This is a genomic window from Mangrovivirga cuniculi, assembly GCF_005166025.1.
GTDB lineage: Bacteria > Bacteroidota > Bacteroidia > Cytophagales > Cyclobacteriaceae > Mangrovivirga > Mangrovivirga cuniculi.
Window position 1 is genome coordinate 519,042 of the sequence record NZ_CP028923.1, and the last position, 57,671, is coordinate 576,712.

General features: G+C 37.2%; 50 protein-coding genes, 2 tRNA genes and 1 pseudogene (2 of these 53 cut by a window edge). 30 read left to right on the top strand and 23 right to left on the bottom strand.

The features are described from left to right. From DCC35_RS02420 to DCC35_RS02430, 3 genes are all read left to right on the top strand, one after another. Nucleotides 1-89, top strand: partial view of a thiolase family protein gene (locus DCC35_RS02420; protein ID WP_137089291.1) — the 3' end only. Its footprint begins 1,081 nt before the window's first position; the window shows 89 of its 1,170 coding nt (coding positions 1,082-1,170); its start codon lies off the left edge, out of view; the stop codon is at nucleotides 87-89. Nucleotides 90-106: 17 nt separating this feature from the next. Beyond that, nucleotides 107-1,906, top strand: coding sequence for an acyl-CoA dehydrogenase family protein (locus DCC35_RS02425; protein WP_137089292.1), 1,800 nt, complete (start codon nucleotides 107-109; stop codon nucleotides 1,904-1,906). A gap of 124 nt (nucleotides 1,907-2,030) precedes the next feature. Beyond that, complete coding sequence (locus DCC35_RS02430) at nucleotides 2,031-2,768, top strand: hypothetical protein (protein ID WP_137089293.1); 738 nt, start codon at nucleotides 2,031-2,033, stop codon at nucleotides 2,766-2,768. Between the two features lie 12 nt (nucleotides 2,769-2,780). On the opposite strand, the gene DCC35_RS02435 is transcribed toward DCC35_RS02430, so the two are convergent. Then, nucleotides 2,781-3,314, bottom strand: a complete 534-nt coding sequence (locus DCC35_RS02435) for an RNA methyltransferase (RefSeq protein WP_137089294.1) — start codon at nucleotides 3,312-3,314, stop codon at nucleotides 2,781-2,783. 93 nt (nucleotides 3,315-3,407) lie between these two features. Between DCC35_RS02435 and mutS the strand changes: the two genes are divergently transcribed. The 5 genes from mutS to DCC35_RS02460 all read left to right on the top strand — a co-directional run bounded on the left by mutS (nucleotide 3,408) and on the right by DCC35_RS02460 (nucleotide 10,513). Continuing rightward, a complete protein-coding gene (gene mutS / locus DCC35_RS02440; RefSeq protein WP_137089295.1) occupies nucleotides 3,408-6,014 on the top strand; it encodes a DNA mismatch repair protein MutS in 2,607 nt (868 codons plus the stop codon). 91 nt (nucleotides 6,015-6,105) lie between these two features. Then, nucleotides 6,106-6,178 (top strand) — tRNA-Gly (locus tag DCC35_RS02445). A 78-nt stretch (nucleotides 6,179-6,256) separates the two neighbouring features. Next, a tRNA-Leu gene (locus tag DCC35_RS02450) sits at nucleotides 6,257-6,344 on the top strand. Nucleotides 6,345-6,470: 126 nt separating this feature from the next. Beyond that, nucleotides 6,471-9,338 carry a M16 family metallopeptidase gene (locus DCC35_RS02455; protein ID WP_246070126.1) on the top strand — a complete coding sequence of 956 codons (2,868 nt, stop codon included), beginning with the start codon at nucleotides 6,471-6,473 and terminating at the stop codon, nucleotides 9,336-9,338. A gap of 179 nt (nucleotides 9,339-9,517) precedes the next feature. Continuing rightward, a complete protein-coding gene (locus tag DCC35_RS02460) occupies nucleotides 9,518-10,513 on the top strand; it encodes an AAA family ATPase (RefSeq protein ID WP_137089296.1) in 996 nt (331 codons plus the stop codon). Between the two features lie 49 nt (nucleotides 10,514-10,562). On the opposite strand, the gene DCC35_RS02465 is transcribed toward DCC35_RS02460, so the two are convergent. The 7 genes and pseudogenes from DCC35_RS02465 to uvrA form a co-directional block, all read right to left on the bottom strand. Next, nucleotides 10,563-10,952 (bottom strand): septal ring lytic transglycosylase RlpA family protein, encoded by a 390-nt coding sequence (locus DCC35_RS02465; RefSeq protein WP_137089297.1) that lies wholly within the window; start codon nucleotides 10,950-10,952, stop codon nucleotides 10,563-10,565. Next, on the bottom strand, nucleotides 10,939-13,083 hold the full coding sequence (locus tag DCC35_RS02470) for a protein-disulfide reductase DsbD family protein (RefSeq protein WP_137089298.1): 2,145 nt from the start codon (nucleotides 13,081-13,083) through the stop codon (nucleotides 10,939-10,941). Before DCC35_RS02470 ends, DCC35_RS02465 begins: the two co-directional genes overlap by 14 nt. An 81-nt stretch (nucleotides 13,084-13,164) precedes the next feature. Further along, nucleotides 13,165-14,547, bottom strand: coding sequence for a dipeptidase (locus DCC35_RS02475; RefSeq protein WP_137089299.1), 1,383 nt, complete (start codon nucleotides 14,545-14,547; stop codon nucleotides 13,165-13,167). Nucleotides 14,548-14,586: 39 nt separating this feature from the next. Continuing rightward, nucleotides 14,587-19,389: a hypothetical protein gene (locus DCC35_RS02480; protein ID WP_137089300.1), complete on the bottom strand. Its 4,803-nt coding sequence runs from the start codon at nucleotides 19,387-19,389 to the stop codon at nucleotides 14,587-14,589. 73 nt (nucleotides 19,390-19,462) lie between these two features. Continuing rightward, nucleotides 19,463-20,299: a 50S ribosomal protein L11 methyltransferase gene (gene prmA / locus DCC35_RS02485; protein ID WP_137089301.1), complete on the bottom strand. Its 837-nt coding sequence runs from the start codon at nucleotides 20,297-20,299 to the stop codon at nucleotides 19,463-19,465. Next, entirely contained in the window at nucleotides 20,300-21,061 is a 762-nt protein-coding gene (gene tpiA, locus DCC35_RS02490) for a triose-phosphate isomerase (RefSeq protein ID WP_137089302.1), read from the bottom strand. A 61-nt stretch (nucleotides 21,062-21,122) separates the two neighbouring features. Continuing rightward, nucleotides 21,123-23,962 (bottom strand): annotated as a pseudogene (gene uvrA / locus DCC35_RS02495) (excinuclease ABC subunit UvrA). Between the two features lie 240 nt (nucleotides 23,963-24,202). Here uvrA and DCC35_RS02500 point away from each other — a divergent pair. The 4 genes from DCC35_RS02500 (at nucleotide 24,203) to DCC35_RS02515 (ending at nucleotide 28,127) form a co-directional block, all read left to right on the top strand. Continuing rightward, nucleotides 24,203-24,802: an RNA polymerase sigma factor gene (locus DCC35_RS02500; protein ID WP_137089303.1), complete on the top strand. Its 600-nt coding sequence runs from the start codon at nucleotides 24,203-24,205 to the stop codon at nucleotides 24,800-24,802. Continuing rightward, nucleotides 24,777-25,013, top strand: coding sequence for a hypothetical protein (locus DCC35_RS02505; protein ID WP_137089304.1), 237 nt, complete (start codon nucleotides 24,777-24,779; stop codon nucleotides 25,011-25,013). The genes DCC35_RS02500 and DCC35_RS02505 overlap by 26 nt, the downstream gene beginning before the upstream one ends. A 79-nt stretch (nucleotides 25,014-25,092) precedes the next feature. After that, on the top strand, nucleotides 25,093-26,925 hold the full coding sequence (asnB, locus tag DCC35_RS02510; RefSeq protein WP_175402682.1) for an asparagine synthase (glutamine-hydrolyzing): 1,833 nt from the start codon (nucleotides 25,093-25,095) through the stop codon (nucleotides 26,923-26,925). Next, complete coding sequence (locus DCC35_RS02515) at nucleotides 26,922-28,127, top strand: glycosyltransferase family 4 protein (protein WP_137089306.1); 1,206 nt, start codon at nucleotides 26,922-26,924, stop codon at nucleotides 28,125-28,127. Before asnB ends, DCC35_RS02515 begins: the two co-directional genes overlap by 4 nt. On the opposite strand, the gene gldB is transcribed toward DCC35_RS02515, so the two are convergent. From gldB to DCC35_RS02535, 4 genes are all read right to left on the bottom strand, one after another. After that, nucleotides 28,128-29,129 (bottom strand): gliding motility lipoprotein GldB, encoded by a 1,002-nt coding sequence (gene gldB, locus DCC35_RS02520; RefSeq protein WP_137089307.1) that lies wholly within the window; start codon nucleotides 29,127-29,129, stop codon nucleotides 28,128-28,130. A 38-nt stretch (nucleotides 29,130-29,167) separates the two neighbouring features. After that, nucleotides 29,168-30,724, bottom strand: coding sequence for an Rne/Rng family ribonuclease (locus DCC35_RS02525; RefSeq protein WP_137089308.1), 1,557 nt, complete (start codon nucleotides 30,722-30,724; stop codon nucleotides 29,168-29,170). 209 nt (nucleotides 30,725-30,933) lie between these two features. Then, nucleotides 30,934-31,767 carry a tetratricopeptide repeat protein gene (locus DCC35_RS02530; protein WP_137089309.1) on the bottom strand — a complete coding sequence of 278 codons (834 nt, stop codon included), beginning with the start codon at nucleotides 31,765-31,767 and terminating at the stop codon, nucleotides 30,934-30,936. Between the two features lie 82 nt (nucleotides 31,768-31,849). After that, on the bottom strand, nucleotides 31,850-32,152 hold the full coding sequence (locus DCC35_RS02535) for an HU family DNA-binding protein (RefSeq protein WP_137089310.1): 303 nt from the start codon (nucleotides 32,150-32,152) through the stop codon (nucleotides 31,850-31,852). 151 nt (nucleotides 32,153-32,303) lie between these two features. Here DCC35_RS02535 and mutY point away from each other — a divergent pair, with 151 nt between their 5' ends. The 4 genes from mutY to gldD are packed head-to-tail and all read left to right on the top strand — an operon-like array spanning nucleotide 32,304 to nucleotide 35,836. After that, nucleotides 32,304-33,353 (top strand): A/G-specific adenine glycosylase, encoded by a 1,050-nt coding sequence (gene mutY / locus DCC35_RS02540; RefSeq protein WP_137089311.1) that lies wholly within the window; start codon nucleotides 32,304-32,306, stop codon nucleotides 33,351-33,353. Between the two features lie 37 nt (nucleotides 33,354-33,390). Then, the gene (locus DCC35_RS02545; protein ID WP_137089312.1) at nucleotides 33,391-33,870 is read left to right on the top strand and encodes a single-stranded DNA-binding protein; all 480 of its coding nucleotides are present in this window, start codon (nucleotides 33,391-33,393) and stop codon (nucleotides 33,868-33,870) included. 23 nt (nucleotides 33,871-33,893) lie between these two features. Next, nucleotides 33,894-35,255 carry a gliding motility-associated protein GldE gene (gldE, locus tag DCC35_RS02550; protein WP_137089313.1) on the top strand — a complete coding sequence of 454 codons (1,362 nt, stop codon included), beginning with the start codon at nucleotides 33,894-33,896 and terminating at the stop codon, nucleotides 35,253-35,255. After that, a complete protein-coding gene (gene gldD, locus DCC35_RS02555; RefSeq protein ID WP_137089314.1) occupies nucleotides 35,252-35,836 on the top strand; it encodes a gliding motility lipoprotein GldD in 585 nt (194 codons plus the stop codon). The genes gldE and gldD overlap by 4 nt, the downstream gene beginning before the upstream one ends. A 2-nt stretch (nucleotides 35,837-35,838) precedes the next feature. On the opposite strand, the gene DCC35_RS02560 is transcribed toward gldD, so the two are convergent. The 7 genes from DCC35_RS02560 to trmD form a co-directional block, all read right to left on the bottom strand. Continuing rightward, nucleotides 35,839-36,438, bottom strand: a complete 600-nt coding sequence (locus DCC35_RS02560) for a DUF1684 domain-containing protein (protein WP_137089315.1) — start codon at nucleotides 36,436-36,438, stop codon at nucleotides 35,839-35,841. Then, entirely contained in the window at nucleotides 36,439-37,641 is a 1,203-nt protein-coding gene (locus DCC35_RS02565; protein WP_137089316.1) for a M20 metallopeptidase family protein, read from the bottom strand. A 2-nt stretch (nucleotides 37,642-37,643) separates the two neighbouring features. Next, nucleotides 37,644-38,162, bottom strand: coding sequence for an SPOR domain-containing protein (locus tag DCC35_RS02570; protein WP_137089317.1), 519 nt, complete (start codon nucleotides 38,160-38,162; stop codon nucleotides 37,644-37,646). A gap of 22 nt (nucleotides 38,163-38,184) precedes the next feature. Beyond that, the gene (secA, locus tag DCC35_RS02575; RefSeq protein WP_137089318.1) at nucleotides 38,185-41,547 is read right to left on the bottom strand and encodes a preprotein translocase subunit SecA; all 3,363 of its coding nucleotides are present in this window, start codon (nucleotides 41,545-41,547) and stop codon (nucleotides 38,185-38,187) included. A gap of 94 nt (nucleotides 41,548-41,641) precedes the next feature. Continuing rightward, nucleotides 41,642-42,424 (bottom strand): diaminopimelate epimerase, encoded by a 783-nt coding sequence (gene dapF / locus DCC35_RS02580; RefSeq protein ID WP_137089319.1) that lies wholly within the window; start codon nucleotides 42,422-42,424, stop codon nucleotides 41,642-41,644. 86 nt (nucleotides 42,425-42,510) lie between these two features. Next, complete coding sequence (gene rplS, locus DCC35_RS02585) at nucleotides 42,511-42,867, bottom strand: 50S ribosomal protein L19 (RefSeq protein WP_137089320.1); 357 nt, start codon at nucleotides 42,865-42,867, stop codon at nucleotides 42,511-42,513. Between the two features lie 119 nt (nucleotides 42,868-42,986). Continuing rightward, nucleotides 42,987-43,664 carry a tRNA (guanosine(37)-N1)-methyltransferase TrmD gene (gene trmD, locus DCC35_RS02590; RefSeq protein ID WP_137089321.1) on the bottom strand — a complete coding sequence of 226 codons (678 nt, stop codon included), beginning with the start codon at nucleotides 43,662-43,664 and terminating at the stop codon, nucleotides 42,987-42,989. Nucleotides 43,665-43,759: 95 nt separating this feature from the next. On the opposite strand from trmD, the gene DCC35_RS02595 reads away from it, so the two are divergent. From DCC35_RS02595 to DCC35_RS21440, 5 genes are all read left to right on the top strand, one after another. After that, nucleotides 43,760-44,119, top strand: coding sequence for a hypothetical protein (locus tag DCC35_RS02595; protein ID WP_137089322.1), 360 nt, complete (start codon nucleotides 43,760-43,762; stop codon nucleotides 44,117-44,119). A gap of 672 nt (nucleotides 44,120-44,791) precedes the next feature. Further along, a complete protein-coding gene (locus DCC35_RS02600; RefSeq protein ID WP_137089323.1) occupies nucleotides 44,792-45,595 on the top strand; it encodes a sensor histidine kinase in 804 nt (267 codons plus the stop codon). Continuing rightward, nucleotides 45,592-46,251 (top strand): response regulator transcription factor, encoded by a 660-nt coding sequence (locus tag DCC35_RS02605; RefSeq protein WP_137089324.1) that lies wholly within the window; start codon nucleotides 45,592-45,594, stop codon nucleotides 46,249-46,251. The genes DCC35_RS02600 and DCC35_RS02605 overlap by 4 nt, the downstream gene beginning before the upstream one ends. Before the next feature lie 352 nt (nucleotides 46,252-46,603). After that, nucleotides 46,604-47,071, top strand: coding sequence for a nucleoid-associated protein (locus DCC35_RS21435; protein WP_137089325.1), 468 nt, complete (start codon nucleotides 46,604-46,606; stop codon nucleotides 47,069-47,071). After that, a complete protein-coding gene (locus DCC35_RS21440) occupies nucleotides 47,068-47,637 on the top strand; it encodes a nucleoid-associated protein (RefSeq protein WP_137089326.1) in 570 nt (189 codons plus the stop codon). Before DCC35_RS21435 ends, DCC35_RS21440 begins: the two co-directional genes overlap by 4 nt. A 14-nt stretch (nucleotides 47,638-47,651) precedes the next feature. Here the strand turns inward: DCC35_RS21440 and DCC35_RS21985 are convergent, their stop codons facing one another. Further along, nucleotides 47,652-47,753 (bottom strand): hypothetical protein, encoded by a 102-nt coding sequence (locus DCC35_RS21985; RefSeq protein ID WP_175402683.1) that lies wholly within the window; start codon nucleotides 47,751-47,753, stop codon nucleotides 47,652-47,654. Nucleotides 47,754-47,927: 174 nt separating this feature from the next. Between DCC35_RS21985 and DCC35_RS21445 the strand changes: the two genes are divergently transcribed. Further along, a complete protein-coding gene (locus DCC35_RS21445) occupies nucleotides 47,928-48,062 on the top strand; it encodes a hypothetical protein (RefSeq protein WP_262710369.1) in 135 nt (44 codons plus the stop codon). A 10-nt stretch (nucleotides 48,063-48,072) separates the two neighbouring features. Here the strand turns inward: DCC35_RS21445 and DCC35_RS02625 are convergent, their stop codons facing one another. Beyond that, on the bottom strand, nucleotides 48,073-48,330 hold the full coding sequence (locus tag DCC35_RS02625; protein WP_137089328.1) for a hypothetical protein: 258 nt from the start codon (nucleotides 48,328-48,330) through the stop codon (nucleotides 48,073-48,075). A 189-nt stretch (nucleotides 48,331-48,519) separates the two neighbouring features. Here DCC35_RS02625 and DCC35_RS02630 point away from each other — a divergent pair, with 189 nt between their 5' ends. From DCC35_RS02630 to DCC35_RS02655, 7 genes are all read left to right on the top strand, one after another. Further along, nucleotides 48,520-49,938: a toxin-antitoxin system YwqK family antitoxin gene (locus DCC35_RS02630; protein WP_137089329.1), complete on the top strand. Its 1,419-nt coding sequence runs from the start codon at nucleotides 48,520-48,522 to the stop codon at nucleotides 49,936-49,938. Next, nucleotides 49,938-50,474 (top strand): MBL fold metallo-hydrolase, encoded by a 537-nt coding sequence (locus DCC35_RS20800; protein ID WP_217495905.1) that lies wholly within the window; start codon nucleotides 49,938-49,940, stop codon nucleotides 50,472-50,474. Before DCC35_RS02630 ends, DCC35_RS20800 begins: the two co-directional genes overlap by 1 nt. Nucleotides 50,475-50,530: 56 nt before the next feature. After that, entirely contained in the window at nucleotides 50,531-51,328 is a 798-nt protein-coding gene (locus tag DCC35_RS20805; protein WP_217495906.1) for an MBL fold metallo-hydrolase, read from the top strand. A gap of 10 nt (nucleotides 51,329-51,338) precedes the next feature. Next, entirely contained in the window at nucleotides 51,339-51,662 is a 324-nt protein-coding gene (locus DCC35_RS02640; protein ID WP_137089330.1) for a Rieske (2Fe-2S) protein, read from the top strand. Continuing rightward, the gene (locus tag DCC35_RS02645; protein WP_137089331.1) at nucleotides 51,619-52,881 is read left to right on the top strand and encodes a hypothetical protein; all 1,263 of its coding nucleotides are present in this window, start codon (nucleotides 51,619-51,621) and stop codon (nucleotides 52,879-52,881) included. The genes DCC35_RS02640 and DCC35_RS02645 overlap by 44 nt, the downstream gene beginning before the upstream one ends. A gap of 90 nt (nucleotides 52,882-52,971) precedes the next feature. After that, on the top strand, nucleotides 52,972-54,372 hold the full coding sequence (gene fumC / locus DCC35_RS02650) for a class II fumarate hydratase (RefSeq protein WP_137089332.1): 1,401 nt from the start codon (nucleotides 52,972-52,974) through the stop codon (nucleotides 54,370-54,372). Between the two features lie 177 nt (nucleotides 54,373-54,549). After that, a complete protein-coding gene (locus DCC35_RS02655) occupies nucleotides 54,550-55,176 on the top strand; it encodes an Ezrin/radixin/moesin family protein (protein WP_175402684.1) in 627 nt (208 codons plus the stop codon). A gap of 50 nt (nucleotides 55,177-55,226) precedes the next feature. On the opposite strand, the gene DCC35_RS02660 is transcribed toward DCC35_RS02655, so the two are convergent. After that, nucleotides 55,227-55,661 carry a hypothetical protein gene (locus DCC35_RS02660; RefSeq protein WP_137089333.1) on the bottom strand — a complete coding sequence of 145 codons (435 nt, stop codon included), beginning with the start codon at nucleotides 55,659-55,661 and terminating at the stop codon, nucleotides 55,227-55,229. 95 nt (nucleotides 55,662-55,756) lie between these two features. Then, entirely contained in the window at nucleotides 55,757-56,005 is a 249-nt protein-coding gene (locus DCC35_RS02665; protein ID WP_137089334.1) for a hypothetical protein, read from the bottom strand. A gap of 175 nt (nucleotides 56,006-56,180) precedes the next feature. On the opposite strand from DCC35_RS02665, the gene recJ reads away from it, so the two are divergent. Next, nucleotides 56,181-57,671: the 5' portion of a single-stranded-DNA-specific exonuclease RecJ gene (gene recJ / locus DCC35_RS02670; RefSeq protein ID WP_137089335.1), read on the top strand. 252 nt of this gene lie beyond the right edge of the window; only the first 1,491 of its 1,743 coding nucleotides appear in the window; it begins with the start codon at nucleotides 56,181-56,183; its stop codon lies beyond the right edge, outside the window.

Here is a 57,671-nt window from a genome sequence, read left to right on the forward strand (position 1 = left end):
AATTACAAAGAAGAAATAAAAAATACGGAATGGTTACAGCTTGTGTCGGTGGAGGCCAGGGTGTAGCAGGTATTTACGAAATGTTATAACCCAAAAAAACACTATTATGTCTACAACAACAGAAAAAAGAGAAGCAATTAAGGGAGGCGAGTTTCTTATTAAAGAAACAAAGGCACAAGATATATTTACTCCCGAAGAATTCAGCGAAGAGCAAAAGATGATGGCTGCTGCTACTCGTGATTTTTATGAGCATGAGGTTGCACCAAGAATGGAAAAGCTTGAAAAAGGCGAATACGAGCTTGGAGCTGAATTATTGAAAAAAGCAGGAGAGCTTGGATTATTGGGAATTACTATTCCTGAAGAATACGGTGGATTAGGTATGAGTTTTAATACATCAATGCTAATTGCTGATGTATTGGGAGCCAGCGGATCCTTCTCAACAACATATGGTGCGCATACAGGTATTGGTACTCTTCCAATATTATACTATGGTACTGAAGAACAAAAACAAAAATATTTACCGAAGCTTTCTACCGGTGAGTGGATTGGGTGTTACTGTCTGACAGAACCTGATGCAGGTTCTGATGCAAACAGCGGAAAAACTAAAGCTGTTCTTTCTGATGATGGAAAACATTATAGCATCACTGGCCAGAAAATGTGGATATCTAATGGTGGTTATGCTGACCTTCTAATTGTTTTCGCTAAGATCGAAGATGATAAAAACTTAACAGCGTTTATAGTTGAGCGTACCTGGGATGGTATCTCAATGAATGACGAAGAAGTGAAGCTTGGTATAAAAGGGTCATCAACAAGACAGGTATTCTTTAATGATGTGAAAGTACCTGTTGAGAATATGCTTTCAGAGCGAGGAAATGGGTTCAAAATTGCAGTGAACATTTTGAACATTGGTCGTATTAAGCTAGGAGTTGGTGGAATAGGTGGAATGAAAGAAACTGCCAACCTTGCTACCCAATATGCAAATGACAGAAAGCAGTTCGGTACAAGCATTGGTAACTTTGGAGCTATACAGCATAAACTGGCCAATATGGCATCGATGATTTATGCAACTGAATCATTGAACTACCGTGCCGGTCAGGATATCGAAGATCAGATGAATGCTCTTAAAGATGGTGGCATGGAAGACGCCGAGGCAAAGCTTAAAGGTATTGAGCAATTTGCTATCGAGTGTGCCATCTCCAAAGTTCATGGCTCTGAAGTTCTTGATTACTGTGTAGACGAAGGTGTTCAGATCTACGGAGGTATGGGATTCTCTGAAGATGCTCCGATGGCCCGGGCATACAGGGATGCAAGAATTACCAGAATTTATGAGGGTACCAATGAGATCAACAGAATGTTGATGGTAGGGATGTTATTGAAAAGAGCTATGAAAGGTGAGATCAATTTGATGGAACCTGCAATGGCCATTTCTAAAGAGCTTACCGGAATTCCTGATTTCAATGTAGACTATGGCGATAGCTACTTTGGCAAGGAGTACCACGTTCTTAAAAACCTAAAGAAAGTATTCTTGATGGTTGGTGGTAAAGCAGCCCAGACTTTCATGAATAAGATCGATGAAGAGCAGGAAATCCTAATGAATCTTGCCGATGTCATGATCGAGGTTTATGCAGCTGAATCTGCGTTATTAAGAACCGAGAAGCTTATCAACACTTTAGGTGAAGAAGCTGCTCAATTCCAGATCAACATGAGTAGATTATATCTTGCATTGGCAATCGATAAGATCAAAACTGCAGGACATGAAGCGATCTGTTCATTTGTTTCAGGTGACGAACAAAAGGTAATGCTAATGGGTCTGAAGAGATTTACTAAAGCTGATCCGATAAATTATAAAGAAGTAAGAAGAGCAATAGCCGGGGAAGTGTTAAAGTCTAACAAACTTCCTTTCTAAAGATAACTGTTTTTAATTGCATGTTTCTTTAAAAGAAACTATGTGCTCCCAATGACAGCCACCAAATAGGTGGCTGTTTTGTTTTGAGCTGAATTATATTTTGTAAATTAGAATCATGAATTCAATGTCTATAAAAAGTTACCTCAAATTTTTTCTTCTTGCTTCAGTCGTGATCATTTCACAGTCGTGTAAAGATGATGAAGAAACTCCCGAAACCACCCTGGATTATTTTCCTTTGGATGTTGGAAATTATTGGGTTTATGGAGAAGATCTGAATAGCGATCAAACGATTAGTGATGAAGAAAAATTGACCAATACAGTAATAAAGTCAGATCATGTTTTAGATGGAAATTCATATTCCATGATTGAAACAACAGATAATTCAGGCAACCGAATAGATACACTGTATGCCAGAAAGCAGGGAGCTGATTACATCATATATGCCGAGGATTTTCTACAGTTTTCTGCTGATATTTCTCAGGCAGAAAGTGAAGTGACTTTATTGATGTCGGACAAAAATGTTGGTGAGACGTGGAACTATAATTTTGTCCTCAATAGCATTGAGTTTGATGGCCAATTAATTGAAGGTATTGAATTAGATGTAGAAGTAATATTTGAAATGGTTGAAAAAGGAATAAGTCTAACTACTGAAGCAGGGACCTTTGATGAAGTAATAGCAGTGGAACAGACGATTAACCTACCTTTTTTATTCGATGAATTTGAAAGCTTACTACCTGTTACCCGGTTTTACTTTGCACCTGAAGTCGGAATAATTTTGACTGAAACGGAAATAGTGGTAAATGAAGATACAGGAGAGACCGAAACCTCACAAAATGAATTGATTGAATATTCGTTAAATTAAAAAAATGCTTATTTAATTGAGCCAGCCATTTTTCCTGACAATTTCCCAAACAGCAATTCCTGTAGCGACAGAAACATTGAAAGAATGTTTTGAACCAAATTGAGGGATTTCCACAACAATGTCTGCTTCAGAAATAACATCATCTGATACACCAAAGACTTCATTACCGATGACAAGGGCTATTTTCTCATTATTATCTGGTAACTTATCCAGCATCGTACTTTTATCGGCTTGTTCAAGAGCATAAACTTTATAGCCATCGTCTTTTAATTCTTTAATTACATCAGAGACATTTTCTTCATGTTGCCAGGTGACTGTTTCTGTTGCTCCAAGAGCAGTTTTTTGTATTTCCCTGTGTGGGGGTTTGGCTGTAATGCCACAAAGAAATAATTTTTCAAGCCTGAAAGCATCCGCAGTTCTAAAGCATGATCCGACATTATTCATGCTCCTGATATTATCCAGAACTAAAACTAGCGGAAATTTTTCTGCCTTTTCAAACTCATCCGGAGACAATCTGTTTAGCTCTTGTGTCTTTAACTTTCGCATAAATTTAAATACCTGGCTATATAGTCGTTAATTATTTTTATTTTTGATGTTTGAGTAAGCAAAACTACAACATCCTAATTTAATTGAGAAGGTATGGCAGGTAAAAGCGCTGGGAAAGAAACTCCCTTAATGAAGCAATATAACCAGATTAAAGCCAAGTATCCTGGGGCAATGCTTTTATTCAGAGTTGGGGACTTTTATGAGACATTTGGAGAAGATGCAGTTACTGCTGCAAAAGTACTGGATATAGTTTTGACCAAACGGTCAAACGGTGCCGCAGCTAAAATTGAATTAGCGGGATTTCCTCATCATGCATTAGATTCTTACCTTCCAAAATTAGTTAGATCAGGGCATAGGGTGGCAATATGCGATCAGCTTGAAGATCCAAAATCTGTAAAAGGAATTGTAAAACGAGGGGTAACAGAGCTTGTGACACCAGGGTTGTCATTTAATGATAATGTACTCGACAGATCTAAGAATAATTTTCTGGCATCTATTCACGTTAATAAAGATTCATGGGGGGTAGCTTTTCTGGACCTTTCCACAGGAGAGTTTCTTACAACCCAGGGAAATAAGCAGTATGCCGAAAAACTGATTCAGGGTTTTGCTCCGGCCGAGATTATATACAATAAGGCTCAGCGGAAGAACTTCGATCAGGGTTTCTCTGAACGGTATAATACGTACACTCTCGAAGACTGGGTATATCAATATGACTTTACCTATGAAAAGCTTACCAATCATTTTAAGACTAATTCGTTAAAGGGATTCGGAGTTGAGGAGATGGAGCACGGTATAGTTGCTGCCGGATCCATTTTGCAATATCTCGAAGATACTGAGCATAAGGATCTGGCACATATTTCTGCAATTTCAAGGATTGAAGAAGAGAAGTATGTCTGGTTGGATAGATTTACAATACGAAACCTAGAATTAATTGCACCACAACAACCTGGCGGAGTACCCTTAATTGATATACTTGATAAAACTGTTTCCCCGATGGGAGCCAGATTATTAAAAAAATGGCTCGTTTTACCGTTAAAAGATGAGTATTTAATAAAGCAAAGATTAAACCGGGTTGAGCTATTGGTCAAAGATGAAAAGCTCAGAGAAGGAGTTATTTCCCATTTAAAAAACATCAATGATCTTGAAAGATTAATCTCAAAAGTTGCTGTTGCGCGTATCAATCCACGTGAAATGGTACAGCTTAGAAAATCCATTGAGAATACTCAACCGATAATTTCTTTACTTGAGGCAAGTGGGGAGACTGAATTACAAAAAATTGCTGAAAGATTAAGCCCATGTGAGACACTTCTTGAGAAGATTACGACCGAATTGGCAGATGATCCGCCTTTAAATTCCACGCAGGGCAATGTAATTAAAGAAGGTGTTGACGAAAGGCTGGATGAATTGCGAAAAATTGCTTTTTCTGGAAAGGACTATCTTGCTCAGATCCAGCAACGTGAGATGGAAAGAACCGGTATTCCATCTTTAAAAATTGCCTATAACAAAGTATTTGGATATTACCTGGAGGTAACAAATACCCATAAGGATAAAGTTCCACCAGAATGGATCCGAAAACAGACCCTTGTTAATTCTGAAAGATACATAACGGAAGAACTCAAGGAGTATGAAGATAAAATTTTAAACGCGGAAGATGAGCTTCATGTAATAGAGCACAATCTATACAATGAGTTGATCAGGACTGCGGCAGAATATGTTGCCCAGATTCAGGAAAACGCAAGAGTACTTGCTATGCTTGACTGCCTGGCTTCTTATGCCTACCTGGCTTTAAAAGAGAAGTATGTAAAGCCTGAGATCATGGACCACAGAAATATTGATATTAAAGAGGGTCGTCACCCGGTAATTGAAAAACAATTACCAATAGGTGAGGAATATGTTCCGAATGATGTTTACCTGGATGATAGTGACAATAAGATATTAATTATTACAGGACCTAACATGGCCGGTAAATCCGCATTGTTGAGGCAGACAGCTCTGATAGTCATTATGTCACAAATCGGGTGCTTTGTTCCTGCCAAAACAGCTGAAATAGGAATCGTCGATAAAATATTTACCAGGGTAGGGGCATCGGATAACTTGTCTCAGGGAGAATCAACTTTCATGGTTGAAATGACCGAGACTGCAAGCATATTAAATAACCTTAGTGATCGCTCGCTTGTATTAATGGATGAAATCGGACGGGGCACGAGTACGTATGATGGCATATCAATAGCATGGTCTATAGTAGAATATCTTCATAATAATGACCTGCCGGTTAAAACTTTATTTGCCACTCATTATCACGAACTAAATCAATTAGCTGATGATTTTGGCGGGATTAAGAATTTTAATGTTAGCGTAAAAGAAGTTGGCAACAAGATCATATTTATGCGAAAATTAAAAGAGGGAGGAAGTGAACACAGTTTTGGTATTCATGTTGCGCAACTAGCAGGTATGCCAAACCAGGTTGTTTTAAGGGCTCACGAAATTCTTCAGCATTTAGAAAAGGACAAACTGAGTAAAAACGAAAAAGAAAAAATCGCTTCTGTTCCAAAAAATAATTTTCAGTTAAGCATGTTTGAAGCAGATCCGGCCTTTGAAGAAGTAAAAGGTTTGATAGATGGATTAGATATAAATACGATCTCTCCGGTAGAAGCCCTGCTGAAACTCAATGAGATAAAGATGATGATGAAAAAAGACTGATATTTTTCATTAAAAATTTATCCCAAGGTATTGAAAAATACATATCGTGTATTATATTTGCAGTCCCTTTCAAACGGTAAGGGAATTACAAGCGAAAGTAGCTCAGCTGGTAGAGCACGACCTTGCCAAGGTCGGGGTCGCGGGTTCGAATCCCGTCTTTCGCTCAAAATAGCACTTCGATTGAGAGATACTTCTCTCAATTTTTTTTTCTACCGTATTAACAGACTAGGAATCTAGTCTATGCCGGAGTGGTGGAATTGGTAGACACGCAAGACTTAAAATCTTGTGGCCTTCTTGGCCGTGCGGGTTCAAGTCCCGCCTCTGGTACCAAAAGCTCTCAGAAATGAGGGCTTTTGTTTTTTCCACTCATCTAGTTTATCTACCATTTAAATATTATTCAAACACTCTGACCGTATTCTTGGTTATTTTTGTTATTGCAATCAAATTAGAATCACAATGTATAAATCATTATCAACCAAACAGGCTTTAATGGCCTTTTTGATACTTTTTTCGTGGTCTACTTTTGCCCAGACCAAATTAATCGAAAAAGTGGAAAAGAAAGACGGAGAGCTAACCATTCCATACTCGAAATACAAGCTTGAAAATGGATTAACTCTAATTGTACATGAAGATCATTCTGATCCTTTAGTTCATGTTGATGTTACATACCATGTAGGATCAGCAAGAGAGGAAATCAAAAAATCAGGTTTCGCTCACTTCTTTGAGCACATGATGTTTCAGGGATCTGAAAATGTAGCTGACGAAGAGCACTTCAAAATTGTTACTGAATCAGGAGGTACTTTAAATGGTACGACTAACCGTGACAGAACAAATTATTTTGAAACTGTACCAAGTAATCAGCTCGAAACTATGCTTTGGCTTGAAGCTGACAGGATGGGGTACTTACTTCCTGCAGTAACACAAAAGAAATTTGAAGTTCAGCGTGAAACTGTAAAAAACGAAAAGCAACAACGATACGATAATTCTCCTTACGGACTTTTCAGAGAGTTACAAGCAGAGTCACTCTACCCATATGGCCACCCATATAGCTGGTTAACTATTGGTAAATTAGAAGATCTTGACAGAGTTGATGTTGAAGACCTGAAAAAATTCTTCCTTAGATGGTACGGTCCTAACAATGCTGTTTTAACAGTAGGTGGAGATGTTGATACTAAAGAAGTAGTAAAAATGGCCGAAAAATATTTCGGAACCATCCCAACTGGTCCTGAAGTTGACGATCTTGAAATCGAACCTATTTCAGTTGATGAAGACCGTTATGTTCACTACGAAGATAAGAATATTCGTTTCCCTGCTTTAATCGTAACTTTCCCAACAGTTCCTGCTTATCACGAAGATGAGCCGGCGCTTGATTATTTAGGACAGCTATTCGGAACAGGAAAAAAATCATTCTTTTATAAAGAATTTGTAAAAACTCAAAAAGCTATTCAGGGTAGCGCATTTCATAATTCTTCTGAATTAGCAGGTGAAATGACATTCTTTGTTTTACCTTACCCTGGTAGAAGTCTATCTGATTTTGAGACTGAAATGAGAAAGATAATCTTCGAAAGCTTCGAAGAAAAAGGAGTTTCAGATGAGGATATTGAGAAAATCAGAGCGTCTTATGAGAGTAGTTTCATCAATGGTCTGACTTCTGTAAGAGGTAAAGTAAGCAGACTTGCAGCGTATGAAACTTTTGCTGATGATGCTGATTATATAGGAAAAGACCTTCAAAGATATCTTGACGTTACTAAGGAAGATGTAATGCGTGTTTATAATAAATACATTAAAGGAAAGAATGCTGTTTATTTAAGCGTTGTTCCTGATGCAAATACACCTCCTGCTCAAGCGAATAATTATGAGCCTAAAACTGAAGGAGATAATCCATATCCAACTACTGATTATTCAAAGATAAGTGCGAGAACTCCTGAGAAAGATTCTTTCGACAGAAGTGAACAACCTGAAAGCGGAAAAGCTCCATTAGTACCAGTACCAAATTTCTGGACTTCGAAAATGGATAATGGTATCAAAATGATCGGTACCAAAAGTGATGAAGTTCCAACAGTGGCTATTCTTATTGAAATTGAAGGTGGCGCAAGAATGGAATCTAAAATGCAGGATAAAGCAGGTGTTGCTCAATTAACAGCTTCTTTAATGAATGAATCTACTGAGAACTATACTGCTGAAGAAATTCAGGAAGAATTAAGAAAGTTAGGTTCTTCTGTTAGTGTTAGTGCAGGATCAAGCTCTTCTCAGATGACTATCCAAACATTGAGTAAAAACCTGGATAAAACGCTAGAGCTTGCTGAAGAGATTCTTTACAGACCAAAGTTTACTCAGGAAGAATTTGAACGATTGAAGAAACAGCAATTTGAAGGGGTAATGGCTTCATTAAAAGACCCTTCATCAATAGCAAGCAACATATTTGACAGACTACTTTACGGAGAAGGTCATATATATTCTCTTCCTTCTTCAGGTAATATTGCTACTTTACAAAATATTACTCTGGAAGATGTGAAGGCATTCTACGAAAAGAATTATTCTGCAGGATTGGCTTCAATTACAGTTGTTGGTGATGTAGAGAAAAAAGAAGCATTAGAAAGTCTTTCTTTCTTAAAAGACTGGAAGAATACTGGTGTAGAAGTTCCTGAATTGCCGGCTACTCCTGATATTGACAAAACAACAGTTTACTTTGTTGACAAAGAAGGAGCTCCTCAAAGTCAGATCCGAGTTGGTTATGTAAGTGACCTCAAGTACGATGTTACAGGCCCTTATTTCAAGACTACCTTGATGAACTACCCACTAGGTGGAGCTTTTAATTCCAGAATAAACCTCAATTTGAGAGAAGATAAAGGCTGGACTTATGGAGCGAGATCTTACTTCTCAGCATCTGATGTACCAGGTCCGTTTACTGTTTCTGCCGGTATTAAAGGTAATGCTACTGATAGTGCACTTGTTGAAATCATGAAGGAGTTAAAAGATTACGCAGACAACGGTATTACGAAAGAAGAATTGGCTTTTATGAAAAAGTCAGTTGCACAGCGTGATGCATTGAAGTATGAAACTCCTTTCCAAAAGGCAGGATATTTAAGCCGAATTCAGGAGTATGATCTTCCAAAAGATTATGTAAAGCAGCAAGCTAAGATCATTAGTGATGTTACAGCTGCGGAGCTTAACACCCTTGCTAAAAAATATATTCCATATGACAAATTAACAGTTGTTGTTGTTGGAGACAAGGCAAGCTTAATGGATAAGATAAAAGATCTTGGTTATAATGTTGTAGAGTGGAATCCTGAAAAGAAGGAAGCTGATTCTGGAACAGAATAATTGAAATAGATTTTGATATAACAGGCATCTCCTTTAAGAGATGCCTGTTTTTTTTAGGTTAATTCTTGTTAAAAGAGCATATTCCAGGTGCTTTTAAAAAGGATAATAAAGAATTATGAAGAGTATAATTCTCAATCTTTTATATCTTTGTTACTTTCTAAATTGGATGATCAGAAATTATGGAAGAAAATCAAAATGCCATAAATCAAGATAGGATTCAGGAACACCAGGAAAAAATCCAGAGAGTGTTTTCTGAGGTTAATAAAGTTGTCGTTGGCCAACATAAAATGGTCAATAGATTATTGATCGGATTATTTACAAACGGACATATTCTTTTGGAAGGTGTGCCCGGTCTAGCGAAAACTTTAACCATTAGTACATTAGCTAATGTTCTACATTTAGATTTTAAGCGGATCCAGTTTACACCGGACCTTCTTCCTGCTGACCTTATTGGTACAATGATTTACAATCAGCAGAAGGCAGAGTTTGAAACTAAGAAAGGGCCGATCTTTGCTAATATTATTTTAGCAGATGAGATCAACCGTTCTCCAGCGAAAGTACAGTCAGCATTACTGGAGTCAATGCAGGAGAAGCAGGTTACGATAGGTGAAAACACCTATAAGCTTGACAGGCCATTCCTTGTTATGGCTACTCAAAACCCGGTAGACCAGGAAGGAACTTACCCTCTTCCGGAAGCACAGGTCGATAGGTTTATGCTGAAGGTTTATGTTGATTATCCTAGTAAGGAAGACGAATTGGAAATCATGAAGAGAATGTCTAACCTTCAATTCAATCAAACGGTAGAAACAGTTCTAACGAAAGAGGAAATTTTTCAGATAAGAGAAGAAGTTAATTCTGTATCTATTTCTGAAGAACTTGAAAAATATATAATTGAATTAGTATTCGCTACAAGGAGGCCTGCTGAGTATAACATGCCTGATGTAGCTAATTATGTTCAGTTTGGGGTATCACCAAGAGCAAGTATAAACTTAAACCTGGCGGCGAAGGCAGTTGCTTTCTTTAATCAGAGAGATTATGTTCTTCCTGAAGACATAAAGGAAGTAGCTCATGATGTACTTAGTCACAGAATCTTGTTGAATTATGAAGCGGAAGCTGATAATGTCTCAACGCAGGATATTATTGATATTGTACTGGATAAAGTTCCGATTAATTAGTTAGTACTTTATATAAAAAAATAAAGGCTATCTGAATGATAGCCTTTTTTTATGGAAAGCTAATAACCTCGACTCTTACTTTTAATAAGCCTGCTCTAATTAATCCAATCTTTTCTGCAGCAACTCTTGAAATATCAACTACTCTTCCTTTAACCCACGGGCCTCTATCATTGACAGTGACATTTACACTTTCTCCTGTTTTCAGGTTTGTAACTTTTAAAACTGTTCCAAAGGGATGTTTTGGATGAGCAGCAGTTAATTTTTTAGGGTCGTACTTAGCTCCGGATGCTGTTGACCTGCCGGTAAATTTATCGTGATAATAAGAAGCAATACCTTCTTCAGTGTGCTTTGAAAAATCAGAATCCTGAGCTGTTACTTCGTTAGATAAAAACAGGAACAGGCCTGATATTATCAGAATAAAGAGGTTATTTTTTTTCATAAAATGCTTTTTTACCGCGATCAAGAAAGTCTATAAAGTTCTCAACATCTTTATCGTATCCTACAGGAGGTACCAATGCATGTTGATCTGTATCCAGAAGAATATAGTTTGGCTGAGCATTGTTATTGGCACGCTGAATCTGGATATCTGCATTTTGTTTACCGAGTGTTTTCTTAACCTTATCATCAAATGCGGAAATATACCATTCTTCTTTATCCAGCTCTGTTTTATCATCAACGTATAGTGCAAGAAGAATATAATCTTCTTTTAGCCTTTCCAGTACTCTGGGATCTGACCATACCACAGCTTCCATTTCACGGCAATTGGTACATCCATGACCAGTAAAATCGATGAAAATCGGTTTGTTTTCTCTTCTGGATGCAGCAAGAGCTTGCTCATAATCGAAATAACCATCTAAGCCATGAGGCAAATGAAGGAAGTCTGAATATTTTACGTTAGCATCAGGGCCTGTTTCTTCTTCTCCTTTTATCATGCCCACTAAATTAAAATCATGTGTGTGCATAGGAGGTAAATATCCTGCTAGTGCTTTTAATGGTGCACCAAACATCCCCGGAATCAGGTAAATAACAAACCAGAACGTAACGATGGAAAATAAAAATCTTCCCACACCAATTTTATCCATTGGACTATCATGTGGTAACCGAATTTTCCCCAGGAGATAAAAGCCCATTAAGGTAAAAATCACGATCCAGATGCCAAGGTAAATTTCTCTGTCTAATAATCCCCAGTGAAAAGCCTGATCTGCAACACTTAAAAATTTAAAAGCCAGTGCTAATTCAATAAAACCAAGTACAACTTTTACAGAGTTTAACCACCCTCCTGACTTAGGGAGTGAACTTAACCAGTTAGGAAATATTGCAAAAAGGGTAAAAGGTATAGCGAAAGCTAATCCAAAAGCAAACATTCCGGCAATCGGCTTAATGCCAATTTCTCCGGCAGACTCAACCAATAGAGAACCAACTATCGGGCCTGTACATGAAAATGAAACTAAAGCGAGAGTAAAAGCCATGAAAAACGGACCAAGAAATCCTCCCTTGTCTGCTTTCTTATCCATGACATTAACCAGGCTTGACGGTAGTACAATATCGAATGCTCCAAAAAATGATATTGCAAAAACTAAAAACACCAGGAAAAAGATAACATTTGGAAGCCATTCTGTCGCCAGATGGTTTGCTGTCTCAGGTCCCATAAATGGAGAAAGTGCTGCACCTATAACTGTGTATATTGCTACAATCGAAATACCATATATCATTGCATCACGGATAGCTTTTGACTTACTGCCTTTGCCAGTGAAAAATGAAACCGTCATTGGAATCATTGGGAATACACATGGAGTAAGTAAGGCTACTAATCCACTTAAAAACGCGACGACCATAAACAAAAGAAGGCCTTTATTTTCCTGCTCTGGCTTTACATCATCTGTAAAGAAAGACGGAAAATCTTTTACGTATAAGCCATCTCTTTCCCCAACTATGAATGATTGGTCAATACCGACATTTTCTTCGTTGACCGGCTGGGTTATTTCATATTTTTGTGGCTGAGATTCATTAATCTCATCATCACCTGTAGATTGTGCAATATTGCCTTCAGATTGCTCATTAATGCCTTCACTTATATTATCTGATTTATCTTCAGTTTTTCCAGTTACATTAACCGACAGGTTAAAATCCTCTGTCACCAATATGCATTGACCAGTTTCATCGGAGCATACCTGGCCATCTATACTACCGGTTATTGACTCAACGGTCGATGATATTTTGACCGTCTGTTCAAACTCTCCCTTGCCCTTAAAGTACTTTACCTCGCATCCAAAGATCTCATCCATTTTTGACTTGGGATCAAGAGCTTTTAATGGTCCTACAGCCTCGTATGATTCTGAATCAGTCAGGCTAACAGTAGCGACTACCGGACCACAATCAGGATCAAAATCTGAAGAATATAAGTACCAACCGGCATCTATATTAGCCGTAAACTTTAGTGTTACCGTCTCGCCAACATTTACGTTTTTGTTGTCAATTGAAACGTTCCATTTGGCTGGCTGGATAATTTGCGCATTTGCTGATAAAGAGCTTAATAATATCAGGGCAAAAGCAATAGCAATATTTTTCATGTACACTTTTTAAAACCGGGTTTTAATAGTTCAGGGTGCCTAATGTAAGCACCCTGTATCTTAATTGTAAATATTGTTTAATTATTCTGCTTTAGCAAAATGTCCGTGAAAACGGATAATGGTATCTATTCCCCTGAAAAAGTTTTCAACACCATAACTTTCATTAGGGGAGTGAATAGCGTCTTTATCCAGGCCAAAACCCATTAAAAGGACATCAGATTTTAATTCTTTTTCAAATAAAGCGACAATTGGAATACTTCCACCGTCTCTTGTAGGTAGAGGCTTTTTGTTCCAACCATCTTTGAAAGCTTTTTCAGCAGCTCTAAAAGCCGGAGAATCCGTAGATACTACTGCAGACTCACCTCCATGATGAGGAGTTACTTTTACCTTCACGTAGTCAGGAGCGATACTATTAAAGTGATTAACAAATAACTGGGTTATCTCATCACTTTCCTGATTTGGAACCAGGCGCATTGAAATTTTTGCATATGCTTTAGAAGGAAGTACAGTTTTAGCACCTTCTCCAATGTAACCACCCCAAATTCCATTAACGTCTAAAGTGGGTCTGATACCTATTCTTTCAATAGTTGTATAACCTTTTTCTCCAAAAACAGCGTCTATATCAAGTTCCTTTTTATAATCTTCTTCGCTAAATGGAGCTTTATTTAATGTATCTCTGTATTCCTGAGAATATTCTTCTACTTTATCATAGAACCCCGGAATTGTAATATGTCCGTTTTCATCTTTCAAAGATGAGATCATATCACAAAGTACATTGATCGGGTTAGCAACTGCGCCACCATATGTTCCACTATGTAAGTCTCTGTTTGGCCCGGTAACTTCTACTTCAACATAACTCAAACCTCTAAGACCTGCTGTAATTGATGGTGTATCCATTGATATCATTGAGGTATCAGATATCAAAACCACGTTATTTTTTAGCTTTTCCTGATTTTCCTTTACAAAAATTTCAAGATTATTAGATCCAACTTCCTCTTCTCCTTCAATCATGAATTTTACATTGCACTGAAGACTGTCAGTTTTAGACATAGCTTCAAAGGCCTTAACATGCATGTAAAACTGTCCTTTATCATCACAAGCTCCACGTGCATAAATCCTGTCATCTTTTATTACAGGTTCAAATGGTGGAGAATCCCATAGTTCATACGGATCAGCAGGCTGGACATCATAGTGACCATAAACCAAAACCGTAGGGAGGTTCTCGTCAATGATCTTTTCTCCATAGACAATTGGATAGCCAGCAGTTTCACAGATCTCAGCTTTATCAACACCAGCGTCAATTAGTTTTTGCTTAATAAACTTAGCTGCCTCATGAACATCTTTTGAAAATTTAGGATCTGCACTTACAGAAGGAATTCTTAATAAATCAAAAAGTTCATTTAAAAAACCATCCTTATTTTCTTCTGAATAATTCAGTGCCTGTTGAGAGTTGTGTTCGCTCATTGTAGTGGTAATTGTTGTTTATTATTATCTATTTCAATTTTAAAATCCTGTGTCTTCATCGTCATCTTCACTGTCCGTATTTTGCGCTTCAGAATCAGAACCAAAAGGTACCGGTTGCACAGGTACATTTGGCTGGGAATTAAAGAACTCTAAAGTATAAGGAGTATTTATTCCAAGGTAATCTTTTCTAAACCTATCTATAAAGTCAGTGGCTTCGCTCAACTCAGCTATAGTTTGAGTATACGCACCCATCTTCTTACTGTTTTTCTCAGAGCGTTCTTTTATTTCAGTATTTATATTTTCGTCTGAAGAGAGCATTAGTAAAACACCTTCTTCATATTGAAAAAAGAACCAATGACCTGGTGTCAGTTGTGCGAATACATTGAATGATTCGTTACCGTCAGGATCTTTTCTGAATTCCACAAAACCGTTAACAAGTGTATTAACATCCTGTCGCCCAAGATGCGAAACACCAACAGTTCCGTTGTTATACCATGCTTTATTATCATTATCCCACTGCATGTTCAGGTTTGTAAGGAACATGTTGAAGTCCACTTCCCTGTCAAAGCCTGCTAATGGGGTGTATTCGTTCAAAGCGCGTTCTTCGAATGCTTTTGCTCCTTTATCAGAAACAAATTCGGATAAATAATATATTTGTTCACTCAGGTTAGATAATGCTTCCGGTGTGCCAATTGCATCGGCAGTAGTTCGGAAGCTGTTACCTATTGCTTCAAGAATATTATCATCTATCTGGGCATTTATACCAACCATTGAAGATACTTCCATTTCACCTTTTTCAGGTACTCCTGAGCCACGCCCTGCAGATTTCATGTTGAAATCCTGGTTACCTGCTAAGTAATTTATTTTCCCTTCGAAAGATACCTGACCTGTCTCGTCATCATATGTATATTTTTGACCCTGGTAACTATTACCCTGTAGCTTTTCGAAATCAACTATTTCATATGTTTTTGACATTCTGTTGTAGCTCAACATTCCGGATGGTTGAAAGAAAGGGAGGTCATCAGGAGTTAATTTATCTTTTACGAAAATAGAATAAAGATAATCTGTTCCAGTTTCGTAGAAAATACCTGCTTTAAGCTTTTTACCGGCTTCGGTAGTAGCCTCGTCAAAATCAAAAACAATATCTTTTATCTGAGCATCTGAATTGTAGACAATCCAATCAGATTCTCCAGTACTCATATCTAAGCGCACAGCTCCATTAAGTTCGAGTACCTCTTTATTGGCATACATAGTAACTTTTCCCTTGAAATAGAAACCCGGGCTTATTAAAAAGTTTTCAGAAACATCCACATTACCGGATGCTACAGTTCTAAGCTTAGTCACATTCTTCTCAGGAGAGTATTCCTGAAGTGAAAATTCTCCAAACTCGATATTAAAAGTATCACTTAAAGCGTTAATGTATCGATATGTTGCTTTTCCTTCAAATTTTGTTCGGCTAATAATATCGATTTCCCCGTCAATAAGCGTGTGATATTCATTAAGAGTATCCACAACAATGGTTGCGTTATGGAGGCGATCTAAAGTTGCGTTTTCTCTAATCAAAAGCTTGTTTTCATCGGGAGTAACTTTTGCATCTGCGATTTTAATGTATGGGATACCGAAAATATTCAATGTAAGATCATTGATGTCATATTCTGCTTTTGTCGCATTAAAAGCTAGTGAATCTAACTCTTCTCTTGTCGTATAGAAATAACTGTTTTCTATCGGAACATCAGCCGGTTTAATCATTGAAACCTGTTGATTACTTAAATCCCATGTTGCTTTTGTGATCGAAGTTTTAAACTGTGCAAAAGGGAAATCCAATGCTGCCATACCTTCTTTTTCTGGCTGAATATCTGCTATATTGTTAGTCAGATCAAAATCCAGTTTTACATCTTCACCTCTTAATGCAGGTTTTTCAGGATTGCTCGATTCGATAATAAAACCGGCATTTCTAGCCCCAATCCGGTATTCAGAAAAACTGATATTTGTACTTTGAGTTACTGAACCTCGAGTTTTAAGCTTACCACGTCCAAATCCGCCGTGTTTACTGTAAACGGCTGTACCGGTAAGGGTAGCAGTATTATCATAAAGATTAATTGGTTCAGATAGGTTAGTAAAATTCATGCTATCTGTCGGAATGTCCCACCTGAATTTTGAGTCTGCCGAGGTAATTGCCGGCACCGAAGGTCCGAGATCGTCTCCTTTAGCAATTTCCACTCTTGATGCAGGTGCAGATACAGAATCCATGTAAAACGTAAAGTCAGATGCATACACATCTGCAGCGAGGTATTCAATTCTGCCGTCAGCTGTTAATCCTTTTGAATTCAGAGTAATATCTGAATAAACTTTTCCATCACCCTCGTATAATTGATAACCACTTTCCGGGGTGTTATGAACAAAACCCAGAGAGTTGTCCGGCATTAGTTTAAGTGTCTCTTCGAAAGGAGGGAAAATATCAGAATAGAAAGTTCCCTGGAAGGTTAGTGCTTTCGTATCACTACCACTTACACTATCCAGATCAAAAGTAGGCACAGAAAAATACACCGATTTATCATAAGCTCCGTCAAGTATGTCCGGACTATCAAAATAAACCGTGGCTCCTCTTGAACCGGAAAATTTTGGATAACTCGGATAATCTCTCAGGGCAGACTTATTATTCGGTTTATTAATAAATAATGTTCCTGCAGTTTCCTGTAGTTCGTTTCCAATACTCTTGCGTTGACGAGCTCTATATCCTTTTGGCTGGTCAGAGTCAAGGTTAAACCTGATCTTATCAATTTGAGGCATATCAATAAGGAAGCTGTCATAATTAAACCTGAATTCCTTACCGATATATTGTATGTTCCCGGCATTGACTATACCATCAAAAAGAAGGTCACGATTTCTAAGTAATACAATAGTCTGGCTATCAGGCTCCACATATACCTTCAATGATTTACTGATTATGAAGCGTTCAACACCTCTTACAATCATTTCATCTTTGTTTATCCTGAGTGTGGCATTCGGTTCATCGGGTGAAATTGATTCTAAAGTAAGGTTGTCATAATCTTTTCTTCCTCTGTCAGAAAGCACATAATGATATCCTTTTCTGCTGATTTCGATGTAGCCAGTATTCGGGTTAAACTCTACAAATCCATTCCTCATAAGGAAATGAGCATATCCACGGACCTTTTCTTCGCTTTCTTTCATGAATTCAGCCACTTCGTACGTGTAGAAAGATCCTTTACCTCTTTTTCTGGCAAAATAGACAAATCGTAACAGTGGATTAGTATCCATCAGACCGGTTAGGTGCCCGAATCGTTCTGAACTAAAAAATTCCTCAGACTCGAATTCTACAGGCAATTTATTTTTTGCAGTAAGCCTGCTTACATTTAAACTATCTGATTTAAGATCCCACTCAATTAACTCTGCCTTGAATTCCATATTAAATAATGAAGTCTTAAAGGCAGTACTTTTGAAGGCTCCCTCATTACTTAATACGGTAAGATTCATGGAATCCAGGTCGTATTTTACTTTCAGTGCAGGATGAGTAATTGAATCACGATCATGATAAATTACTAACCCGGCACGCGGACTGGAAATAATACTATCGCTTAATTCAAAAATATTTGAATAAGCCTTAAAATATTTTTGGCCATCGATTTTAACCTGAATCTGACCTAAGCCAGGGAATACCGGGGTAGAAAGGATTTGGCCTCCTCTAAGCGAAAAGCCACCCTTATATTCGAGATTTTTTTCTTTGAAGCCCTTTACATTTATATTATTTGAATAAGATTTAAACCTGGGAAATGTAGGCTTTCCTGTTTTTGGCCTACGCTGAAGCTTATACTCAAAAACCCCTTCCACAGGTTCTTCCAATCTTGATTTGTAAGTAAGCTTAACTTTTTGAGATTCTATCTTAGGTTTTGATATGTCAAAATAATAATCACCGAAAGTAGCATAGGTTTCGTCCGGATCCAGCCCCGCAGGAGACCAATCGAATGAACCACCATTTGCAACGAGCATGTTATTAAGCATCATTACGCTTCCCGAGGTATTCTTAATGAAAACAGTATCGTAATTAGAAGTGAATTTCAGAAAAGTTTTTTCAAATCTTAATACCGGACCTGTCACCTCAGGAACAACTACCTGGATAAGAGTACTAATAGCTTCAGGCGAAACATCATCATTTTCTTGCTTTTTTTCTTCTTCATCCCAGCCTGTAGCCCATGTATCTTCGTTATCAACAGGTTCTTCTTCGTCTTCCTCCCAGTTATCCCAGTCATCAAACCAACCATCTTCTTCCTGTTCTTCATCTTCCGTAGCCACTTCATCAACAGGTTCTTCAAAGGGTTCTGGTAAGGTCTCTTCTACTTCAACATATTCAAGTGAAACAGTGCCTTCAGAATATACACCGTAATTAGAAGAGTAATAAAGAGCTCTATGATCTGCAAAATCGTGTAGGCGATCTAAATAAATATTCAGATCAGTTTTCGAATGATTTTCAAATACCTTCTGTGTGGTATTAATGATTGTAGTCTTATCAATCATTCCGCTCAGCTTATCAGCTTTGGAAATAATATTTAAAAACTTATACACCTCTGAATAAAAGCTGTATCCTGTATCAAGCATATTTTGCGTTAACAGAATAACGGTATTTTTATCAGAAATATCCAGGGAGGACCAATCATTAGAAAAGTTTTGCGCCATTGCAATCATTTCCTCATTCTGGGAATTCAGATAAGCATCCGTGACGACATCCTTATAGCGAATAGGGTCGTCGGGAAGCTGAATTCCCTGCGCAAGGAGCAGGTTGCATGACAGCAGTCCAGCAAAAAATATCAAGAATAATTTTCTCATAGCTCGTTGTAATCCGGATATAATTTCTCGTGAAATTAACGAATAAACACGGAAAAGATTTGATGGTGTAGGGTTATTTGCCTTTTTTAACGAGTTGCAAGCATTTCCAGTTTTGTTCTGAAGCTTCCTTTTCCAGATTCAAACCAAACTTTTTGGCCGCATCCAGAATATCTGAGGTGTCTCTCTCATAAAAACCACTGAATAATATGTGGCCTCCTTCTTTAAGACGTGAATTGTAAGATTCAAGTTCAGAAAGGATTATGTTTTTATTTATGTTAGCAAGTAAAATATCAGCTGGCTCTTCCGGCAGGCTTTGAACCGTACCATGAACTACTGATATTTTTTCATTCATATTGTTATTTTGTATATTTTCCCTTGTGTTTACAACAGACCATTCATCGATATCACAACCAATTATTTTTTTCGCATCGCGAAGTCCTGCCATAATAGAAAGAATTCCGGTACCACAACCAATGTCATAAACCAATTTACCTTTATGGTTTAATCCCATTTGCATCCTGACCATCATTGAGGTTGTTTGATGGTGGCCAGTACCAAAACTCATCTTTGGGGTGATTATAATTTCATAATCGTAGGTCTTTTCTACTTCGTGAAAATCTGCCCTTACAATAGCCTTATCACCGATTACGATTGGTTTATAACTTTTCTCCCATTCCTCATTCCAGTTCTTTTTTGGAATGTTCAGAATCTTATATTTCAGCGGTTCAATATTGCCATACCTGCTTATTTGTACATCTAGCTGATCTTTATCATACAGATCAGATTGAATGTAACATAACAGGCCATTATCTGACTCAACAAATGAATCAAAGCCGATTTCTGACAGCTCTGCCATCAGAATTTCGGCCATTTCCTCACTACACGTGAAGCTTATTTCAACATAATCCATTTAGTAAGATTTAGCAATATCTACGAAGTCGCGAGATTTTAATGAGGCGCCCCCGATCAATCCTCCATCTACATCTTCACAGGCAAAAAGTTCTTTAGCATTGCCAGGTTTGCAACTTCCACCGTATAATATAGAAATGCTGTTTGCTACGTCAGCATTATATTTTTCAGCCAGATGTTTTCTTATTGCTTCGTGCATTTCCTGTGCTTGCTCCGGAGAAGCAGTCAGCCCGGTACCTATAGCCCAGATTGGCTCATATGCTATAACCACTTTTTTAATTTCGTCTTCGGAAAGGTGAAACAGACTATTTGAAATCTGATTGGTTACAAATGACACATATTTCCCACCTTCTCTTTGCTCAAGACTTTCTCCACAGCAAAAGATTGGGGTCAATCCCGCAGAAAGTAACTTGTCAGTCTTTTTTGCCAGAAACTCATCTGTTTCCGAGAAGTACTCTCTTCTTTCACTATGACCTATTATAACATAACTCGTACCAATAGCTTTTAGCATGGGAACAGAAATTTCCCCTGTGTATGCACCACTTTCTTCAGTATGGCAATTCTGAGCCCCAAGAAATACTTTTTCCTGATCTCCTGTTAGTTTTTGAACACTTTCAAGGTGAGTATATGGAGGGCAGATAACCAGAGTAACATCGTTAGGGACTTCGTCTCCTGCCATATTTACTATTTCAGATGTAAGTTTTTTACCTTCCTCAGGTAATAAGTTCATTTTCCAGTTTCCTGCTACAATTTTTTTTCTCATGATCGTGTGTTTTGACATCGTGTAATGGTGTAAATATACTTCTTTTTATGTGGTAGTTAAATTAGCTGAACTTCTCTTTCAGAAACCTTGCCGTGTGAGAATCTTTTACGGAAATAAGATCTTCCGGTTTTCCTGCAAAAACCAGGTCTCCACCTCTATCTCCACCTTCCGGACCCAGGTCGATCACCCAATCCGCACTTTTGATTATTTCCACATTGTGCTCAATGATAACCACACTATTTCCTTGCTCAATTAGCGCATTAATGGCAGTAAGGAGTTTTTTAATGTCGTGAAAATGAAGTCCTGTCGTTGGCTCATCAAATACAAAGAGTAATTTTTCACCTCCTGAACCACCTTTAGATAAAAAGGAAGCAAGTTTGACCCGCTGTGCTTCTCCACCACTTAACGAGTTTGAAGACTGGCCGAGTTTGATATAACCTAACCCAACCTCATTGAGCGGTTCCAGCTTATTGAGAATTGACCTCTGCCCTTCAAAAAATCAAGACTTTCTTCGACTGTCAGATTAAGCACATCGGCGATAGATTTATCATTGAATTTAACTTCCAGTACCTCATCCTTAAACCTTCTGCCTTTACAGCTTTCGCAGGTTAAGTGAATATCTGCCATAAACTGCATTTCAATTTTCACTTCACCTTCTCCCTGACAATTTTCACATCTGCCTCCGTCGACATTAAAAGAAAAATGAGCAGGTTTAAATCCTCGCTGTTTTGATAGTTGCTGATCAGCAAACAGTTGCCTTATGGCGTCGTACGCTTTGACATAGGTTACCGGATTTGATCGACTCGATTTCCCAATCGGGTTTTGATCGACGAATTCAATTTGTTTTACCTGAGATAGATCTCCTTCCAGCCGATCGAATTTACCAGTTGATTCTGAGATATGTTGCTCGAGATGCTTGCTCAACGCAGGATACAGGATCTTTTTTACAAGTGTCGATTTCCCTGAACCACTGACCCCGGTAATTACCGAAAGCACTCCTAAAGGAATATCAACATCTATATTTTTAAGGTTATTTTCCCTGGCTCCTATAATTGAAAGCTTGTTGCGCCATTTTCTTTTAACTCGAGGTATAGCAATTTCCTCTTTACCTAATAAGTATTTAGCAGTGTATGATTCGCTTCCGTCCAGGTCATCCGCTGTACCCTGAAAAACCAGGTTGCCTCCATGGACACCAGCATCAGGACCAATATCGATGATTTGGTCGGCTGCTTTAATGACTTCTTCTTCGTGTTCTACTACAATTACTGTATTCCCGAGATCTCTCAAAGTTTTCAAAACACCGACTAGCCTTTCAGTATCCCTTGGATGCAAACCAATACTTGGTTCGTCAAGAATATACATGGATCCTACCAGGGCACTTCCCAATGAAGTAGCTAATTTAATCCGTTGATATTCACCACCGGATAGGGTAGAAGTCAGTCTGTTGAGAGTTAAATATCCAAGACCTACTTCGTTGAGGTAAAGTAGCCTGTTAGTCACCTCTTTTAATAGCCTGTTAGCTATTTGCTGATCGTGATCGTTGAGTTTGAGATTATTGAAAAATTCATATGAAGTTTCGACCGGCATCAAAACAACATCGGTAATCGATGTGTCATTTATTTTAACGTATGAAGCATCTTTTCTAAGCCTGGTTCCACGACAATCAGGACAGACAGTTCTTCCCCGGTATCTTGAAAGCATTACTCGATATTGAATTTTATGAGATTTGCTCTCCAGAAACTTAAAGAAACTGTTAAGTCCGTCAAAATACTCATTGCCTTCCCACAATAGTTGATATTCTTTCTCTGACAGATCTTTTATCGACCGGTGTACCGGAAAATCGAATTGATCAGCCTTTTCAATTAATGGCTTTAACCATTTTTTCATTGTTTCGGAACGCCAGGGAACAATAGCTCCTTCAAAAACTGACATGTTTTTATTTGGGATGACAAGATCTGGGTCAATGCCCAGAATTTTACCGAAACCCTCGCATGTTTTACAAGCTCCATATGGATTATTAAAGCTGAAGAGGTTTACTGATGGTTCTTCAAATTCAATTCCATCAGCTTCAAACCGGTCACTAAATGATTTTCTGCCTTCACCCGGGAAATCGATTATACAATCACCATGTCCTTCGAAAAAAGCAGTTTCTATCGAGTCAGCAAGCCTGAATCGATTATCTTCATCCCTTCCATCCGGAGATTCGGGATCTTTTTCTATAGCTGCTCTGTCTATAAGAATGAAAACCTCACTGTCAGGGTCAAGATTATCTGCCTCATCTACAATATCTTCGATCATTTTAGTGTTATTATTTAAAATAACACGGTTATATCCCTTTTGAAGCAGGATCTCGAACTCTTGTTTTAAGGTTCTGTCCTGGTGCGGGATCAATGGGCATAAGATCATCAGGCGGGTTCCGTCTTCATGATTGTAGAGGAAGTCTAAGACATCCTCAACTGTGGACTTTTGTACAATTTTTCCGCTAATTGGGGAATAAGTCTTCCCTATCCTGGCAAATAGCAGTTTCAGATAATCATATATTTCCGTGGTAGTACCAACAGTTGATCTGGGGTTTCTGGTATTAACTTTTTGCTCTATTGCAATAGCCGGGGAAACACCTCTAATATAATCTACTTCAGGTTTTTCCATTCGGCCCAGAAATTGCCGTGCATAAGAACTGAGGCTTTCAACATACATTCGCTGACCTTCAGCAAATAAAGTATCAAATGCCAGGGATGATTTTCCCGAACCGGATAACCCGGTGATAACAACCAGTTTGTTACGAGGTATCGCCACACTAAGATTGTGGAGGTTGTTGACTTTGGCATTCTTTATAACAATAAACTGTTTAGGGTCTATTGAATCTATATTTTTTATGTCGGTCGCTATAGTCTTACTCATAATTACAAAGATAAGCAGATGTTATTGATCAGAACTTGTTAATCGACTACAAGTTTAATTTTATGGCAATATTTTAAGAAACTGGTGTAAATTTTTAACAAATGTTTTTATTCGTTAATCTTGGCAGAATATTTGTGATTTATTAAATTAACGATTGCATTCGAGTTAAAATTTTTTGTTCAACCCTAAACGACACAATATGATATAGATCTCTACGTTAACAAAAACAGAGACAACCGAATGAACAAAATTAAATTAGACGACAGCCAGCTAGTGTCGCAGTACATCAAAGGAAATGAACTTGCATTTGAGAAGCTAGTAAACCGACACAAGAATAAGATTTTTACAAAGATATACCTGATAGTGAAAGACAGGTATGTGGCTGAAGATTTGTTGCAGGAAACTTTTATTAAGGCGGTCAACACAATTAAGGCGGGAAAGTATAACGAAGAAGGGAAGTTTCTACCCTGGATTATGAGAATAGCTAACAACATGGCTATTGATCATTTCAGGAAAGAAAAAAGATATCCAACCATTGTAATGGAGGATGGAAGCCCTCTTTTAAATAATATAAAGTTTGCCGAAGAGCCTTTTGAAACAGACCAGGAAAGGAAAGAAACTCATAAGCTGATAAGAAAGCTAGTCAAAGAATTGCCAGAGTCTCAAAAACAGGTGTTGATCATGAGGCACTACATGAAGATGAGCTTTCAGGAAATCGCAGATGCGACAGGTGTTAGTATAAACACTGCTCTTGGACGAATGCGATATGCTTTGATTAATATGAAAAAGAAAATGGACAAACTAAATGTAGCCTATGATAAAAACCTTTACCCCGGATGACGTAATTAAATACGTTTATAAAGAATGTGACCAGGAGGAGCAACGTGAAATTGAAGAAGCCTTGCTCTGCGACGAAAAGTTAAAAGAAACTTATCAATACGTAGTAAACATGAAGGATGACCTCGATAAAATTGATGTTCAGCCTTCTAAAAAAGCAATCACCAATATTTTAGATTATTCAAAAAATTATAATTTAAAAAAAGGGTCCTAATCAGGATCCTTTTTTTATTTCACAACTTCCCACCCCTGAAATTTATGGCCTATATTGCTACTCTATGTGTGGCATAAATTTGATAATCGATAAAAAAGAACTGTTAAGTGACCTCGTTGCTATCAAAACAATGGTTTCTGACAATATGCACAGAGGGCCGGATCACAGATCTTCTCTCAGAATCAGAAATCGTGAGACTCAATATTTTTTTGGTGCTAACAGGTTAAAGATCAGGGACAAATCCGAAAATTCTAATCAACCATTTATAGATCAGCAGGAAGAAAATGTTCTGTTATTTAACGGGGAGATATATAACTATGCCGAGCTTAAAAATGAGTTGATTTCAAAAGGATATACTTTCATAACTTCTTCTGACACAGAAGTAATATTTTATTTGCTAAAAGAAGAAGGAGAGCTGGGTTTAGGAAGGCTCAAAGGAATGTACAGTATAGTTTTTTTCGATAGGAAGAATGACACTGTTTTATTGGCGAGAGATAAGCATGGTATTAAACCATTATTTTATTCAGCTGATAAAAATTTTATTGTCGCTTCTTCTGAAACCGGACCTATATTTTCATCTGGGCTTATAAAAAAAGAACTGGATGTAGATCAACTTGATATACTGTTGAGGTATAAGCATTCTTTTCTTAATGAGACGATATATAGAAATGTATTTTCAGTTTCTCCTGGATCGTATTTGAAAATAGAAAACGGCTCAATTTCAAAGGAAGAATTTATAATAGAAAGAGCTGAAGAAAACAAGTTCGAATTAAGCTCAAATGGAATTGAGCAACTAATTGTCGATAGTCTTTACCGACAATTAAGTGATAGTGTGCCATATGGACTATTTCTTAGTGGAGGTCTTGACTCGTCGTTGTTACTGGCTCTTAATAAAAAGCATGAGATTAATTATATTCAGACATTCAGCCTGATCGATAAGAACCTAGCGGGAAAAGGATTAAATGATAATCGATTATCACGTCTTGCTGCAAAACTTTACGGTTATGAGCATCACGAAATAGGGTTTGATTCAGAGCCTGACGAACAGGATATTTATAAATTTATTGGTGACCTGGATCTTCCTGTTCTCGATAGTGGTGCGTATATGAATTATGTCCTTTCCAGGGAAGCATCTAAAAGCGTAAAAGTTGTGCTAAGTGGAGCAGGGGCAGATGAGTATTGGTATGGCTATCCAAGGTACCAGGTATACCGGCAGCAATTAAAAAACCCGTTCTCGGTAAAAGCACTTAAATTAATTTTGAGGCTGGCAAGAACATCAGGGTTTTCTAAAGTAGATGCCGTAACAGACAGGCGTTTTAAAAGATATGTAGATTCTGTTGATAAAACCAGTGAAAAATCCTGGAACAATTTATTACAGGTTCCTTTATTAAATCAGTCTGATTTTCCGGAAGAAATAGCTGATTTTATAAATAAAAATGAAAAAAACTTAACACCCCAGCTATGGGATCAGAAGAATTATCTGGTTAATGATGTTCTTTTACAAAGTGACCTGATGACTATGGCTCATGGCCTGGAAATGAGGGTTCCTTATCTTGATGATGAGCTTGTTATGGCAGCCGGGGAATTGCAGAAATCTTTATTTGAAGGGGGGAAATCAAAATCTGTTTTAAAAGAGATATTTTCAAAAATTGATGGTTCCGGTCCGTTCATCAGAAGATCAAAAGAAGGAATGGGATTACCCTTTTATTCATGGATAGATTCAAGGTTTTTCAGTGACAGAATTGAAAAAATATTTAACGATAATAACTCTATCATTTCAGAAACTGAATCCTTTAAATATATTAAAAAACAAAAAGGCTATCGAAAGCAACTTGCAGATCAGGCTAACGCTGCTGCTACCTGGAATTTTGTAGCCCTGGACTTATGGCTTGAGCAAAACGGATTTAAATGAAGATTTTATATTTACACCAATATTTCAAAACCCCGGAAGAGGGAGGGGCCACCCGATCATACTATTTATCAAAAGCGATGGTAGAGGCAGGTCATGATGTGACGCTAATAACCTCTCATAATAAAGGTCATAAATCTGAAAAGAATATAGAAGGTGTAAAAGTGATTTACCTGCCGGTAAAATACAGTAATTCATTCGGGTTTTACAGAAGGATAATGGCCTTTTTGTTATTTGCCAGGTCTGTTGTCAAGGAAATCAGAAACCATAATCCGAAGTCTTTCGATCTTTGCTATGCAACATCTACACCGCTTACAGTAGGTTGGGCAGCGATTCAGATAAAGGATAAATATCAAATACCATACATCTTTGAGGTGCGGGATCTCTGGCCGGAAGCTCCGATTCAGTTGGGTATCATTAGAAACCCTTTTTTGAAAATAGGCTTAAGAACTTTTGAAAAATATATTTATGAGCAATCCATGCAAATAATTGCTCTGTCTCCAAATATGGTAGAAGAGATCAAAAAGGTTGTACCCTGGAAAGATGTAAAGATGATTCCTAATTTTAGCGATCCGGATTTATTCAATGGAAAGAAAAGGTCATTTTTCAGGGATGGGAAAATAATCATATCCTATTTTGGGGCCGCAGGTTATGTAAACGGGTTACAAACTATTGTAAATTGCGCAAGTAAAGTACAAGATGATAAACGGATTGTTTTCAGGGTGATGGCCAGAGGAGCTGTGCTAAATTCAATAAGAAAGAAAGTCCAAAAAGAAAGGATTAGCAACATAGAGTTTTTAGAATACGGGGGTAAAGAAAACGTTATTTCACTACTGGAAGAAACATCATTTTCATTCATATCTTTTCTGCCAAAAAAAGTATTGGGTTCTAACAGTCCAAATAAGTTTTTCGATTCTCTTGCTGCCGGAGTGCCAGTAATAGTGAATACCAAAGGGTGGACATCAGAATTGGTGGATGAATATCACTGTGGGTTTTATCACGATTTTAATGATACAGAAGAATTTGAAACACAGCTGGAGCGATTTATAAATAATCCATCACTTTATGCTTATGCCTCTGAAAACGCTTTATTTCTTGCTAAAAATTATTTTAACCGCAATAAGGTAATCAGGAAACTTTTAACAGATCTCGAGCAATTTGAAGAGACCAAACCGGAATTTAAGGTTATACGGAATAGAGCTTAATCAGGGCTTGTAGGCTGCTTTCTGAAAGATAACCTCTGCTTCCCTGGTGCTCATTAGTTCTTGCAAAGACTTGTCTGTTTTATCCTGATAACGCTGTACTACCTGCCAACCCAGCCATGTACCTATCCTTCCCGGGCACTGATCGCCAATCTCAGGGGTTTTAGGTCGCTCCATGACATATTTCCTTTTAGCCATTGGGCTTGTATCATAGAAGAGTTCGTTGCTTACGAAATAAGAATAAATGATTTCAGCGTTATTATTTGCCGCTTCCATTTCCTGCTCACTATACCACATAATTTTTCTTTCATCCAGGCAAGGCATTACCGCATTTACAAAAGCGTATGATTTACCGTAGTAGATCATATCAGCAAGTAAGGTCTTGTCATTAAGATCGACCTTGTTGTATTTGTTTGAGATCAGAAGTGCAATCTTCGGCACAATATATTCAGGTGTATAATGATCTAGAATGTATTGAGGTTGCTGAGGTCTGTACCTGCCTTTTTCACCAAGGAAATAATCAAGGCCGATCACTATAACACTGTCAGTAACATAAAGATCTCTTATGATACCGGTTGTGACAGTCTGAACTTTAGGTATATTGTAATCCGGATAATAGTACTTTATGTGTTTGAAAAGGAGTTCCAGTTCATTTTCAATTTCATTTATCTTTTGTTCATCAAAAACTTTACGAGTTTCTGATTGTAAGGAATCAAATCCCGGGTTAGTTATCAGGTTGTGAAATCTACCTACAACTGTATTTGGGTTTTGATATTGCTGAGGCTCAAGAAAACCAGCCAGAAAACCCTGGTTTTTATTTAGAAAATTAGCTGTTTCTCTTAATGAGTTCAGAGAATCAAGTTTAAAATCCAGCCTTTCAATATCAACGGTTAAATTAATTTCTGAAATTTCAGAAGGGATACTACAATCCTCTTTACCTCCACATGAAGAAAGTAAAAGAGAAAATATAAATGTCAGAACGACTAAAAACTTATTGTATGCCATATCACAAAAATAAAAAACCCCCTTAAAAGAGGGGCTTTTTAACCTATTAATTCTATTTCTTCACCGGCTTTATTGTGAAAGCCGAAGTCTGTTATTGCCTTTGATGAGTCTAATTCTATATGGACCCATTTGTTATATTTGAAAAACCATTTTACACGTCTGGAAATGATACCTTTTGTAAAGTATGCGTGTAAGAATGGATGTAAACTGATTTTCACACCATTCTGGTTTTGATTTTTCATTACGTGATCAAGATTTCGTTCAATCTTGTCTGCTATCAGAATGGTTGATTCAACCTTTCCGGTGCCACCACATGACGGGCAAACTTCTTTGGTGACGATATTAAGCTCAGGTCTTACTCTTTGACGGGTAATTTCCATTAACCCGAATTTACTCAACGGTAGAACAGTATTTTTAGCCCTGTCCCCCTTCATTTCTTCTTTCATTGCCTTAAAAAGCTTGCGCTTATTATCGGGGTTTCGCATATCGATAAAATCGATTACAATAATTCCACCCATATCACGCAGCCTGAGCTGTCTGGCAATTTCTTTAGCGGCCATCAGGTTTACATTTAAAGCGGTAGTTTCCTGATCTGATTCCGCATTTGATTTATTACCACTATTCACATCGATCACATGGAGCGCTTCCGTGTGTTCAATGATCAGATATCCTCCTCCTTTTAAACTAACTGATTGCCCGAATAGGGACTTCAGTTGTTTTTCAATTCCATACTGTTCAAAGATCTTCTTCTTTTCAGCGACTTTTTTAACGATCTTCTCTTTATCAGGGGCGATCGTTTTTATATAGTTTTTAATTTCGCTGTGTATTTCTGAATCATCAACTGTTATAGAGTCGAATGATTCATTCAGCATGTCTCTTAGTATTGAGGAGGCTCGTCCCATTTCACCGATAACCTTATCTTTAGGTTTGGCTTTCTTGAGATTTCGCACACCATCCTCCCATTTATTCAGGAGGTTTCTAAGGTCATTATCTAATTCTGCTACATCTTTTCCTTCGGCAACAGTCCTTATTATAACACCAAAATTATCTGGCTTAATAGAATTGATCAAACGAAGAAGCCTTTTGCGTTCATCGCTTTTTACAATTTTTTTGGAAATATTTACCGTATTAGAAAATGGCACCAATACGAGATAACGACCAGCAATTGATAACTCACAGGATAGTCGTGGCCCTTTAGTGGAGATCGGTTCTTTAACTACCTGAACCAGAATTTGCTGGTTTTTGGACAGAACCTCATTGATCTTACCAAACTTATTGATCTCGGGCTCCATTTTGAACCCGGTCAGCTTTGCAGAAGTATTCTTTCTGTTTTGAGCCTGTTTCGTAAATTTATTTAAACTGGTTACTCTCGGACCTAGATCCAAGTAGTGTAAAAACGCATCTTTTTCGTATCCAATATCGATAAATGCTGCGTTTAAACCCTGAACCACTTTTTTTACTGAGCCCAGATAAATATCACCAACAGTAAACTTGTTACCGTCTTCTTCGTGATGGAATTCAACTAATTCCTTATCCTTTAGCAGGGCTATACGACATCCATTCTGAGTACCATTAATTAATAGTTCGTTACTCAAAATAAACTTTGTTTAGGTAAAACGAATTGTTTTATCGTCCGGCCTAAATAAAAATAGAAGAAGTAATCGGGAAATTACTTCTTCTTGTGTCTGTTTTTTCTTAGTCTTTTCTTACGCTTATGAGTAGCGATCTTATGTCTTTTTCTTTTTTTACCGCAAGGCATAATTTTAATTTTTTTGTCCCGAAAAACGGGGGTTAAACATTAATTTTATTGAATTTCTTTAAGATATCCATTTACTGCGCTAACAACTTCCGGATTATCTTCAAGTGTTAATACTTTCTCGAAATATTCTTTCGCTTCTTGTCTGTGTCCGTCCTCAAATAAGCTTACACCAAGATAAAAATTATACTCAGTGTTCTCCGGTTCAATTTTAACAAGAGTTCTGAACCTTTCCTCTGCTTTATGCCATTGCTGTGTTTGCATTGACATCAATCCCAACTGATAATTGACAGTTTCATTATCCGGATCTTTTTCAAGCAGACTTCTTAAAGCCAGAATCCCCTGCATAGGATTTGAACCATTGATCGCTATTAATGCATTATTTATTTCTGCATCAATATAATCAGGATTTTCCTCAAGAACTTTGTCGTAATAGCTTTTGGCCGTTTGCCCAAGCTGCTGTTGTTTGTCAGTTTCCATGGCAAACGAAAATGCTTTGTAATATGCATCAGCTGCAGCAACGTTTGATTCAAAGGTGTTTAATTCTTTAGCAATCAATCCTTTGTAGTAAGCTGCGCTGTCGTATGCCTGCACACTGAAATATATCTCATACAAAGAGTCCGCAAAGTTAATACTTTTTTCTCTATTTTCATCCATCTCAAGCTGTTCTTTGAAATAAGCCAGCTTTAGAGTTAATGAATCATTGAGTTTTGTCGTATTGTGAGCTGCGATATCTTCGGATACTTCTCCAGCAGGATTATCCGACATCGAAGCGCTAACATTTTGATTTTCGTCATTTTCAACTACTTCCCTGGGCAAGAAAAACAAAGCAACTACTGCTGCTATGATCAAAATCCCTGAGATAAAAATTTGTTTTTTCATAAAAGTTACTGACGATGTTTATTAACGCTTGTACGGCCAATAAAAGTAAAAGTTATCGGGAGGAAAAACCTCCCGATGATTTTTAGTCATTTAAAGCTTTTACCTTATCGCTGGTTTTAACCTTCTCAACAAATGTTTTTGATGGCTTGAAAGCCGGCACAAAGTGCTCGTCAATTACAATTGCTGTGTTCTTTGAGATGTTTCGGGCAATTTTCTTTGCTCTTTTCTTATTTACGAAACTTCCGAACCCACGAACATAGATGTTTTCTCCTTCTGCCATAGAGTCTTTAACTACACTGAATAATGCCTCTACAGTAGTTGTTACATCTTCTTTAGAAATTCCTGTCTTCTCTGCTATTTGAGCAATTACCTCTGCTTTTGTCACTGTTAAACTAATTTGGTTTGAACATTAATTACAAAATGAACAGTATCTGCTAATTTTGGGGATGCAAAGTTAATTGGTCGGGGAGTAATTAAAAAGCTTTGTAAACAAAAAGGCATAAAAATTTATTTATAAGTCATTAAAAAAGAATAGGTTGACAAATAAAGATTTTACAGATAAGCTAATAGGCTGGTATAAAATAAATTCCAGAGATCTTCCATGGAGGAATACACGTGATCCATACCCTGTTTGGTTATCAGAAGTTATTCTACAACAAACGCGTGTAGAGCAGGGAATGCCATACTTTTATAAATTTATAGATGCCTATCCGACTATTCAGGATCTGGCAAACTCTACTGAAGAGGAAGTTCTTCGATTATGGCAGGGCCTGGGTTATTATTCAAGAGGAAGAAATTTATTAAAAGGAGCTAAGCAAATTGTTTTTGACAGAAATGGTGTCTGGCCGGACAATTATAAGGAATTACAAGAGATTAAAGGTGTAGGAAAATATATCGCGGCAGCGATTGCCTCATTTTGCTTCAATGAATATGTTCCGGTAATTGATGGGAATGTTTACCGATTTCTGTATAGGTATCTAGGTATCGAAGAGCCAATAAATACAACAAAGTCTTTCAGAATATTTTTTGACCTTGCAAAAGAATTTCAAAAGCACGCCAACGATCCTGCTATGTTCAATCAGGCGTTAATGGAGTTCGGGTCCCTTCATTGTAAACCAAGAAACCCTTTATGTGATACGTGCCCGTTTGAAAGTGTTTGTTATGCCAGGCTGAACAACATGCAATATGATTTCCCCGTTAAGAATAAGAAGAAAAAATCTGTTGTCAGGAATTTTCATTATTTTGTAATTGTAGAAAACAACAGGTATTTATTTACTAAAAGGGGTAAAAATGATATTTGGGAAGGACTTTTTGAATTCCCGCTTGTAGAAGCTGATGACCTGACAAGTAAGGAATTAGATGAAATTCCTTTTTTATCTGAGGGTCAGGAGATAAAAAAAATGTTTAATGTGAAACATATTCTATCACATCAGACTATTTTTGCAACCTTTTACGAAGTTATCAACACAAATAGCAGCTTGAAAGAAGAGATTTCTGTATACAGGGGAGAATGGTTGTCTCCTGAAGAAATTGAAAAAAAACCCAAGCCTATTTTGATAGATAAATTTTTGAACGAATATTTATAAGTAGTATCTTTAAAAATAAACAGTATAGAAAAATATTATGTCAGGAGTAAATAAAGTAATTCTTGTAGGAAACCTTGGGAAAGACCCGGAAGTAAGACATTTGGATAATGGCCGTGCAGTAGCAAACTTCTCTTTGGCAACCTCGGAGGTATATAAAAACCGTCAGACAAATGAGCGGGTTACAAATACTGAATGGCATAATGTTGTTCTCTGGACGCCTCTTGCTGAAGTAGCCGAAAGATTTTTGAAAAAGGGAAGCCAGGTTTATATCGAAGGAAAAATTACCACAAGGTCATACGATGATAAAGAAGGTAATAAAAGATATATTACTGAAGTAGTAGGTAGAGAAATGACTTTACTTGGAACCCGTGATGATTCAGGAAATTCAGGAATGAATCAAAATCAGGGAAGCTCGTCACAATCATCTTCACAAAACACTTCATCTTCGGGTTATAGTAGCGATGCCGTAAGCATTGACAATGACTCCAATGATGAAATGGATGATCTGCCTTTTTAATTGTTTAATTAAAAATTACATAGTTGGAACCATCCACAGAAGACCCACTACCTAGTTTAATTCTTTTTATAAGCACAGATGCATCAGGAGTATTGTTTTATTCAATCAATGCTCTGGTAATTATATTATTGATCATTTTATCAGGTCTGATATCGGGATCTGAAGTGGCTTATTTTTCTCTAAACAGAGAGGAAATAGAAAAATGCCTGACCAGTCCGAACAAGGCTGAGCAGGTCATGGGTAAATTATTGAGCAATCCTAAACGATTGCTAGCAACTATTCTTATAACTAACAATCTTGTCAATGTTGGAATCGTGACGGTGTCTACATACCTGACCTGGCAAATAATCGGATCTACTTCCACGGAAGGGTTAGTCGTTACAATACTGACATTTGTTTCAACCTTTATAATCGTATTTTTCGGTGAGGTAATCCCTAAAATCTACGCTAATCAAAAGGGGTATCTGTTTGCTAAACGGACTGCTCGAATGCTGTCTGTATTCGAGACTATTTTTCTACCATTATCATGGTTGTTGACTTCAGTAGATCTGTTTTTGGATAAGCGGATTAAGCGAAAAGGGTATGATATTTCAGTCGAAAATATTCAAAAAGCAATCGACCTTACCACAGAAATGGAAGGCACCGAAGAAGAAAAAGACCTGTTAAAAGGGATAGCAAAATTTGGTACGTTGACAGTAAAGCAAGTGATGAAGTCCAGGATGGATATTACTGCTTTTGATGTAGAAGATGACTATCATGAACTTCTGGACAGGATAAATAAAAGCGGATATTCCAGGGTGCCTGTTTACAAAGACACCATTGATAAGATCGAAGGTATATTATACGTAAAAGACCTTATTCCATTTATTGATGAGAATGAGGATTTTCTTTGGCAAAACCTTCTTAGACAAGGTTTTTTTATTCCTGAAAATAAGAAAGTAGAAAGTCTATTGAGGGATTTCCAGGAGAAGAAAGTTCACATGGCTATCGTTGTAGATGAATATGGAGGTACCTCCGGACTGATTACTTTAGAAGATGTGATTGAGGAAATTGTCGGTGAAATAAATGATGAGTTTGACCTGGATGAAAATGAAATCCCATATAATAAACTCGATCAAAACACCTTCGTATTTGAAGGTAAGACTTCATTAAATGATTTCTGTAAAATAATTGGAGAAGATAACGGCCGTTTTGATGAGGTGAAAGGAGAGAGTGAATCTCTTGGTGGGTTGATTCTTGAGTTATCTTCAAAGCTTCCACGGGTTGGTGAGAAGATCAAGTTTGAGAACTTCCTATTTACTGTAGTAGCTGTTGATGCTCGCAGAATCAAAAGAGTTAGAGTTTTCAGAGCTGCTGACTCCAATCAATTAACGAAGACAAAATGAGATTAAATTATATATATCTAATCGTATTTGTTTTATTTGTGGCTTCATGCGGCAATGATTATGTGCCTAAGCCTAAAGGTTATAACTATATTGTCTTGCCTGAACACAAATATGAAGCAATGCCTGATGGGTATCCTTATGATTTTAAGAAAAATACTGCAGCAACCATTAAAAAAGATTCATCCGGAATCGCTGAACCCTATTGGATTCATTTATACTATCCCGATCTGAACGCAGATATTCAGCTTACTTACAAGCAGATTAATAATGACACGACACTTTTAAGAGAGTATATCGGAGATGCTTTTAAATTGACTTCAAAGCACCAGATCAAGGCTACCGGTATTAGTGAGGTGATCGATACATTGGAGACCGGTAAGGTTGCTGTATATGCCTTAATTCAAGGTGAAGTACCAAGCCAGGTACAATTTTTTGTAACCGACAGTACGGAGAATTTTTTTAGAGGAGCACTTTACTTCCCGGTTGCAACAAAAAACGATTCGTTAAAACCATCAGTTGAATATCTCAAAGAAGATATTGACGTTATGCTGAACTCCCTAGAGTGGAGAGATGTTGAATAAGATTAAATTGAATCTTTATAGTCTTTTTCTCCGGCAGTAATCTCAATATCAAGATAGCTTTCCTTGCCAGGTATTGGACAAGAATATCCTTCGGAATAAGCACAATAAGGATTGTAAGAGTAGTTGAAATCAACGATTACATTATCAAAATCTTCAGGAATTGAGAAGTCCAGGTAACGACCTGCAGCATAACTTTCCAGCCCGGTTGTTTGATCCATAAACGGCACAAATAAATAGTCCTTGTATCCATTTAAGGCAATCATTGATTGATAAACCGGAAGAGAAAACTTTTCACCCTTTAGCGTGAAAGTTAGCTTACCGTATAACTTGTAAGTTTTTTGAATGCCTGATGAAGTTTCAAAAGTCTTCATTTTTAATCCTGGAAACTTAACTAGCTCACCACTGACTTTAAATGATGGATCCACAGAAAAATAGTTTAATCCCTTGAAGGAGTTTTTCTCTTCAACGGGTGAATCTTCATCAGTAAGGAAAGAGGAGTCTTTTGAAATTCTGTGTTCCAGAATTTCCTGCTCATAGTTTTGACCAAAGGAGGTGCTCAGACATAAGCAGAAAAGAATAAGATAAAAAAATGGATATTTCATTTATTGATTTTCAAGTTCTTTGATGGCCAGCCATGCCATTAAACCCGGACCGATTTTAAGTGCGTTCTCATCAATATCAAACTTGGGAGTATGAACACTGTTTGTTAGTCCTTTTTCTTCATTTCTGGTCCCGAGCCTGTAAAAACAAGCTGGAACTTCATGAGAATAATAAGAAAAGTCTTCTCCGGCCAGCCATAGTTCGAGGTCTACTACATTTTCCTCTCCAAGGAATTCTTTCGCCCAGGATTTTGTGCGGTCTGCCAGCTCCGGATTGTTTTTAAGGTGTGGATATCCAACCTTAATATTGAACTCACAAGATCCGCCCATGCTTTCAGCAATGCCTTCTGCCATCTTTTTCATTCTCTTGTGGGCATCTTTGCGCCATTCTTCATCGAAGGTTCTGAAGGTACCTTCGACCTTAACCTCATCAGGTATTACGTTAGTAGCTCCATCTGCAATGACTTTACCAAAAGAAAGTACAGAAGGTATTTTAGGGCTCGCGGCTCTGCTTACGATTTGCTGAAGAGCAACGATTATATGAGAAGTGATTACCACCGGGTCAACGTTCATTTCCGGCATAGCTCCATGACCACCTTTTCCTTTTACAGTAACATAAATCTCGTCGGCAGAAGCCATGTACATTCCTGAACGGAATCCTACCTTTCCTGCATCAATCAGAGGCATCACATGCTGCCCGATGATCGATTTTGGATTTGGATTTTGTAAAACCCCTTCTTTTATCATGATGGAAGCGCCTCCCGGGAATTTTTCTTCTCCTGGCTGAAAAATCAGTTTGATCGTTCCATCAAAGTCAGATTTGACTTCATTTAATATTCTAGCCGTGCCTAGCAAAGAAGATGTATGTACATCGTGTCCACAGGCATGCATAACACCTTCATTGACCGATTTGTACTCTACATCGTTAGCCTCCTTAATGGGCAGAGCATCCATGTCTGCTCTAAGAGCAACAATAGAGGAGTCTGGATTATTCCCCTTTATCAGAGCAACTAAACCGGTATCTGCCATCTCCTTTATTTCATCAACACCAATTTTTTCGAGTTGCTCTTTTACGTAAGCACATGTGTTGTGTTCCTGAAATGAAAGTTCCGGATTTTTATGTATATGACGTCGGTTCGCTAAAACCTCTGAAAAAATTTCCTGATTAGCTTTTTTTATTTTGTCTGCGAGACCGTTTGTCGACATGCTTATTTAAGTTTTATTCTTGTAGGCACAATTATAGCTGTTGGAATAGTTGCTTTTAATTTACTTTCCAGCTCATGAGCCTCAATTTTATCGTAGAACTGCCCGACGAAAACTTTAAAATTAGGTTCGTCAAATGTTATTTTAGGTGTATAGTCACTAACAGCTTTATAAACCTCATTTTTTAATTCATTGGCTTTTTCCCTGCTTCTTCCACTATATACCTGGATTGTGAATCCATTAATATAATCAGCATCTCTGGACTCCCGGTTTATTGATTCGATGGTATCGTCAACTTGTGAGGTAACATCGTTGTCAACTGTTTTGTCCGGTCCCTCTTTGACAATTTGCTGAGTTTTCATTGTGTCTGTAGGCATCGTAACTTCATAACTTGGCCTTGTTTGACTAAGGTCGTCAGAAGCTTTTACACCTGCAGATGATCCGGAAGCAGCTTTTCCTGCTCCGGCACACTGAAAAAATAGTATTAAACTAAATAGGGCTGTTATTTTCAAAATCTTTTCCATAATGTTAACGATCGGTCAGTTATCAACTTTCGATAATGACACATTTATTGTTGTTGACGTCTTCTTCAACTGTTTTGAATTTAACGTCTTTTTTAACAGTTCCGTCTGTATACTGTACAGTAACTTTGTCATTTCTTCCGGCAACCTTTTCAGATTTCATCGGTTGAACCTTTTGTGCCGGAGGTCTGTTTCCTTGTGGAGGTGCTGCCTGACCTTGTCTGCTCAGTAAAGAACCACTGTCTTCTTTAGACTCTTTAAGTTTCTGTCTTTTTGCCTGGTGAGCAGCTTTTACCTCATCAGCTTCCTGTACAGGCAAGTTCGCCTTGAGTAAAAACGAGATTGTCTCTTCATTAAGCCTTGCAACGAATTTCTTAAACAATTCAAAACCTTCGAACTTATAGATCAATAAAGGGTCTTTTTGTTCGTAAACAGCATTTTGAACTGACTGCTTAAGGTCGTCCATATCTCGAAGGTGTTCCTTCCAGTTTTGATCTATCAGAGCCAGAGTGATCATTTTTTCCATAGAATTGATCAGCTCATCGCATTCTGTTTCAACATTTCTTTTCAGGTTAGTTGAAATACCAATTTGCTTTTTACCGTCAGTAAAAGGCACCAGAATTTCTTCAACCGTAGCGCCTCTTTCTTCAAATACTTTCTGAATAATCGGATAAGCTTTTTCCCTGATCAACTGATTTTTTTTATCGTATTCTTTCAGTGAAATCTCATATAATTCCTCTGTCAGTTTATCTGCAGGAGTGCTTTTAAGTTTATCTTCATCAAAAGGAGGTTCGATTCCAAGAGTACTTAAGCAAGCAAAATTGAAAGACTCGATGTCTTCGATACCTTTATACATTGCAATAATGTCTTCTGAGGTATCATAAAGCATATTTAAAATATCAACTTTTAATCTCTCACCAAACAGGGCGTTCTTACGTCGCTTGTAGATCACTTCCCTCTGTGAGTTCATCACATCATCATACTCAAGAAGCCTCTTTCTGATTCCGAAGTTATTTTCCTCAACTTTCTTCTGAGCTCGTTCGATTGATTTGGAGATCATACTATGTTGTATCACCTCACCCTCTTTAAGTCCCATTCGGTCCATCCATTTAGAAACTCTGTCCGAACCGAACAGACGCATCAGGTTATCTTCAAGAGAAACATAAAATTGAGAAGATCCCGGGTCTCCCTGTCTACCGGCACGACCTCTAAGCTGTCTGTCAACCCTTCTTGATTCGTGTCTTTCCGTACCGATGATAGCAAGTCCTCCGGCTTCTTTTGACTCAGGAGTAAGCTTAATATCCGTACCACGACCGGCCATGTTGGTTGCGATCGTCACAGTGCCCGGTTTTCCTGCTTCAGCAACAACATCAGCTTCTTTAGCGTGCTGCTTCGCATTTAATACCTGGTGCTTAATGTTTCTTAATTTAAGCATACGACTCAGGATCTCACTGATCTCTACAGAAGTAGTACCCACAAGAACAGGCCTTCCGGCATCTGTCAGTCGTACAATTTCATCAACTACTGCATTAAACTTCTCTCTTACAGTTTTATAAACGAGATCCTCACGATCATCTCTGACGATTGGTCTGTTTGTTGGAATTACAACTACATCCAGTTTGTAGATTTCCCAGAACTCTCCGGCTTCAGTCTCTGCTGTACCAGTCATACCAGCCAGCTTGTGATACATTCTGAAATAATTCTGTAGGGTGATTGTAGCGTATGTTTGAGTTGCGTCCTCAACTTTTACATTTTCTTTCGCTTCAATTGCCTGGTGTAAGCCGTCAGAATAGCGACGCCCTTCCATTACACGACCGGTCTGCTCATCAACGATTTTAACTTTGTCGTCAACGATAATATACTCAGTGTCTTTTTCGTATAAGGCATAAGCTCTTAATAACTGGTTAACAGAGTGGATTCTCTGTGATTTTACTGAGTAATCACTGATAATGCTTTCCTTTTTCTCGTGAAGCTCATCTTTGCTGAGGCTTTCATCTTTTTCAAGGTTAGCTATTTCAGTACCAATATCAGGCATGATAAAGAAATTAGGATCTTCATCCTCCTTAGTAATTCTCTCAATACCTTTTTCAGTCAGTTCTATTGAGTTAGTTTTTTCCTCAATTGTAAAATATAATGGAGCATCAGCCTCAGGCATCAGCTTTTGGTTTTCTGCAAGGTAAATATTCTCAGTTTTCTGCAGGATTGTTTTGATACCAGTCTGGCTGAGATATTTGATCAAAGGTTTGTACTTAGGAAGACCTCTGTAAGCACGGAATAAAGAAAGTCCACCTTCTTTTTCATTACCTTCAGCTATTAGCTTTTTTGCTTCTTGCAGGTATTGAGAAACAAGTTTTTTCTGAGCCTCAAATAATCCTGATAATCTTGGCTTCAGGTCATAAAACTCATGCTCATCTCCTTTAGGTATCGGACCAGAAATAATAAGTGGGGTTCTGGCATCATCGACTAACACGGAGTCAACCTCATCGATCATTGCAAAGTGGTGTCTTCGCTGAACAAGGTCACCGGTTTCGCGAGCCATGTTATCTCTCAGGTAATCGAAACCAAACTCATTATTGGTACCATAGGTAATGTCTGCTTTGTAAGCCTGTCGTCTTTCTTCAGAGTTAGGCTGGTATTTATCAATACAGTCTACCTGCATACCATGAAACTGAAAAATAGGAGCCATCCACTCACTATCACGTTTCGCGAGGTAGTCGTTAACTGTAACAATATGCACACCTCTTCTTGCTAGAGCATTCAAAAATGCTGGTAGCGTAGCAACAAGAGTTTTACCTTCACCTGTAGCCATCTCTGCGATTTTACCCTGGTGAAGTACGATACCACCGATCAGCTGCACATCGTAGTGAAGCATATTCCAGGTGATTGTCGATCCTGCAGCTTTCCATTCGTTATGCCAGATCGCTTTATCACCATCTATTTCTATATTATCATGATTTACAGCAAGCTCCCGATCAGTATTGTTAGCCGTCACGACCATCTGACCGTTGTTCATGAATCTTCTTGCTGTATCTTTTACTATTGCAAAACCTTTTGGAAGAATTTCTTCAAGCACTTTTTCAAGATCCTCATTTCTATCTTCTTCGAGTTTATCGATCTTATCGTAAACCGCCTCTTTTTGATGAACGTTCAGTTCAGGATCATCAGCTTTAGTGTGAAGCTCTTCTATTTCGTCATCGAAGTGTTTCAGCTTTTCATCTATGTAGCTTTTTAACTCTTCGGTTTTAGCTCTTAACTCATCGTCCGAAATGTCTTTGAGCGCCTCATATTCCTTGTTTATTTTCTCTACGATAGGAAGAAGTTCTTTAACATCTTTTTCCGACTTCGTTCCAAATAACTTCGAAAGACCTTTCGTTATAAAATCAATCATGGTTTATATTCTTAAAAATTTTATCCCTCGTAAATTTAATGTGTTTTATTAACTATTCCTGACACCCAGCACAAATTAGAGAGCCTGAGCAGTGTTAAATTTCGATTGTTCCTTCAAAAACTTTTTCTGCCGGCCCGATTAGCCAAATATCGGAATATTTGTCAGTTTCCTGATCGTGTTTAAACTCTGCAAAGAGTGTGCCTCCTTTAGCAATAATTTTCACGGGGGGTGTTAATCCCAGCTTGCTCCCAATTAATGCTGCTGCAGTAATTCCTGTACCACAGGCCAGGGTTTCATCTTCGACACCTCTTTCGTAGGTTCTGATCTTAAGTGAATTTTCTCCAAACAAGGAAATGAAATTGACATTTGAGCCATCTGGGGCATATATGTCTGAGTGCCTGATTGAAGATCCAATGGTTTTTACATCCTCATTGTCGAGGTCATCAGAGATTAATATGTGATGTGGAGAACCTGTATTGATAAAAAATTCCCTGTCAGAATATTTCTGAGGTGAGCCTTTGACAAAAAGGTCGATGGAAATGTTTTTTTCGGAAATTTTGGCATGATGTGGCCCATCAGTTGAATTAAAAGAGCACTCATCATTAGTTACCAGTTTTAAGTGGGTGGCAAATCTTACTGCGCACCTACTCCCGTTACCGCAAAAGCTCTGACTTCCATCGGCATTGTAATAGACCATATCAAAATCCTTATCTTCCGATTCAGAGATAGTTATCAATCCATCAGCACCGATGCCAAACCGACGATCACATAAAAGTGAGATCTTTTCCGAAGTGATTGTATCAAAATCACCGCTTCTGTTGTCGAGCATAACAAAATCATTGCCCGCTCCCTGGTATTTATAGAAGTTAATTTTCATTGCTTGTACAAATGTGCAGAGCAATTTAGTCATAAAAAAAGCCAACCCAAAAATGGATCGGCTTTTTAAAATGTCTTAATTGACAATTATATTTTTTCTTTAATCCTCGCAGATTTACCCTGACGTCCTCTAAGGTAGTAAAGCTTCGCTCTTCTTACTTTACCTTTCTTAAGTACGTCGATCTTATCGATGTTAGGAGATAGGAAAGGGAATATTCTTTCAATACCGATTCCGTTTGAAACCTTCCTTACTGTGAAAGTTTCTCCGTTTGTACCTTTACCTTTACGTTGGATCACAGTACCCTGGAATTGCTGGATTCTTTCCTTGCCTCCCTCAGAGATTCTAACGTGAACATTTACTGTGTCGCCTGATTTAAAATCCGGATGCTGTTTTGCGTCCGCGTTAACCAGTTCTTCTACTTTTTTTATAATTAATTCGCTCATGACTTAAAGCTCTATAATATCTGTACGTCCCGAAAATGGAGTGCAAATATATGAATAATATTTCTAAACCTATGGGTTTCAATAAAAAAATCTAAAAAACTTTTGATCTTTCATTGAAATCATTCTTTAAACAAGCCTGGCCGTCTTTCCTTCGTTCTTTTTATTGCCTGTTCAGATCTCCATTCTTCAATTTTTGCCTGGTGACCAGAAAGTAAAATATCAGGGACTTTATGACCATTATAATCTGCGGGCCTTGTATAAACCGGTGGCGCCAACAGGTCATCCTGGAAAGAGTCGCTCAAAGCAGAAGTTTCATCATTGAGAACACCGGGGATCAACCTGATCACAGCATCAGCCACCACAGCCGCTGCAAGTTCCCCACCAGATAAAACAAAATCGCCAATGCTAATTTCTTTTGTGATAAAAAGATCTCTGACCCGCTGATCGACTCCTTTATAATGTCCACATAATATAATAAGATTCTTTTTTAGCGAAAGCTTATTTGCTTCTTTTTGATTAAAGTTTTTGCCATCTGGGGTCATATAAATTACTTCATCATAATCTCTTTCACTTTTCAGCTTATCTATACACCTGGCAATTGGTTCAATCATCATCACCATTCCAGCACCTCCACCATAGGCATAGTCATCTACAGCCTTGTATTTAGTAGTTGCATAATCCCTCAGGTTATGCACCACTACTTCCGCAAGCCCTTTATCTTTAGCACGCTTTAGTATAGAATGATCAAAAGGGCCAGAGAGCAATTCAGGAACACATGTGATGATGTCAATTCGCATGAATAAATTTTTTTTGCAAAATTACCAATCCTGTTTGTATTTTAGTGGCTTATAACAATCTAATTATTTCAACATAACTTAAAGAGCCATTAATCATGGAAAATTCAAACAAGGGTAAAGGAAAATTTATTTCTAAGGCGAAGGCTAAAAAAGAAGTAAATAATTTTAAAAAAGGAAATAGTAATAAGCCATACGCATATTCTTTTGATAAAGAGAAAATTGAAAAGTTATTAAATCAAAATGGAGCAGAAGGAATACGAGTCTATCTTACTAAGGAAGATAAGGGAAACACCAGTGTTTTAATATGTGCATATGATGCGGACAATAATAATATTATTCCTAAAGGTGATGAAAACGCACCACAAATGGAAGAATCCACAAGCGATGATCAAATCTTAAATACTGGTAGTGCCTGTCCTCCTGATTGCGATACCGATCCTGACACGAGTCTATAGGCATGGATTTAGTTAAAGTTTTAAGAGACTTTATTCAGTATTATTTTTTATTTATTCCATTAATAATAGGAATAGTAAAATTTAAAAAATTAGACCGGGGGTTAAAAATTCTCCTGGTCTACCTTCTTTATTGTTTAATTTCAGAAATGATTATGATGTACCTTGCCAAGGTATATCATAATAACCTGTTTTATTACAACATTTACCCCTTCCTGGATTTTATTATTATATCCACATATACATCCCACATTATTGAATTAAATAAACTAAAAAAGTGGATAAGAAGAGTATTTTTTCCATTTTTTATTATAGTATTTGGCATATATCTAATCACTCAATTTGATCAATTGGATAAAGTCACATTACCGGAATTCAGGAGTATTGGTAGTTTTATAATTGTCATTTCTATATTGTTTTATTATTACAGTCTCCTGGTTAAAAGGTCATATGCTAATTTGTTTTCAAACCCTCACTTTATAGTTTCAATTGGGCTGATTATATATTATGCAGGTACATTTATGACGTGGTTGTTTCTAGAAACCTTATTTACTACAAATTTGGAGTTGTTTTCATTATTTTCTTCAACTATCCATATTTTTTTATTTCTATTTATTAAATATTTCACAATTTTGATTGCGATTTTAAAAGCGGGATTTAGTAAAAGTTTGGGTAATGTGGGAGCTTGAAGAAAACAATCTTATCCTTGTTATTACAGCAAGTACAGCAATGTTTTTATTGCTCGTAATTGCGTTAGTGGTTTTTGTTGTCTTTTATCAGAGAAAGATGTATAAGCAGCAATTATTACTACAGGAAAAAGAAAATAAATATCAAAAAGAGTTGATGTACTCTTTTGTGAACGGGCAGGAAGAAGAAAGAAAACGATTAGCAGCAGATCTTCACGATGATATTGGAGCTATGCTTTCTACTATCAAAATGAATTTAAATATTGCTTCCCTGCAGAGAGATAAAGAAGACCAGGGAGAGTTGCTTAAAGAAACAAGGAGTTTTCTGGATCAGACAATTCAAAGTGTGAGGAGGGTATCCAAGAATCTTTTACCGGTAGCCCTGGAGAAACACGGATTAGATACGGCAATAAGAGAATTATGTGAGCGACTTTCAGCAAGCGGTGAAATATATGTAAGTTATGATTTCAGAGTTTCCGAGAATTTCCCGGAAAAAGACAATATAAATATTTTCCGGATTATTCAGGAGCTTGTTAATAATGCATTGAAACACGCTGATGCTCAAAATATTACCATTGAAATTATTGATAATGAAAAGGAATTTATACTTTGCGTTTCGGATGATGGAAAGGGGTTTGATCCGGCACATGTAGATAATCCATTAAATATTGAAAAAGGTATCGGCTTAGCAAACATTGAAGGCCGGATAAAACTTTTAAATGGAGACTGGGACATCCAGTCAGAAGAAAATATTGGTACCAAAGTAAAAATTAATATACCTAAAGCCCAGTGAATATTAAAAACACAAATATTATCATAGCAGACGACCACGCCTTATTTAGAAAGGGGCTGGCTAGTCTGGTAAAAATGACATTTAATATTCCTGAAATCAGGGAAGCCGGAGGAGGAAAGGAGCTAATAAAACTTATTGAAGAAGACAAGCCAGACCTGATATTGCTTGATCTGAATATGCCTAATATGGATGGCGTGGATGCCGCATCATTTATAATTAATAATTATCCCGATATAAAAATCTTAGTCATTTCTATGTTTGATGATGAGCGCTATGTACATCATATGATGGAAATGGGAGCCAATGGATATATATTAAAAAATGCCGAACCAGAAGAAGTGGAGAAGGCAATCTCCAATGTGTTAAAGTACGGGTATTATTTTAACGACCTTGTCAACGATGTAGTAAAAAAGGGATTTGGAAAAAGTAATACAAGTAATCATTTTGGTTTTAAAGATAATATTAATCTCACCCAGAGAGAAGCTGAGATCTTAATTTTAATTAGTAAAGAATACACTAATTCAGAGATCGCAGATAAGATTCATTTAAGTCCGAGGACGGTAGAATCGTACAGACAGGAGCTTTTGAAAAAGATCGGAGCCAAAAATACCGCAGGTCTGGTTAAATTCGCTGTAAAAAACAAGCTAATAGACTAATTAAGATTTATAGTAAAACTACTCGACTTTAGTTTATTATTTGAACATTTCTAATAGAGTCAAATTGTAACACTCTGTTTATCAGCGTGTTATTTTTTTTGTATTTATGGTCTTAAAGATGATTTTATATTTTAGATATATTCATTAGTACATTTGTAATACAAAGAAAGACAAACATAGAATAGAGAGTGATAATCGCTTACTATTGATGACTTAATTTCTATTACTTTATATAGTTTAAACATACAGCTGTCATCAAATAGTACCATGTGATCGAAAGAATCGGCCTCCCCCGGCCGATTTTTTTTATATACATTTTTGTAGTTAGTATATTTACAAAAAATTTATTCGAATGTTTAATTTAAAGAATGCCCGGCTGGACCGGCTTGCAGTTCACAGAGTAGGAAGTAAGACAGATCCGGAGTCTCTTGACCTTTCAAAGGATGAAATCACACCAGATGAAGATATATTAAACCTTCTTAAAAAGTTTTTTCTAAAGCCGTTTAGTGAGGAACGGTTTTTCAGCTTCAAGCATTCTACTGATATCAGTCTCAATGAATGTTATTATTATGTAAAAGAGGTTTTTGCCGATCCGGAAAAATTCTATGATAACAGCTGTAAAATAGCGAGCTTGCTCCACAGTGAATCCAGGCATCCCAATATCAAGACTGGTGAACTCTATGTTTCTTATTTTGACGATGTGAACTTCGGTGAGAATATAACTGAGGCGATCGGAATATTTAAATCAGAATCAAAAGACACCTATCTTAAAGTATATCCAAAAAAGAGTACTTACCAGGTCGATGCTGAAAGAGGGTGAATATCAATAAATTAGATAAGGGCTGCCTGATATTCAATGTTGAGGAAGAAGATGGTTACCGTCTTTTGATCATCGATAAAACCAATAAAGGGGGAGAAGCCCAGTATTGGATGGATGATTTTCTACAGGTAAAAATTCACGAGAATAATTACTATCACACCGAATCTTATCTCGATCTGTGTATGAACTTTGTTGAGGAGGTTTTTCCGGAAGCTGATAAGATCGACAAAATTGGCATGAAGCAAAATGCATCTAACTACTTCAAGGAGAAGGAATCATTTAATGTAAAAGAGTTTGAAGATGAAGTAATGCAGCAGCCGGAGATCATTGACGCCTTCAATGATTATAAGAGTCAGTACCAGGAAACGAAACAAGTAAAAACTTACGATGAGTTTGATATAAACAAATCTGCGGTAAAGAAGAGCAGTAAGTTTATTAAGTCCGTGCTAAAGCTGGATAAGAATTTCCATATCTATGTTCACGGAGACCGTTCAAAAATTGAAAGAGGATATGATGAAGGCAAACAGTTAAATTATTATACTGTTTACTTTGAAGAAGAAAACTAAACCTGATCGGGGAATTAATTTTCCCGATCAAGTTTGTTATCACTTACTTTCTCATTAGGTACTATCCATGGAGCTAACAATGCCATAACAAATAGTACGCCTATAATTCCTAACATTATCATAACTAAAATCTTTTGATGGCAAAAATAGAAATTTAGTTTGGAATTGCTTAAAAATTACTGGTATAAATGTGAGTATGTAAGAAAAAAGGAAAGGTATGGTCTTTTTAATTTTCGTTTTTCGAATTGACCACTTAAATTCGCACAGACAATTAATCTAAAGAAAAAATTATGTTCGTAGATGCACCAATAGAGCCCGGAGCTTCAACTTTTATTTTAGTATTCTGTATTATTATTGGAATAGTGACTGCCTTATCGCTATACGATGCAGATAAGACGAAGTCAAAGAAAGAAAAACCGGAGTAATTTCTCCGGTTTAGGCGAAAAAGCCTTTAACAGATTCTGCGTACTCTTCAATTCTGGATTCGTCTTCCCTACTTTTTTCAAAGCAGAAGTTTGCTGTATACTCCAGTCCTAAAGTTGTAGTAATTTCTTCTTTTTCGATCAGCTCTTTTAATTTTGAAAAGATCCTCTTAACGTTTTCCTTTTCACTCTCATCCCTACATTTAGTTTCAAGGCCATATTCGATTAACGAGCATTTTCTTAGTAGCAATTGCTTGTCTTCTTTTTTCACTAGGTTGGTTTATTAGGTTTGTTGATCGGTTATTCCTGTTGACCTTTTTTGAATGATATACAAGTATACAAAGAAGTTTTAACTCTTGAAAAGGAAATTTTGTAATATTACCATTAGAATTTTCAATATGGGTATAATTTTTGATACCCTCTTTAGTATATTTAGAGGAACCCGATTACAACAAATAATATGAGGCTATTTTTAACTTTTTGCTTAACCATACTTTCATCATTTTTTATCTATTCTCAGGAGATAATTTCAGTTGACACCTTATCAGGTCAGGGTGAGTTAATAGAAGGCAAGAAAATTGGTAAATGGGAATATCAGTCGGAAGACAATAATATAGTTGTTAAAGCAAACTATTCTGATGACGGCAAACGCGATAAAAAATGGAAAGTTTATGCAAATAAGCGATTACGTCTTGCTGTGAATTATGAAAATGGAATTATCCAGGGTAAAGTAATTCAATATTATTCAAATGGTAATATCGATGTTAGCATCGATTATGAGAATGACTCCATCAATGGGACGGTTGTGAGGTACTCACCCTTCGGAGTTCCATTAGTTAAATCTGAATATACTAACAATGTACAAAACGGATCTCATGAAGAATATTATCAAACCGGCCAGTTAAAACTTAAAGGCCAGTTTGAAGACGGTGAAAAGACCGGGGAATTTCTTGAATATGGTCCAGATGGAGTTCTTGTAGCAAAAGTTAATTATAAAGAAGGCCAGCCTCATGGCGAATCAGTTTTTTATTATGAGGATGGAGTGGTAAAGGACGAGAGAAATTACCAGAATGGAGTACCAGCCGGAGCATGGAATGAGTATTATCCAAACGGGGTTTTGGCTTCTGAGTATCATTTTAAAGTCGGCCTGAAAGATTCCATATATCTCGAATATTTTCCTGCCGGCTCAAAAAGAGTCGAAGGGATGTATGAACTGGGTTCAAAAACCGGCACCTGGAATTATTACTTTGAAAATGGTAAAAAATATGCAACCGGTGAATACAGAAACAACTATGAAACTGGCAAATGGAGATATTACTATTTGTCGGGAGGTTTAGAAGAAGAAGGTAAATATGTATTGGGACTTAGGAATGGTCAGTGGTATAGTTTTTATGAATCCGGTAAACTTTATAGTATCGGATATTATATGAATGGAAATCAGGATGGATTGTGGGGATTCTTTCATGAAAATGGTAAATTAATGCAAGAGGAAACCTGGGACGATGGGCTCCTGGTTTCTGTAACTGATTTCTTTACTGCCTCCGGTGATACTTTATCAACGGGAAATTTAAAATATGGAACGGGTGATGTGATCGAATATTCACCTAAAGGTAATATTGCAGGCAAAGGACGTTATGAAAGCGGATTGAGAACTGGCCCCTGGATTTTTTATCATTCTGATGGAGAAACAATAGAAAGCCAGGGTAATTATGAGGAAGGACTCAAGACTGGAGAGTGGAAATTTTATTTCGATAATGGTATACTGGAATCAGAAGGGGAATTTGAAGAAGATGAAAAAACAGGAGTCTGGAATTATTACAATACTAGTGGCAGGTTACTTGAAAAGTTAAATCATTCTGAAAGTAACTCAAATGAATAATGATCGAGATCAAATTTTGCGGTGCTGCAAAAACAGTTACCGGAAGTGCCCATCTCATTACTATCGATAATGAGACCAAAGTTTTATTAGAATGTGGTCTGTATCAGGGATCAGATCCTACCTTTAAAGAGTTTAACGAAGATTGGCAGTTTGATCCCGAATCAATTGACCTTGTGATCCTTTCTCATGCTCACATCGACCATTCCGGTCGAATCCCGAAACTTTATAAAGACGGTTATAAGGGTAATGTTATTTGTACTCACGCTACCCGGGACCTATGTTCAATAATGCTTCTTGATACAGCACACATAAATCAGAGAGAAGTTGAACGAAAAAGAAAAAGAGGACAAAATGTAGAACCTCTGTATACATCAGAAGATGTTTATGAATGCCTTGATGACTTCATCAGTTATCCTTTCAATAAATGGATCGATATACATCCTAAAATAAAACTTCTTTTCAGAGATGCCGGCCACATTTTAGGAAGTGCAAGTGTTACATTAAAAATAACCACTTCGGGGGAGAAAAGGTATTAGGCTTTTCAGGTGATATTGGCAGACCCAATCGCCCGATATTAAAAGACCCACAATCAATGCCTGAATTAGATTATCTTATTATGGAATCAACTTACGGAGGAGAACAACACAAAGAACTTCCGGATGATGAAGAACGATTCCATGATATAATTCATCAGACATGCGTAGAAAACAAAGGGAAACTTATTATTCCTGCATTTAGTGTTGGCAGGACTCAAGAATTGGTATACTTATTAGACAGGCTTGAGAATTCAGGTAAATTGCCCAAAATTCCTGTATATGTTGATAGCCCTTTAGCAATAAACGCTACTGATATCTTCAGACTTAATCCTCAATGTTACGATAAAGAACTGGTGGAATATATGCAGACAGATCCCAATCCGTTTGGATTTAATAACTTGCATTATACACGGCAAGTTGATGATAGTAAAGCGATCAATGACCTACAGGGGCCTGCGATAATAATAAGTGCAAGCGGTATGGTTACCGCAGGGAGAATCCTTCACCACATTTATAACCACTGTGAAAACCCGAGAAACACCATATTAATGGTTGGCTTTTGCGCCCCATATACTTTAGGAGAAAAAATCCGATCAAAACCTGAGACAATTAAATTATTTGGTCGTGAACTTAAACTTAAAGCAAGGGTGGAAATTATGGATTCATTTAGTGCTCATGCGGACGAAAATGAAATGGTGGCTTTTCTCTCAAATCAGGATAAGAATAAATTGAAAAATATATTTTTGATCCATGGAGAAGAAAACCGACAGGAGGCCTTTAAAAAACGACTTGAGGAGGAGGGATATTCAAATGTGATTATACCTGAACTTACTGAGAGTGTCAGATTGAATTAGACGTTGATTAATGAAGAAATACACTATTTTTAAATCTCTTGAAGCGATGGACAATTCTTTTCCTTTGGGAGAAAGGAAGCTGATCAAAGCAGGAGATAAGATTATACTACTTATCAGGCATTCTGAAAAAAAATTACTTGCCTCAGAACCCACTTGCCCGCATAATAATAAAAAACTTGTTGAAGCTCCAATTACAAATGATCAGCATCTGGTATGCCCCATGCATGGTTATCGATTTGATATCAATACCGGAGAAGAAGAAAAACACAGGTGTAGAAATCTGATATTCTATGAAACTCAAATTACTGATAACGGCGTTTTTTTGTATTGCTAATTTGCTTCATGCACAAAACGGGAAGCTTAAATCCATCTACCAGGATGAAGAAACTCCGCTATCAATTGCAGTTTCTGACGACAAGGTCTTTCTAATATCCTCACAGGAAAATGATCAGTTTTTTTTATCCGTGTACTCTAATGACGGAACCAGGTTATCTTTTGACAAACTTGAAATCACATCAAATCAGTCTTTGATTTCTTTTACGGTGGTTAACGATTATGCTGCTGCATTGTATTTCAATTCAGCGAATAATTCCTATAAGTTATTTACTAAGGGCAAAAAACCTCAGAGCCAGGTCACACACATTAGTAATGTGTCTTTTCCGGAAGGATTTAAACCGGAAAAAATATACTTCGACGGAAATAAAGTTTTTAGCACCGGCAATTATATTGGCAGAATATTCGTCACCCGGCTTGAAAACTCCTCTTTTATATTTAGTAAGCTTTTGATAAATGATCAGAACAAGTTGGTCAAAGCGCTGGCTAAAAATGGAAAACTGATTTTCATTATTCATTCCTATATAGACGATGAACTTAAAATATATTCGTCTTATTCTTTAATAGAGCCAGCCAGAACATTAAAAGTTAATGAAGATACTCAGGTTGAGGATCTGCATTTCTCACAAAATCTAAATTATGCTGCAGAATTATTTTTGAATAAGATAAATCTGTATTCAAAATCTAAAACAATAAGCTATGATTTACCAGGTGATTTTCTGCTCACTGCAATTTATGAGACTACGGATGGTGTAAGCGTGGTAGTTGATAAATATCAAAACAGGTATAAGACCAAAGCAGTCTATGAAAAGGTAAAAAGAAATAATAAGTATGAATATACAACAGTAGAAAAGGAAGTCTTTGACAAGAGGGATTATACAGAAAAGATGATTCTCAATTTCAGGAAAGGAAAAATAGAGGAGATAATTGTATCTACCGGGTTCACGGTGGAAGATAAATCTGTTCCTGCGAATAAGTTCTCTGTTGATGGAAACTCAATTACTAACACTTCTTTTTACAATTCATCAGGTATTAGTATCCAGTTTGATTTTAATGACAACAGATTAATTAGTAATAGCAGAATCACTCATGATGGATTAAAAAAGTACAATGGCCTTGAAGCGGTCCCGACAATTTCGGGATGGTTTGTGATGGGAACTCAGTATTTATATCAGCAGAATAACAAGAAGGTTTATAACATATCTTTTTATTCAAACTAAAACCTATTAAATCGGCCCGGTTAAAACCAAACAAACTTATTATTCATTAAATTACATCCGATTTTGAAACTCAATAAATAGAAAACCACAATGGATGTTCGTATAGAAAAAGATACTATGGGGCAGGTAGAAGTTCCTGCTGACAAATACTGGGGAGCCCAGACCCAGCGTTCACTAATGAATTTCAAAATAGGTGGAGAGCCGATGAAGATGCCTATGGAAGTAATCCGGGCATTTGCTGTACTTAAAAAAGCAGCTGCATTGACGAATGCTGAGCTTGGAGTGCTTGATCAGGAAAAAGCTGAAACCATTAAAGCCGTATGCGAAGAAATATCTGAAGGAAAGCACGATGATCAGTTTCCTTTAAAAGTCTGGCAGACAGGTTCTGGTACTCAGAGTAATATGAACTCAAACGAAGTTATCGCAAACAGAGGCCATGTTTTAAAAGGAGGATCATTAACAGATGATAAAAAGTTTTTACATCCAAATGATGATGTAAACAAGTCCCAGTCAAGCAACGATACCTTCCCGACAGCAATGCATATCGCTGCATATAGTTTTTTGGTAAAAGAGACTATTCCAAAAGTTAAAAAACTAAGAGATACTTTAGATAAAAAAGCGAAAGATTTTAATGATGTTGTTAAGATCGGCCGTACGCACTTTATGGATGCAACTCCTCTTACCTTAGGCATGGAGTTCAGTGGGTATGTTTCCCAGCTTGATCACGGATTAAAAGCGTTGGAAAATTCATTTGATCACTTGAGCGAGCTGGCTCTAGGTGGTACAGCGGTGGGTACCGGATTGAACACACCAAAAGGGTATGCAGATCTTGTAGCTAAAAAAATTGCAGAGATCACAGATCTACCATTCGTTAGCGCAGAAAATAAATTTGAAGCTCTTGCTGCCCATGATGCAATGGTTGAAACTAGCGGCGCTCTAAGACAATTGGCAGTAAGTTTAATGAAAATCGGAAATGATATCCGTATGCTGGCAAGTGGTCCGAGATCAGGAATTGGTGAAATCTTAATTCCGGAAAACGAACCAGGATCTTCAATTATGCCTGGAAAAGTTAACCCAACACAATGTGAGGCCTTAACGATGGTTTGTGCCCAGGTGATTGGCCTGGATAATGCATGTGCAGTTGGCGGCATGAACGGTCATTTTGAATTAAATGTTTTCAAGCCAATGATGATCTATAATGTGCTGACTTCAGCAAGATTAATTGGTGATGCATGTGAATCATTTAATGATAATTGTGCTGTAGGAATTGAGCCTAACCAAGAAGTGATTAAGGATAAACTTGAAAAATCATTGATGCTTGTTACAGCACTCAATACTCATATAGGTTATGAAAACGCTGCTAAAATTGCTAAAAAGGCCTATAAAGAAGGTACTACTCTGAAAGAAGCAGCTGTTGAACTTGAACTTTTAACAGAGGAACAATTTGACGAATGGGTAAAACCAGAAGATATGGTCGGTAGTCTGAAATAATTTACCGGTCATTAATATTTAAAAAGAGTATATAAAACGCCTCATAATACCAGAGGCGTTTTTATTATAAACATTATTACTTAATTTCGTGACAATTGCATTTTTTGCACAAATATTCTTCTATTTTATCAAAAAGTGCTATATTGTCTCAAATACCGGGTTGATAAATTTTTTATTATGAATAGAAATCTAGTCGTTTTATTAGTTATGGTTATCGGATTATCATTAGCACCGATGGAAAGCCATGCACAGCTCTCTAAGAAGGAAAGAAAAGAGTGGAAAAAGAAAAAGAAGTCCATGTCTGAAGAAGCATTCAAGCAGATGGTGGATGAAAATAAAGCATTAAAAGCACAGGTAAGCAGTCTAAACAACCAGCTTTCGGCGATGGAACCACAGTTAAATGAAAAGGATAACACCATTGCTAAATTGGAAAAGCAATTAAGACAAGCTCAGGCAGAAGTTACTGCTGCTCAAAGAGCTCTTGAAGAAGCTGCAGCCGGTGGAGGGCAACAACAATCTGCAGGATCCGGTTATTCAATGGATGAAAGCGGAGTACTTTTCAAAGTGCAGGTTGGTGCTTTTAAGGATAAAGACCTTAGCAAATATTTCGAAAACCACCCTAATTTCGGTGGTGAAACTGAAGATGGCCTTCAAAAAATTACTTTAGGTCAATTCCGCGATTACTGGGAAGCAGATACTTTTAAAAAGTATTTAAGAGAAATGGGCGTTAAAGACGCCTGGATCGTTGCTTACAAAGACGGAAACAGAGTTCCTTTAAAGGACGTTCTGGAAGGAGTTATCTAAAAAAAGACATAATTAATTAGAAAGCCGGTTCATAAACGAATCGGCTTTTTTTATTCTGGTTTTCCCAGAAGGTAAATAGTCTTACCGAAGGTGAATTTAAGCTTTCCTGCCGTCCAGCTCATACCGGTTATATTCCTGGTTATTTTCTTTAGATGTCTGACACTATAGAGTCTTAAAACCGAGAAAATTCCGTCAAAACAAGTAACAAGCGGTACAATCGGAATGATGTATGAAAAAACATATCTTGAAATTCTCAAGGGTCGTACGAAAAGTGTAAAGACAGGAGCCAAAATCAAGGTCACTAAGATGTTTATGAATATTTGTAATATACTTTTATCCAATGGCTCAACCATCAGAATAAAATGGCCCTGATCACTTAATCTTTTTAAAAGTTTTTTAGCATCTTCTTCCTCCAGGTGGTGAAACATATTAAAAATAGTCACCAGGGTTTTTTTCCCTTCGGGTATTTCTTCAATGGCTTTCAAAGCAGATAGTGACCTGAGGTCATAACTTATACATCCATCTGATATTTCTTTTAAACTGGAAGCGGCAGTTTTATTTGGGTAGAGATCAGTTAAAATTATTTCAGGAATATTTGGGTTGTTTTTTTTATATGATCATACAGTCTTGGAATAGCACCGCCCCCTCCCGAACCTAAATCATAGACCAATTCTATATCATGTTGATTAATTATTTCTGTTGCGAGTTTTATTCCCGGTTTGTAAACACCAAAAAGGGAAGAAATAAACCGCAAATAATCTGTTTGCAGTGATCGCAAAAGGTCCGGGTAGCCGGAAAGGTCTTCGATTTCAACTCCTTGAATTCTCATTATCTAAAAAGTGGAGCCAAAATCAATGCGAGTACAATAATTAAAATCATAATTATGTACATTAGTAAATCGACTCGGAGATATTGTTTATATTTTTTATAAAAGTCAGAAAGTTTTTTCAACATAACGATAAAGATAATCATTTTTGTAAATCAATCAGGCATAAGCACAAAGGATGGGAAAATCAAAATTAGTATATAGTTGGAATTATAAGGAAGCTAAAGACGAGCAAGCTATTAAGGAGTTGTCCGGGCTGATCAACGTCAACCCATATATAGCAGAGACCTTGCTTGACAGAGGAGTTTCTTGTTATGATTCCGCTAAGAAATATTTTCGTCCTTCACTTAAAGAATTACACGATCCATATCTGATGGAAGATATGGACAAGGCTGTAAACAGGTTGACTAAAGCGATCAATTCCGGAGAAGAAATCCTGGTATTTGGAGACTATGACGTTGATGGCACTACATCTGTGGCTTTGTTCATGACAACACTTGCGAAAAGACATAAAAATGTACACTATCATTTACCAGATCGATATCAGGAAGGGTACGGATTGTCAAAAGCAGGGATCGATAAAGCATCAGAACTAGGCGTGTCCTTATTAATAACAATCGACTGTGGTATAACTGCTGTTGATAATGTTGAATATGCAAATTCGAAAGGAATTGATGTGATTATTTGTGATCACCATCGTCCCGGACCGCAACTTCCATCTGCTGTTGCCATACTTGATCCAAAAAAGAAATCGTGTAATTATCCATATGATGAGCTGTCAGGCTGTGGAGTAGGCTTCAAGCTACTACAGGCAGTTTATAAGAAGTTGAACTGGCCAGAAGAAGAACTATTCAGAAGACTTGACCTTCTTACCATAAGTATAGGGTCAGATATTGTGCCGATCACAGGAGAAAACAGAATTCTTTCTTTTTATGGATTAAAAATTCTTTCTTCTTCCCCCTTACCGGGCATAGCAGCTTTAATGGAAATGGCAGGAGTAGATAAGGATAGTCTTACTATTGAAAAGATCGTTTTTTATATCGGTCCTCGTATCAATGCTGCAGGCAGGATGACACATGCCCATTCAGCATTAGAATTGTTGATCGAAGAAGATTATACAAAAGCAATGGCTCATGCTGATCTGCTTGAAGATAATAACAAAGAACGAAAGCTTTTTGACAAAGATATGACTCAAAAAGCGTTAGAAATGCTAGATTCTGCGCCTGATTGGCCTGGAGGGAATACAACCGTATTATTCGATCCTTCCTGGCACAAAGGGCTGGTAGGTATTGTAGCTTCCCGGTGCATAGAGCATTACTACAGACCGACGGTCATTTTAACCGAACACGATGGTGAAGCTACAGGTTCTGCGCGTTCGGTTCCGGGGTTTGATATTTATGAAGCAATAAGTGAGTGTAAAGATCTTCTTTCAAAGTTTGGAGGACATAAATATGCCGCCGGGCTTTCTCTACCTGTGGAAAGTATAGATGAATTCAGATTGCGGTTTGAAGAGGCAGTAAGTCAGCAGATCGAGTCACACATGCTTGAGCCGGTTTTAACTATCGACAAACTAATTCCGTTGAATGTTATTAACGATAAGTTTTATAATATTTTATTCCAGATGCAGCCTTTTGGGCCCGGAAACGAAGAGCCTGTTTTTTCGAGTGAG

Excerpts from the sequence above, each read along its gene's own strand:
- DCC35_RS02425 (WP_137089292.1), top strand. The coding sequence starts at position 107 with ATGTCTACAACAACAGAAAAAAGAGAAGCAATTAAGGGAGGCGAGTTT.
- DCC35_RS02430 (WP_137089293.1), top strand. The coding sequence starts at position 2,031 with ATGTCTATAAAAAGTTACCTCAAATTTTTTCTTCTTGCTTCAGTCGTG.
- DCC35_RS02435 (WP_137089294.1), bottom strand. The coding sequence starts at position 3,314 with ATGCGAAAGTTAAAGACACAAGAGCTAAACAGATTGTCTCCGGATGAG.
- mutS (WP_137089295.1), top strand. The coding sequence starts at position 3,408 with ATGGCAGGTAAAAGCGCTGGGAAAGAAACTCCCTTAATGAAGCAATAT.
- DCC35_RS02455 (WP_246070126.1), top strand. The coding sequence starts at position 6,471 with ATGTATAAATCATTATCAACCAAACAGGCTTTAATGGCCTTTTTGATA.
- DCC35_RS02460 (WP_137089296.1), top strand. The coding sequence starts at position 9,518 with ATGGAAGAAAATCAAAATGCCATAAATCAAGATAGGATTCAGGAACAC.
- DCC35_RS02465 (WP_137089297.1), bottom strand. The coding sequence starts at position 10,952 with ATGAAAAAAAATAACCTCTTTATTCTGATAATATCAGGCCTGTTCCTG.
- DCC35_RS02470 (WP_137089298.1), bottom strand. The coding sequence starts at position 13,083 with ATGAAAAATATTGCTATTGCTTTTGCCCTGATATTATTAAGCTCTTTA.
- DCC35_RS02475 (WP_137089299.1), bottom strand. The coding sequence starts at position 14,547 with ATGAGCGAACACAACTCTCAACAGGCACTGAATTATTCAGAAGAAAAT.
- DCC35_RS02480 (WP_137089300.1), bottom strand. The coding sequence starts at position 19,389 with ATGAGAAAATTATTCTTGATATTTTTTGCTGGACTGCTGTCATGCAAC.
- prmA (WP_137089301.1), bottom strand. The coding sequence starts at position 20,299 with ATGGATTATGTTGAAATAAGCTTCACGTGTAGTGAGGAAATGGCCGAA.
- tpiA (WP_137089302.1), bottom strand. The coding sequence starts at position 21,061 with ATGAGAAAAAAAATTGTAGCAGGAAACTGGAAAATGAACTTATTACCT.
- DCC35_RS02500 (WP_137089303.1), top strand. The coding sequence starts at position 24,203 with ATGAACAAAATTAAATTAGACGACAGCCAGCTAGTGTCGCAGTACATC.
- DCC35_RS02505 (WP_137089304.1), top strand. The coding sequence starts at position 24,777 with ATGATAAAAACCTTTACCCCGGATGACGTAATTAAATACGTTTATAAA.
- DCC35_RS02515 (WP_137089306.1), top strand. The coding sequence starts at position 26,922 with ATGAAGATTTTATATTTACACCAATATTTCAAAACCCCGGAAGAGGGA.
- gldB (WP_137089307.1), bottom strand. The coding sequence starts at position 29,129 with ATGGCATACAATAAGTTTTTAGTCGTTCTGACATTTATATTTTCTCTT.
- DCC35_RS02530 (WP_137089309.1), bottom strand. The coding sequence starts at position 31,767 with ATGAAAAAACAAATTTTTATCTCAGGGATTTTGATCATAGCAGCAGTA.
- DCC35_RS02545 (WP_137089312.1), top strand. The coding sequence starts at position 33,391 with ATGTCAGGAGTAAATAAAGTAATTCTTGTAGGAAACCTTGGGAAAGAC.
- gldD (WP_137089314.1), top strand. The coding sequence starts at position 35,252 with ATGAGATTAAATTATATATATCTAATCGTATTTGTTTTATTTGTGGCT.
- DCC35_RS02560 (WP_137089315.1), bottom strand. The coding sequence starts at position 36,438 with ATGAAATATCCATTTTTTTATCTTATTCTTTTCTGCTTATGTCTGAGC.
- DCC35_RS02565 (WP_137089316.1), bottom strand. The coding sequence starts at position 37,641 with ATGTCGACAAACGGTCTCGCAGACAAAATAAAAAAAGCTAATCAGGAA.
- DCC35_RS02570 (WP_137089317.1), bottom strand. The coding sequence starts at position 38,162 with ATGGAAAAGATTTTGAAAATAACAGCCCTATTTAGTTTAATACTATTT.
- secA (WP_137089318.1), bottom strand. The coding sequence starts at position 41,547 with ATGATTGATTTTATAACGAAAGGTCTTTCGAAGTTATTTGGAACGAAG.
- dapF (WP_137089319.1), bottom strand. The coding sequence starts at position 42,424 with ATGAAAATTAACTTCTATAAATACCAGGGAGCGGGCAATGATTTTGTT.
- rplS (WP_137089320.1), bottom strand. The coding sequence starts at position 42,867 with ATGAGCGAATTAATTATAAAAAAAGTAGAAGAACTGGTTAACGCGGAC.
- trmD (WP_137089321.1), bottom strand. The coding sequence starts at position 43,664 with ATGCGAATTGACATCATCACATGTGTTCCTGAATTGCTCTCTGGCCCT.
- DCC35_RS02595 (WP_137089322.1), top strand. The coding sequence starts at position 43,760 with ATGGAAAATTCAAACAAGGGTAAAGGAAAATTTATTTCTAAGGCGAAG.
- DCC35_RS02600 (WP_137089323.1), top strand. The coding sequence starts at position 44,792 with ATGTGGGAGCTTGAAGAAAACAATCTTATCCTTGTTATTACAGCAAGT.
- DCC35_RS21435 (WP_137089325.1), top strand. The coding sequence starts at position 46,604 with ATGTTTAATTTAAAGAATGCCCGGCTGGACCGGCTTGCAGTTCACAGA.
- DCC35_RS21985 (WP_175402683.1), bottom strand. The coding sequence starts at position 47,753 with ATGTTAGGAATTATAGGCGTACTATTTGTTATGGCATTGTTAGCTCCA.
- DCC35_RS21445 (WP_262710369.1), top strand. The coding sequence starts at position 47,928 with ATGTTCGTAGATGCACCAATAGAGCCCGGAGCTTCAACTTTTATTTTA.
- DCC35_RS02630 (WP_137089329.1), top strand. The coding sequence starts at position 48,520 with ATGAGGCTATTTTTAACTTTTTGCTTAACCATACTTTCATCATTTTTT.
- DCC35_RS20800 (WP_217495905.1), top strand. The coding sequence starts at position 49,938 with ATGATCGAGATCAAATTTTGCGGTGCTGCAAAAACAGTTACCGGAAGT.
- DCC35_RS20805 (WP_217495906.1), top strand. The coding sequence starts at position 50,531 with ATGCCTGAATTAGATTATCTTATTATGGAATCAACTTACGGAGGAGAA.
- DCC35_RS02640 (WP_137089330.1), top strand. The coding sequence starts at position 51,339 with ATGAAGAAATACACTATTTTTAAATCTCTTGAAGCGATGGACAATTCT.
- DCC35_RS02645 (WP_137089331.1), top strand. The coding sequence starts at position 51,619 with ATGAAACTCAAATTACTGATAACGGCGTTTTTTTGTATTGCTAATTTG.
- fumC (WP_137089332.1), top strand. The coding sequence starts at position 52,972 with ATGGATGTTCGTATAGAAAAAGATACTATGGGGCAGGTAGAAGTTCCT.
- DCC35_RS02655 (WP_175402684.1), top strand. The coding sequence starts at position 54,550 with ATGAATAGAAATCTAGTCGTTTTATTAGTTATGGTTATCGGATTATCA.
- DCC35_RS02665 (WP_137089334.1), bottom strand. The coding sequence starts at position 56,005 with ATGAGAATTCAAGGAGTTGAAATCGAAGACCTTTCCGGCTACCCGGAC.